The organism is Chryseobacterium lathyri (assembly GCF_030812195.1).
Taxonomy (GTDB): Bacteria; Bacteroidota; Bacteroidia; order Flavobacteriales; family Weeksellaceae; genus Chryseobacterium; species Chryseobacterium lathyri_A.
In genome coordinates this window covers 634,388-692,058 of sequence record NZ_JAUSSF010000001.1, presented here as the reverse complement: position 1 = coordinate 692,058, position 57,671 = coordinate 634,388, and the positions used below count along the sequence as shown (strand labels likewise).

At 37.7% G+C, this 57,671-nt stretch carries 61 protein-coding genes (2 of these 61 running past the window's edge); 37 read left to right on the top strand and 24 right to left on the bottom strand.

All coding sequences use genetic code 11. From position 1 onward, the window contains the following. The 3 genes from J2T03_RS03280 to J2T03_RS03270 form a co-directional block, all read right to left on the bottom strand. Positions 1-1,910: the 5' portion of a reprolysin-like metallopeptidase gene (locus J2T03_RS03280; RefSeq protein WP_307209397.1), read on the bottom strand. The gene continues 1,018 nt to the left of window position 1, outside the view; 1,910 of the gene's 2,928 nt are visible here — the first part of the coding sequence; it begins with the start codon at positions 1,908-1,910; the stop codon falls past the left edge of the window. A 204-nt stretch (positions 1,911-2,114) separates the two neighbouring features. Beyond that, positions 2,115-2,612, bottom strand: a complete 498-nt coding sequence (locus J2T03_RS03275; RefSeq protein WP_307209396.1) for a DinB family protein — start codon at positions 2,610-2,612, stop codon at positions 2,115-2,117. A gap of 15 nt (positions 2,613-2,627) precedes the next feature. Continuing rightward, positions 2,628-3,767 (bottom strand): acyl-CoA dehydrogenase family protein, encoded by a 1,140-nt coding sequence (locus J2T03_RS03270; protein ID WP_306842546.1) that lies wholly within the window; start codon positions 3,765-3,767, stop codon positions 2,628-2,630. A 193-nt stretch (positions 3,768-3,960) separates the two neighbouring features. Here J2T03_RS03270 and J2T03_RS03265 point away from each other — a divergent pair, with 193 nt between their 5' ends. From J2T03_RS03265 to J2T03_RS03240, 6 genes are all read left to right on the top strand, one after another. Next, the gene (locus tag J2T03_RS03265) at positions 3,961-5,829 is read left to right on the top strand and encodes an endonuclease (RefSeq protein WP_307209394.1); all 1,869 of its coding nucleotides are present in this window, start codon (positions 3,961-3,963) and stop codon (positions 5,827-5,829) included. 123 nt (positions 5,830-5,952) lie between these two features. Further along, a complete protein-coding gene (locus J2T03_RS03260; protein ID WP_306842550.1) occupies positions 5,953-6,558 on the top strand; it encodes a SatD family protein in 606 nt (201 codons plus the stop codon). A 2-nt stretch (positions 6,559-6,560) separates the two neighbouring features. Beyond that, entirely contained in the window at positions 6,561-7,256 is a 696-nt protein-coding gene (locus J2T03_RS03255; RefSeq protein WP_306842552.1) for a DUF3307 domain-containing protein, read from the top strand. A gap of 33 nt (positions 7,257-7,289) precedes the next feature. Continuing rightward, entirely contained in the window at positions 7,290-8,009 is a 720-nt protein-coding gene (gene purC, locus J2T03_RS03250; protein ID WP_306842554.1) for a phosphoribosylaminoimidazolesuccinocarboxamide synthase, read from the top strand. A 140-nt stretch (positions 8,010-8,149) separates the two neighbouring features. Further along, positions 8,150-9,649 carry an amidophosphoribosyltransferase gene (gene purF / locus J2T03_RS03245; protein ID WP_306842555.1) on the top strand — a complete coding sequence of 500 codons (1,500 nt, stop codon included), beginning with the start codon at positions 8,150-8,152 and terminating at the stop codon, positions 9,647-9,649. Positions 9,650-9,788: 139 nt separating this feature from the next. Continuing rightward, the gene (locus J2T03_RS03240; RefSeq protein ID WP_307209392.1) at positions 9,789-10,736 is read left to right on the top strand and encodes a glycerophosphodiester phosphodiesterase family protein; all 948 of its coding nucleotides are present in this window, start codon (positions 9,789-9,791) and stop codon (positions 10,734-10,736) included. A 155-nt stretch (positions 10,737-10,891) separates the two neighbouring features. On the opposite strand, the gene J2T03_RS03235 is transcribed toward J2T03_RS03240, so the two are convergent. The 5 genes from J2T03_RS03235 to aroB form a co-directional block, all read right to left on the bottom strand. Then, positions 10,892-11,599 (bottom strand): porin family protein, encoded by a 708-nt coding sequence (locus J2T03_RS03235; protein WP_306842558.1) that lies wholly within the window; start codon positions 11,597-11,599, stop codon positions 10,892-10,894. Between the two features lie 349 nt (positions 11,600-11,948). Beyond that, positions 11,949-12,641 carry a porin family protein gene (locus J2T03_RS03230; RefSeq protein ID WP_307209391.1) on the bottom strand — a complete coding sequence of 231 codons (693 nt, stop codon included), beginning with the start codon at positions 12,639-12,641 and terminating at the stop codon, positions 11,949-11,951. A 4-nt stretch (positions 12,642-12,645) separates the two neighbouring features. After that, entirely contained in the window at positions 12,646-13,329 is a 684-nt protein-coding gene (locus J2T03_RS03225) for a porin family protein (protein ID WP_307209390.1), read from the bottom strand. Positions 13,330-13,651: 322 nt separating this feature from the next. Continuing rightward, positions 13,652-14,287 (bottom strand): porin family protein, encoded by a 636-nt coding sequence (locus J2T03_RS03220; protein ID WP_306842561.1) that lies wholly within the window; start codon positions 14,285-14,287, stop codon positions 13,652-13,654. 279 nt (positions 14,288-14,566) lie between these two features. Continuing rightward, a complete protein-coding gene (gene aroB / locus J2T03_RS03215) occupies positions 14,567-15,613 on the bottom strand; it encodes a 3-dehydroquinate synthase (protein WP_307209388.1) in 1,047 nt (348 codons plus the stop codon). 365 nt (positions 15,614-15,978) lie between these two features. Here aroB and J2T03_RS03210 point away from each other — a divergent pair, with 365 nt between their 5' ends. Further along, positions 15,979-16,899 carry a pseudouridine synthase gene (locus tag J2T03_RS03210; RefSeq protein ID WP_444861140.1) on the top strand — a complete coding sequence of 307 codons (921 nt, stop codon included), beginning with the start codon at positions 15,979-15,981 and terminating at the stop codon, positions 16,897-16,899. Between the two features lie 199 nt (positions 16,900-17,098). On the opposite strand, the gene pncA is transcribed toward J2T03_RS03210, so the two are convergent. Beyond that, a complete protein-coding gene (gene pncA, locus J2T03_RS03205) occupies positions 17,099-17,704 on the bottom strand; it encodes a bifunctional nicotinamidase/pyrazinamidase (protein ID WP_306842565.1) in 606 nt (201 codons plus the stop codon). A 207-nt stretch (positions 17,705-17,911) separates the two neighbouring features. On the opposite strand from pncA, the gene J2T03_RS03200 reads away from it, so the two are divergent. The 5 genes from J2T03_RS03200 (at position 17,912) to J2T03_RS03180 (ending at position 21,170) form a co-directional block, all read left to right on the top strand. Further along, the gene (locus tag J2T03_RS03200; protein ID WP_307209386.1) at positions 17,912-19,054 is read left to right on the top strand and encodes a DEAD/DEAH box helicase; all 1,143 of its coding nucleotides are present in this window, start codon (positions 17,912-17,914) and stop codon (positions 19,052-19,054) included. 157 nt (positions 19,055-19,211) lie between these two features. After that, positions 19,212-19,748 (top strand): YfiT family bacillithiol transferase, encoded by a 537-nt coding sequence (locus J2T03_RS03195; RefSeq protein ID WP_307209384.1) that lies wholly within the window; start codon positions 19,212-19,214, stop codon positions 19,746-19,748. After that, on the top strand, positions 19,742-20,203 hold the full coding sequence (locus J2T03_RS03190; RefSeq protein WP_306842568.1) for a DUF1569 domain-containing protein: 462 nt from the start codon (positions 19,742-19,744) through the stop codon (positions 20,201-20,203). Before J2T03_RS03195 ends, J2T03_RS03190 begins: the two co-directional genes overlap by 7 nt. After that, a complete protein-coding gene (gene ytxJ / locus J2T03_RS03185; RefSeq protein ID WP_306842569.1) occupies positions 20,200-20,577 on the top strand; it encodes a bacillithiol system redox-active protein YtxJ in 378 nt (125 codons plus the stop codon). Before J2T03_RS03190 ends, ytxJ begins: the two co-directional genes overlap by 4 nt. Continuing rightward, the gene (locus J2T03_RS03180; RefSeq protein WP_306842570.1) at positions 20,577-21,170 is read left to right on the top strand and encodes a Crp/Fnr family transcriptional regulator; all 594 of its coding nucleotides are present in this window, start codon (positions 20,577-20,579) and stop codon (positions 21,168-21,170) included. Before ytxJ ends, J2T03_RS03180 begins: the two co-directional genes overlap by 1 nt. Before the next feature lies 1 nt (position 21,171). Here the strand turns inward: J2T03_RS03180 and J2T03_RS03175 are convergent, their stop codons facing one another. Then, entirely contained in the window at positions 21,172-22,584 is a 1,413-nt protein-coding gene (locus J2T03_RS03175; RefSeq protein WP_306842571.1) for an aminotransferase-like domain-containing protein, read from the bottom strand. Between the two features lie 92 nt (positions 22,585-22,676). On the opposite strand from J2T03_RS03175, the gene J2T03_RS03170 reads away from it, so the two are divergent. The 9 genes from J2T03_RS03170 (at position 22,677) to J2T03_RS03130 (ending at position 30,002) form a co-directional block, all read left to right on the top strand. Continuing rightward, on the top strand, positions 22,677-23,561 hold the full coding sequence (locus tag J2T03_RS03170; protein WP_307209382.1) for a DMT family transporter: 885 nt from the start codon (positions 22,677-22,679) through the stop codon (positions 23,559-23,561). 87 nt (positions 23,562-23,648) lie between these two features. Continuing rightward, a complete protein-coding gene (locus J2T03_RS03165) occupies positions 23,649-23,864 on the top strand; it encodes a hypothetical protein (protein ID WP_307209380.1) in 216 nt (71 codons plus the stop codon). A 326-nt stretch (positions 23,865-24,190) separates the two neighbouring features. Continuing rightward, entirely contained in the window at positions 24,191-24,805 is a 615-nt protein-coding gene (locus J2T03_RS03160) for a Crp/Fnr family transcriptional regulator (RefSeq protein WP_306842574.1), read from the top strand. Between the two features lie 280 nt (positions 24,806-25,085). Then, the gene (locus J2T03_RS03155; protein ID WP_306842575.1) at positions 25,086-25,388 is read left to right on the top strand and encodes a hypothetical protein; all 303 of its coding nucleotides are present in this window, start codon (positions 25,086-25,088) and stop codon (positions 25,386-25,388) included. A gap of 14 nt (positions 25,389-25,402) precedes the next feature. Next, positions 25,403-25,789 carry a hypothetical protein gene (locus tag J2T03_RS03150; RefSeq protein ID WP_306842576.1) on the top strand — a complete coding sequence of 129 codons (387 nt, stop codon included), beginning with the start codon at positions 25,403-25,405 and terminating at the stop codon, positions 25,787-25,789. 59 nt (positions 25,790-25,848) lie between these two features. Further along, positions 25,849-27,984 carry a catalase gene (locus J2T03_RS03145; protein WP_307209378.1) on the top strand — a complete coding sequence of 712 codons (2,136 nt, stop codon included), beginning with the start codon at positions 25,849-25,851 and terminating at the stop codon, positions 27,982-27,984. Between the two features lie 41 nt (positions 27,985-28,025). Then, positions 28,026-28,526 (top strand): CinA family protein, encoded by a 501-nt coding sequence (locus J2T03_RS03140; protein WP_306842578.1) that lies wholly within the window; start codon positions 28,026-28,028, stop codon positions 28,524-28,526. A 7-nt stretch (positions 28,527-28,533) separates the two neighbouring features. After that, on the top strand, positions 28,534-29,280 hold the full coding sequence (locus J2T03_RS03135) for an SDR family oxidoreductase (protein ID WP_306842579.1): 747 nt from the start codon (positions 28,534-28,536) through the stop codon (positions 29,278-29,280). A gap of 65 nt (positions 29,281-29,345) precedes the next feature. Further along, a complete protein-coding gene (locus J2T03_RS03130; RefSeq protein WP_307209376.1) occupies positions 29,346-30,002 on the top strand; it encodes a DUF6766 family protein in 657 nt (218 codons plus the stop codon). Here the strand turns inward: J2T03_RS03130 and J2T03_RS03125 are convergent. After that, positions 29,999-30,805, bottom strand: a complete 807-nt coding sequence (locus tag J2T03_RS03125) for a helix-turn-helix domain-containing protein (RefSeq protein ID WP_307209375.1) — start codon at positions 30,803-30,805, stop codon at positions 29,999-30,001. The two genes, J2T03_RS03130 and J2T03_RS03125, sit on opposite strands and share 4 nt — an antisense overlap. A 70-nt stretch (positions 30,806-30,875) precedes the next feature. Between J2T03_RS03125 and J2T03_RS03120 the strand changes: the two genes are divergently transcribed. Then, entirely contained in the window at positions 30,876-32,021 is a 1,146-nt protein-coding gene (locus J2T03_RS03120; RefSeq protein WP_307209374.1) for an Atu1372/SO_1960 family protein, read from the top strand. Between the two features lie 180 nt (positions 32,022-32,201). On the opposite strand, the gene J2T03_RS03115 is transcribed toward J2T03_RS03120, so the two are convergent. Further along, positions 32,202-32,708, bottom strand: coding sequence for a pyridoxamine 5'-phosphate oxidase family protein (locus tag J2T03_RS03115; protein ID WP_307209373.1), 507 nt, complete (start codon positions 32,706-32,708; stop codon positions 32,202-32,204). A gap of 148 nt (positions 32,709-32,856) precedes the next feature. On the opposite strand from J2T03_RS03115, the gene J2T03_RS03110 reads away from it, so the two are divergent. Beyond that, a complete protein-coding gene (locus tag J2T03_RS03110; protein ID WP_307209371.1) occupies positions 32,857-33,690 on the top strand; it encodes an AraC family transcriptional regulator in 834 nt (277 codons plus the stop codon). After that, the gene (locus J2T03_RS03105; protein WP_307211072.1) at positions 33,606-34,304 is read left to right on the top strand and encodes a nitrilase-related carbon-nitrogen hydrolase; all 699 of its coding nucleotides are present in this window, start codon (positions 33,606-33,608) and stop codon (positions 34,302-34,304) included. The genes J2T03_RS03110 and J2T03_RS03105 overlap by 85 nt, the downstream gene beginning before the upstream one ends. A 46-nt stretch (positions 34,305-34,350) precedes the next feature. Here J2T03_RS03105 and J2T03_RS03100 read toward each other — a convergent pair whose 3' ends face one another. From J2T03_RS03100 to J2T03_RS03065, 8 genes are all read right to left on the bottom strand, one after another. Then, a complete protein-coding gene (locus J2T03_RS03100) occupies positions 34,351-34,653 on the bottom strand; it encodes a DUF3817 domain-containing protein (RefSeq protein ID WP_307209370.1) in 303 nt (100 codons plus the stop codon). A 2-nt stretch (positions 34,654-34,655) separates the two neighbouring features. Beyond that, a complete protein-coding gene (locus J2T03_RS03095) occupies positions 34,656-35,114 on the bottom strand; it encodes a hypothetical protein (RefSeq protein WP_307209368.1) in 459 nt (152 codons plus the stop codon). Positions 35,115-35,182: 68 nt separating this feature from the next. Next, positions 35,183-35,773, bottom strand: a complete 591-nt coding sequence (locus J2T03_RS03090) for a TetR/AcrR family transcriptional regulator (RefSeq protein ID WP_307209366.1) — start codon at positions 35,771-35,773, stop codon at positions 35,183-35,185. 145 nt (positions 35,774-35,918) lie between these two features. Continuing rightward, a complete protein-coding gene (gene pdeM / locus J2T03_RS03085; protein ID WP_307209364.1) occupies positions 35,919-36,563 on the bottom strand; it encodes a ligase-associated DNA damage response endonuclease PdeM in 645 nt (214 codons plus the stop codon). A gap of 83 nt (positions 36,564-36,646) precedes the next feature. Next, positions 36,647-39,094, bottom strand: coding sequence for a ligase-associated DNA damage response DEXH box helicase (locus J2T03_RS03080; RefSeq protein ID WP_307209362.1), 2,448 nt, complete (start codon positions 39,092-39,094; stop codon positions 36,647-36,649). Between the two features lies 1 nt (position 39,095). Further along, the gene (locus J2T03_RS03075) at positions 39,096-40,676 is read right to left on the bottom strand and encodes an ATP-dependent DNA ligase (protein WP_307209360.1); all 1,581 of its coding nucleotides are present in this window, start codon (positions 40,674-40,676) and stop codon (positions 39,096-39,098) included. Beyond that, positions 40,673-41,695 carry a ligase-associated DNA damage response exonuclease gene (locus J2T03_RS03070; RefSeq protein ID WP_307209358.1) on the bottom strand — a complete coding sequence of 341 codons (1,023 nt, stop codon included), beginning with the start codon at positions 41,693-41,695 and terminating at the stop codon, positions 40,673-40,675. Before J2T03_RS03070 ends, J2T03_RS03075 begins: the two co-directional genes overlap by 4 nt. Positions 41,696-41,860: 165 nt before the next feature. Beyond that, the gene (locus tag J2T03_RS03065; RefSeq protein WP_306842593.1) at positions 41,861-42,313 is read right to left on the bottom strand and encodes a PPC domain-containing DNA-binding protein; all 453 of its coding nucleotides are present in this window, start codon (positions 42,311-42,313) and stop codon (positions 41,861-41,863) included. 250 nt (positions 42,314-42,563) lie between these two features. Between J2T03_RS03065 and J2T03_RS03060 the strand changes: the two genes are divergently transcribed. Continuing rightward, complete coding sequence (locus J2T03_RS03060) at positions 42,564-43,205, top strand: chloramphenicol acetyltransferase (RefSeq protein WP_307209355.1); 642 nt, start codon at positions 42,564-42,566, stop codon at positions 43,203-43,205. Positions 43,206-43,245: 40 nt separating this feature from the next. On the opposite strand, the gene J2T03_RS03055 is transcribed toward J2T03_RS03060, so the two are convergent. Continuing rightward, complete coding sequence (locus J2T03_RS03055; protein ID WP_307209354.1) at positions 43,246-43,839, bottom strand: Crp/Fnr family transcriptional regulator; 594 nt, start codon at positions 43,837-43,839, stop codon at positions 43,246-43,248. Between the two features lie 608 nt (positions 43,840-44,447). On the opposite strand from J2T03_RS03055, the gene J2T03_RS03050 reads away from it, so the two are divergent. Next, complete coding sequence (locus J2T03_RS03050; RefSeq protein WP_307209352.1) at positions 44,448-44,789, top strand: helix-turn-helix transcriptional regulator; 342 nt, start codon at positions 44,448-44,450, stop codon at positions 44,787-44,789. Between the two features lie 18 nt (positions 44,790-44,807). On the opposite strand, the gene J2T03_RS03045 is transcribed toward J2T03_RS03050, so the two are convergent. Then, entirely contained in the window at positions 44,808-45,539 is a 732-nt protein-coding gene (locus J2T03_RS03045; protein WP_307209350.1) for an MBL fold metallo-hydrolase, read from the bottom strand. Between the two features lie 487 nt (positions 45,540-46,026). On the opposite strand from J2T03_RS03045, the gene J2T03_RS03040 reads away from it, so the two are divergent. Continuing rightward, on the top strand, positions 46,027-47,217 hold the full coding sequence (locus J2T03_RS03040; protein ID WP_307209349.1) for an MFS transporter: 1,191 nt from the start codon (positions 46,027-46,029) through the stop codon (positions 47,215-47,217). Here the strand turns inward: J2T03_RS03040 and J2T03_RS03035 are convergent. Further along, positions 47,214-47,594: a winged helix-turn-helix transcriptional regulator gene (locus tag J2T03_RS03035; protein WP_307209347.1), complete on the bottom strand. Its 381-nt coding sequence runs from the start codon at positions 47,592-47,594 to the stop codon at positions 47,214-47,216. The genes J2T03_RS03040 and J2T03_RS03035 overlap by 4 nt on opposite strands. Positions 47,595-47,756: 162 nt before the next feature. Here J2T03_RS03035 and J2T03_RS03030 point away from each other — a divergent pair, with 162 nt between their 5' ends. The 9 genes from J2T03_RS03030 (at position 47,757) to J2T03_RS02990 (ending at position 55,483) form a co-directional block, all read left to right on the top strand. Continuing rightward, positions 47,757-48,689 (top strand): alpha/beta hydrolase, encoded by a 933-nt coding sequence (locus tag J2T03_RS03030; protein ID WP_306842599.1) that lies wholly within the window; start codon positions 47,757-47,759, stop codon positions 48,687-48,689. Between the two features lie 2 nt (positions 48,690-48,691). After that, entirely contained in the window at positions 48,692-49,864 is a 1,173-nt protein-coding gene (locus J2T03_RS03025) for an MFS transporter (RefSeq protein WP_307209345.1), read from the top strand. An 83-nt stretch (positions 49,865-49,947) separates the two neighbouring features. Beyond that, the gene (locus J2T03_RS03020; protein WP_307209343.1) at positions 49,948-50,649 is read left to right on the top strand and encodes a DsbA family oxidoreductase; all 702 of its coding nucleotides are present in this window, start codon (positions 49,948-49,950) and stop codon (positions 50,647-50,649) included. Between the two features lie 241 nt (positions 50,650-50,890). Further along, positions 50,891-51,472: a 5'-methylthioadenosine/S-adenosylhomocysteine nucleosidase family protein gene (locus tag J2T03_RS03015; protein ID WP_307209340.1), complete on the top strand. Its 582-nt coding sequence runs from the start codon at positions 50,891-50,893 to the stop codon at positions 51,470-51,472. A 68-nt stretch (positions 51,473-51,540) separates the two neighbouring features. Continuing rightward, positions 51,541-52,335, top strand: a complete 795-nt coding sequence (locus J2T03_RS03010) for a helix-turn-helix domain-containing protein (protein ID WP_307209339.1) — start codon at positions 51,541-51,543, stop codon at positions 52,333-52,335. Between the two features lie 68 nt (positions 52,336-52,403). After that, the gene (locus J2T03_RS03005) at positions 52,404-53,414 is read left to right on the top strand and encodes a S41 family peptidase (RefSeq protein WP_307209337.1); all 1,011 of its coding nucleotides are present in this window, start codon (positions 52,404-52,406) and stop codon (positions 53,412-53,414) included. 10 nt (positions 53,415-53,424) lie between these two features. After that, a complete protein-coding gene (locus tag J2T03_RS03000) occupies positions 53,425-53,946 on the top strand; it encodes a GNAT family N-acetyltransferase (RefSeq protein WP_306842605.1) in 522 nt (173 codons plus the stop codon). A 13-nt stretch (positions 53,947-53,959) separates the two neighbouring features. Further along, positions 53,960-54,529, top strand: a complete 570-nt coding sequence (locus J2T03_RS02995; protein WP_307209336.1) for a Crp/Fnr family transcriptional regulator — start codon at positions 53,960-53,962, stop codon at positions 54,527-54,529. Positions 54,530-54,670: 141 nt separating this feature from the next. Beyond that, positions 54,671-55,483: an alpha/beta hydrolase gene (locus J2T03_RS02990; RefSeq protein ID WP_307209335.1), complete on the top strand. Its 813-nt coding sequence runs from the start codon at positions 54,671-54,673 to the stop codon at positions 55,481-55,483. 166 nt (positions 55,484-55,649) lie between these two features. Here the strand turns inward: J2T03_RS02990 and J2T03_RS02985 are convergent, their stop codons facing one another. Continuing rightward, on the bottom strand, positions 55,650-56,747 hold the full coding sequence (locus J2T03_RS02985) for a TauD/TfdA family dioxygenase (protein WP_307209332.1): 1,098 nt from the start codon (positions 56,745-56,747) through the stop codon (positions 55,650-55,652). 217 nt (positions 56,748-56,964) lie between these two features. Between J2T03_RS02985 and J2T03_RS02980 the strand changes: the two genes are divergently transcribed. Next, on the top strand, positions 56,965-57,671 hold the start of the coding sequence (locus J2T03_RS02980) for a pyridoxal phosphate-dependent decarboxylase family protein (protein WP_307209330.1). 820 nt of this gene lie beyond the right edge of the window; 707 of the gene's 1,527 nt are visible here — the first part of the coding sequence; it begins with the start codon at positions 56,965-56,967; the stop codon falls past the right edge of the window.

Below are 57,671 nucleotides of genomic sequence, written 5' to 3'. Positions count from 1 at the left end.
TGATTTGAACCTTTTACCATAATTCTTCCTGTTGTCGTAGATGAATTAGGGATAGTTACCGCCTGAGTTCCGTCGTTCGGAGTTCCGGCAAGAAGAGTAGTCCATGTATTTCCGCTGTCTGTTGACCAAAGAATATCTACATTGGCAGCATTTACGCCATTGGCTGTTGTTCCGGCTACATTCCATGTAACAGTTTGTGAGCTTCCTCCGGAATAAGTAGTGGCTGAATTCTGTGATGAAACACTGAAAGGTCCTGCTGTCCCATTTACAGTGATCAGAGCGTCATCAGAATTATTTCCTGAACCTCCGGCTCTGTTATCACGAACAGTAAATCTGAAATTTAAAGATCTTGCTACATTGGATAGTGCTTCCACCGTTATTTCTGAACCTGCAGTAGTAGTACCTCCTGTTAAGACAGATGCCATTCTTGGAAAATATCTTGTTGGAGAAGTGGTGGGAGTCCATGATCTGAAAGTGGGGCCTGATGCTTTGGTAGCACTTGCTGCAGAGCTTGCTCCGGTTTGGGATGATGATGCATTATCCATCTGTTCCCAAATGTAAGTTAAAGAATCTCCGTTAGCATCAGTTCCAGTTCCCGTAAGCATGAATGGTGTGCCTTTTGGAATGGTATAATCAAGACCTGCATTGGCTGTAGGAATGGCATTTCCTGTAGAAGTGCTTACCGGACATGTTTTAGCTTTGATATTATTGGTGATCTGCTGGATGCTTACAGCATGGAAAAATGCATCCGAATGGGGCTGCACATCCTGCCCGGTGATTCCCGCATATCCCATAATGGTAGATCCTGATCCTGGCTCCATATTAACACCTGTACCTTCATTTCCGTGAGAGAAAGTATGGTTACCTCCAAATTGATGTCCTAATTCGTGGGCTACATAATCAATGTCAAAATTATCACCTGAAGGAATAGCATCTGCCGGAGAAGTGTACCCGCTTCCTTTTGAACCGTTTGTACAGATACAGCCGATACACCCTGCATTTCCGCCTCCTCCGGAAGCTCCGAATAAATGCCCGACATCATAATTGGCTTCTCCAATCACAGAGGTCAGTGTACTTTGAAGCTGAGAATTCCAGCTGCTCATTCCGGAAGCCGCAGAATAGGGGTCTGTAGAGGCGTTGGTATAAATGACAGCATCATTGTTGGAAATAAGAACCATTCTTGCTGCAAAATCTTTTTCAAAAACACCATTTACACGGGTCATTGTGTTATTAATGGCAGCAAGAGCATTCGCTTTGGTTCCGCCAAAATAGGTAGTATATTCTCCGGTAGTCGAAAGAGCCAGTCTGAATGTTCTCAGTTTCGCATCATCTGCGTTCGGCCTTGCAGCAAGGGTATTGGATACTCCTTTTTGTGCTACATCGATAACGGTACATTCGAATTTATTGAGATCATCTTTTTTGTCGGACTTTCTGTATACTACATAAGAAGAAAGGTCTTTGGCGTAAGGCTCAATAAAAACGGCAGATTTATCACCATAGATTTCCATAGAAGAAAGGCCAAGTGAAGAAATACTGAAATAGACTGTTGAATTGGGATCATTCAGGCCTTCGCCTACATAAGATTTGATATCCGGATATTTCGCAGCAAGCTGAGGGTCAAAGTTTGAGTTTTCCCTTACTTTAAAATTTTCCATCTTCCCTTCAGAATTAGGGAAAGAAATAATAATTTCTGATTTTTCTCCCGGAGCAAGTCTTTTTGGGGCCTTGGCGAGAGCGTTTTTCAGTCCTTCAAAATCTAAGCTATAGATTTTAGGGTTAGTAATTCGGGTTTTGTTTTCAAAAATGTCTGAAGGTGCTTTTTTTGAACCTTCACTCCAGAGACGGTCAGTCTGCGCGAAAGAAATGCCCGTAATAAGAAGCATTCCAATCATGGATAATTGTTTTTTCATATTAAATTTTCTTTTTGATTGTGGAATATCAAAGCTAATAAAAATTATTTTATGAAAAACAAAATTATTTAAGAAAAATTTAGAGTATACATTTAATATATTATGCAATACATTGCGCATAGTTGAAAACTCATTATCTCAAAAAAAGAAAATAGCATACGTAAAATACGTATGCTATTCATTTATTGATGGAATAATTCTCAATTACATTTTATCATCAGCAGTAGGTCCGTAAAGTCCGGGAACTTTATTTCCTGTAGATCTTAGATAAACCACAAGCTCACCTCTGTGATGATACAGGTGATTGTACAAAAACCCTCTGATTACCTGTATTTTTTGGGCAGGAGGGAAAATAATATTTCCGTTCATTTCCATTTTCCAGTCATTAAAATAAGTGCTCTCGTCAGAATTTTCCAAAGCTTTCTGAGCTCTGGCAACATTTTCTTCAAATTTTGCCACAATATTCCCGGCTTTGGAAATATCTCCCTTATCATACTGGTAAGTTCCCATATCGAAAACATCCAGATTAAAAGTAGAGTCATACCAGTTATACACTTCGGCAATATGGGAAGCAAGCTGCCCGGTTGTCCAGTTTATTTCAGACGGTTTCCAGCCTAAAGCACTGTCCGGAATGGCTTTTAAAATTTTTCTCGTGTTTTCTGCTTCATACAGAAATTCACCTAAAAGGGCTTGTTTAATCATTTGTGTTATATTTAATTACTTTGTAATATCTCTTCCTATTACCAGTCTCTGGATCTCTGAAGTTCCTTCACCAATGGTGCATAGTTTAGAATCTCTGTAGAATTTCTCAGCAGGGAAGTCTTTTGTATATCCGTATCCGCCAAAAATCTGAACCGCATTGTTGGAAATTCTTACACATGCTTCAGAAGCATACAACTTTGCCATTGCACCTTCCTTAGTCATTTTTTGTTTAGCATTTTTCAATGTTGAAGCTCTCTGGATCAGAAGTTCAGCAGCATCAATTTCAGTGGCCATATCAGCAAGCATAAAGTTGATCGCCTGGAATTCAGCGATTGCCTTTCCGAACTGATGTCTTTCTTTAGCATATTTTAAAGCAGCTTTATAAGCTCCTCTTGCTGTTCCTAAACTTAAAGCTGCAATAGAAATCCTTCCACCGTCCAAAATTTTCATGGCCTGCTTGAATCCTTCTCCAACTTCCCCTAAACGGTGTGAATCCGGTACACGAACGCTGTCGAAAATAAGTTCAGCTGTTTCGGAAGCACGCATTCCCAGTTTGTTTTCTTTCTTTCCTGAAGTAAAACCCGGCATTCCTTTTTCCAAAACGAAAGCAGTAGAGTTGTTTTTAGCGCCTATTTCACCTGTTCTTGTCATCACTACGGCAATATCTCCTGAAATAGCGTGTGTGATGAAGTTTTTAGCTCCGTTAATGATCCATTCATCACCATCTTTTACAGCAGTGGTAGACATACCTCCTGAATCAGAACCTGTATTGTGCTCCGTAAGCCCCCATGCACCAATAACTTTTCCTGAAGCAAGCTGAGGAAGCCATTTTTTTCTCTGCTCTTCATTTCCAAACTCATAGATATGATTGGTACAAAGTGAATTGTGTGCAGCCACAGAAAGGCCAATAGACGGGTCTACCTGAGAGATCTCATCCAGAATAGTAACATATTCATGATAACCTAAACCGGAACCTCCATACTGTTCAGGAACTACAATCCCCATAAATCCCATTTCTCCTAACTGGTGAAATAAATCTTTTGGAAATGTCTGGCTCTCGTCCCACTCCATAATATTCGGTCTGATATTTTTCTCAGCAAACTCTCTTGCTGTTTCCGCTATCATTTTAATGTTGTCAATAGTCTCTGTGTTCATATAGATAAAATAGTTAGTTCCCAAAGATAATTAAATTGACGGAAAGCCAAAAATAATTATTTAGCTCATAGGGCCATATACGCAATATTTTAATAATCAATTTCTTATATTTTTATAATTAATGATTTTTTAATAAAAATTTCAGAACTTTAAGTGTTTTAATTTACTATTTTAGTCTGCCAATTTTTAAGGAATGAAAAAACTTTTACTACCTGTTATTCTAATTTCTACATTTGTTTCTGCCCAGGCTCCAGCCGGATATTATGCTGGAACATTGGGACTTACAGGCTATGCATTGAAGTCTAAGCTGCACGATATTATTTCTGAAAAAAACGTCAACCGGCATTATGGTGATTTACAAAATCTTTATAATCAGACCGATCTTGATACCTATTATGACCACGATGCATCCAACACCACCTTTTTACTGGATATTTATTCTGAAATTCCTTCCGGGACAGATGCATATGAATATGTTAGTGGCCAGATGATCGGAAGTTCGGGAGCGGAGGGAGATGGATGGAACAGGGAACACATGATGCCTCAAAGTACATTTTACAGCAGCTATCCCATGTATTCCGATTTGTTTTATGTCATTCCTACTGATGCTAAAATTAATCAGCTGAGAAGCAACTATCCTTATGGGATTGCTAACAATACTATCTATTATACTTTCACCAATTCTTCGAAAATAGGGAACAGTGCTATTCCAAATTGGGTCTACACAGGACGTGTATATGAGCCTATTGCAGAATTCAAGGGAGATGTTGCACGAAGTCTTTTATATTTTGCGGTGCGGTATGAAGGGAAGCTGGGAGCATTTAATTTTAACAATGACGCTAATCCTGCTTCTGACAGCAATCCATTGGACGGAACAGAAGAGCGTGCTTTTGAGCCTTCCTATATTGCTATGCTTCTGCAGTGGCATGCTCAGGATCCTGTATCACAAAGGGAAATTGACAGAAACAATAAAGTGTATGCTGTTCAGAATAATAGAAATCCATTTATTGATAATCCTCAGTGGGTGGCTGCCATTTGGGGACAGACGCCTGATACTGTTCCTCCTCAGGTGCCCTCTGGGTTAACTGCGACACAGACCAGTACCTATTTTACGACTCTAAGCTGGTCTCCAAGTCCGGATGCGGATATTACCGGATATAAGGTTTATCAAAATGGAAGCCTGGTGGCGACTACAAAAGGAACGTCTATAAGTATTGATCACCTTAACCCCTCAACTGCTTATAATTTTACTGTAAAGGCTTATGACAATGGCTATCTGCTTTCTCCTGACAGCAATACTGTTTCCGTGACCACTTTAGCCTCAGATATTTACGCTAAAGATCTTTGGATTTCAAAATATCTGGAAGGATCTGCTAATAATAGAGCCATTGAAATCACCAATAAGACAGGTCACCCTGTAAACCTGAATGATTATAGACTATCCATTCAGCTTCCCGGGACAAATGGGACCTATTATTTTCCTGCACCTTTTGAAATGGAAGGCACTATTCAGAATAATGAGACATTCGTTGTTTTGAACCCTTCTGCTAATTTCTCATGTTATTCAATCAGCCAGGCTAAATTTGTAACAGCTGCTCCGCAAATGACTTTTAATGGGAATAATTATGTTGAATTACGCTATAAATCTACCACTGTTGATGCAATAGGAATTAAAAGCCAATCCAATTTTTCAGTATTGGCTGATGTTTCACTCTACAGAAAAAGTACTGTCAGCCAACCAACAGCTGTTTTCAGCATCAGTGAGTGGGATTCTTATCCTGTAAATTACTGTCAGAATCTAGGTGGAACCCTATCTGTAACTGATATGATTACTCCAAACAATGAATTTAAAATCTACCCGAATCCTGTTAATGATAATCTTTTCGTAAGCGGAGAAACTCAGAATATTAAAACAGCTCAGGTATTGGATACTTCAGGAAAAGTAATCTATAGTGAAAAGAATCCGTTCAGAAATAAGCAACATATTTCAGTACAAAACCTTCCGGCTGGTTTCTATTTCTTAAAGCTGGATGATAAAACCTACCAGTTCATCAAAAAATAAAATAGACGGTTAAAGTTGCTGTTTAAAGCATCATTGATATAAGCAGATTCACTAATAATCAATATCTATAAGGGTTTCTGCTTATATTTTTTATTTATAAGTAATTATGCTTATATTTGCACAATGATAGCGGTCATAACCGGTGATATTATAAATTCACAGCATGCAGACACAGAAGTTTGGATTACCAGACTTAAGAATCTCCTGGAAAACTGGGGAAGTTCACCGCTCGCATGGGAAATCTACAGAGGCGACGAGTTTCAGTTCAAATGTAATATTGATGAAGTGTTCTGGCGTTTTCTAGCCATTAAGTCCCTTATCAGAAGTCAGGAAAATTTAGATGTAAGAATTGCCATAGGTATCGGTGAAGAGAATTTTTCCTCTGAAAAAATCACAGAATCCAACGGAACAGCGTATGTACATTCCGGAAGACTGCTGAATGATCTTAAAAGTGACGGTCACACCGTTTCTATAAAAACCTCGAACGAAGCTGTGGACAGGGATTTAAACATTCTCCTGAAATGGTCTTCAAAAGATTTCGACAACTGGACGGTAGCTACGGCAGAGATCATTCACGAAATGATCATGAACCAGGATATCACACAGGAAGATCTTGCCAAGAAATTTGCTATTTCACAGTCCTCGGTAAGCCAGAGACTGAAACGTGCCAACTACGATCTTATCGTAGAAACTAATCAATATTTTAGAAAGAAAATCTCAGAACTGTAAACATGATCTTTACTAAACTCATATTGGCACATCTACTCGGAGATTTTATTCTTCAGCCAAATTCATGGGTTGCAGATAAGGAACGCCGTAAACTGAAAAGCCCGTACCTGTATTTTCATGTTCTGATCCATACTGTTTTAAGCTTTGTTTTTCTATGGAATACAGATCTGTGGTGGGTTGCCATCGTGATTGGGATCACTCATCTTGTGATTGATGCCTCAAAACTGATCTTTCAAAACGTAAAGAATAAGAAAAGATGGTTTTTCATTGATCAGATACTGCATATTCTTGTGATTGCAGGAATTTCGTTTTATTTCAAAGAATTCAGTTTCAGTTTTCTGCAAAATCAGAACGTTTTAAAAATAGTGATGGCAGCGTTGTTTCTATCAACACCTGCCTCTATTTTCATTAAAATATTATTGTCTTCCTGGACTCCGGTCCCGGAAACACAAAGCAGCTTACAGACCGAATCTCTATCGAGTGCCGGAAAATATATAGGAATTTTAGAACGTCTTCTTGTTTTTACCTTTATCATGGTGAATCATTGGGAAGGAGTAGGTTTTATGGTCGCTGCCAAATCGGTTTTCAGATTCAGTGATCTGGCACAGGCCAAGCAGAGAAAGCTCACGGAATATGTACTCATCGGTACACTCCTGAGTTTCGGATTGGCTGTTTTAACAGGAATTTTAATTAAGTAATATAAAATAAATCTAACTAATACGAATTTAGAAATGGAAAAGAAAGAAATGTTGTACGAAGGTAAAGCAAAACAAGTATTTGCTACCGATAATCCTGATCAAGTAGTAGTACGTTTTAAAGACGACGCTACAGCATTTAATGCTCAAAAAAGAGGATCTGTTGATTTGAAAGGTGAAATGAACAATGCCATCACCACTCTTATTTTTGAATACTTAAATGAAAAAGGGGTTAAAACTCATTTCATTAAACAATTGAACGAAAGAGAGCAGCTGGTAAAAAAAGTATCTATCATTCCATTGGAAATGGTGGTAAGAAACTATTCTGCAGGAAGCATGGCTCAAAGATTAGGAGTGGAAGAAGGAATTAAATCTCCGGTTACCATTTTCGATATCTGCTACAAAAAAGACGAATTGGGAGATCCGCTTATCAACGATCACCACGCCGTTTTCTTAGGAGCAGCAACGTATGAGGAGCTTGATGAAATGTATGAGCTTACTTCTGACATCAACGAAATACTGATTGATCTTTTTGATAAGATGAACATCATCCTGGTTGACTTCAAAATTGAATTAGGAAAAACTGCAGATGGAGAGATCATCCTTGCAGACGAAATTTCTCCTGATACATGCAGACTTTGGGATAAAGATACCATGAAAAAACTGGATAAAGACAGATTCAGAAGAGATCTTGGTGAAGTTACCGAAGCGTATGTGGAGATCTACAACAGACTGAAAACTTTACTGAATAAGTAGATTTCAGATGTCAGATACCAGATGCTAGAGTTTTAAGCGCTGGAAAATGATCTGTTAGCAAACAAAATTAAAATTTGAAGTTGGTTTTTAGTCTGAAATCTGAAATCTGACTTCTTAGATCTAGAATAGAAAAAATAGAAATGAAAAGTTTAGACATTCATAAAAGTGAATATTTAAAACAGTTTGAAACTCAAACCTACGGAAGAAATCTTTTCAGAACGCAAGAAGAAGAAAGACTGGATGCTCCAAATGAGGAGTGCGGTATCTTCGGAATGTATTCTGATAATGATCTTGATACGTTTTCTCTTTCGCAATTCGGTCTTTTTGCTTTACAGCACAGAGGCCAGGAAGCGTGCGGTATTTCTGTTTTAAAAGACGGAAAAATCACCAATATGAAAGATGAGGGTTTGGTTTTGGATGTTTATAAAGAGATCCAGGATCCTGAAGCTTTTATGGGAAATTCTGCAATCGGGCATACCCGTTACACTACTGCAGGAGACAAAAAGAAGTATAATTTCCAGCCGTTCTTCGCGAAAAACGAATACGACCAGATTATTCTTTCTATAGCGCATAACGGTAACCTTACCAATGCGAGAGAATTAAAAAATGAATTGGAAGCTGAAGGCGTAGTTTTCAGAGCCACTTCCGATTCTGAGGTCATTTTAAGATTGATCCAGAAAAATCTTGATTTAGGACTTCGAGGAGCCATTAAAGCGACCATGGAGAAAATTGAAGGCGCTTATTCCGTAGTAGGAATGACCAGAAATAAATTCTTTGCTTTCAGGGATTTCAACGGGATCCGTCCGTTGGTTTTAGGAGCTGTTGACGAAAAAACTTATGTTGTAGCTTCCGAATCTGTCGCACTGGATGCTGTGGGCGCTCAGTATGTACGTGATATTCTTCCTGGAGAAATCATTTATACAAATGAAAACGAACCGGGTAAGCTTAATTCTTATATGGTCAATGAAGCGAGAGGCAAGCAAAGGATTTGTTCTTTTGAATACATCTATTTCGCAAGACCTGACTCCACCTTAGAAAATATCAATGTATACGAGATCAGGGAGAAATCCGGCGAAAAGATCTGGGAACAGGCTCCTGTAGAAGCTGATGTAGTAATTGGAGTTCCGGATTCAGGAGTTCCGGCAGCTATTGGTTTTTCCAAGGCCTCAGGAATCCCTTTCCGTCCGGTTCTCATCAAAAACAGATACATCGGAAGAAGTTTCATTGTTCCAACCCAAGAGATGAGAGAAAGGGTAGTGAACCTTAAGCTTAACCCAATTATTTCTGAGATCAAGGACAAGAGAGTAGTGATCATAGACGATTCTATCGTAAGAGGAACTACTTCCAAGAGATTGGTGAAAATTCTGAAAGATGCAGGCGTAAAAGAGATCCACTTCAGAAGTGTTTCTCCACCTATTATTGCACCGTGCTATTTAGGAATAGATACCCCTTCAAAAGATGATCTGATTTCGGCCAACATGACTACCGAGGAGCTTAGAAATTACCTGGGTGTAGATTCACTCGAATTTTTAAGCACGGACAGTCTGAAAGAAATTCTAGGATCTTCCAATCACTGTTTCGGATGCTTTACAGAAGAATATCCGGTAGGAAAAGGAGAGGAGGTAGAATTATTCAATTAATAGTCTAACGATTTGAAATAAATGAAGAGCCAGGTTTGTAAATCTGGCTCTTTTGTTTGTATAAATGTATCAAAAGTTTAATATTCCTGTATCATACAATATAAAGGCAAGTTTTAATTTTATACGATTAAAGCTTCATATGAAAAACATATTTTTAACAGGCCTTTTTCTGGGATTTGCCCAGTTATATTTCTCTCAGTCTTTCGATAAGCAGGCACACCGCGGTGGAAAATCTTTATATCCAGAAAATACCGTTCCGGCTATGAAGAATGCTTTAAAAATGAATATCACAACACTGGAAATGGATCTGGCTATTACAAAAGACAAAAAAGTAATCCTTTCCCATGATGCTTTTCTTTCTCCTGAGCTGGTAACAAAACCGGATGGCACTTATATTCCCAAAGACTCCGGTTTTTACTATAAAATTTATGATATGCCTTATGCAAAGATTCAAACATTTGACGTAGGTTTAAAGAAGCTTAATAATTATCCTGATCAAAAGAAGATGACGGCTCAAAAACCGCTCTTCTCAGACGTAATAGATGCATGTGAGGCTTACTCCCGGGAACTGAAAAGATCTTTACCTTTTTATAATATAGAAACCAAAACACGTCCTTTCTCTGACAATATATTTCATCCTGAACCAAAGGAATTTGTAGAGTTGATGATGAAAATTATTCTACAAAAAGGAATTCAGGACCGTGTCATTATTCAGTCGTTCGATCCCAGAACACTGGAAATCATTCATAAGGAATATCCTAAGATCATGACCGCTTTACTGGTGGAAAAAGTTGATGATAAAAAACTGGCACAACAGCAGACTCATTTCGAAAATATACCTGCAGCGAGATTCAGGCAGTATCCAGATCATCTGAATGGCGTAGCCGGAGATATGAAATTTCTGAGTTTTGTCCCAACCATTTACAGTCCCGATCATACACTTGTTACTTCAAAACTTGTACAGGAATGCCATGCGCTGGGTATGAAAGTTATTCCCTGGACAGTCAATACTCAAAAAAGATTAAAAGAATTAAAAGATATGGGAATAGATGGAGTGATCAGTGATGATCCGCGAATATTTGAATAATTGGAGCTACCGGATACGGTTTGAGAGTTTAGTTACTGATTGATATAAAAACTCATGTCTCCGTCTAAAATCTTTCCCAAATCCATAAAAACGAAAGCCCGGACTTAAAAATTTAAGTCCGGGCTTTACTAGGTTAAATAATTGATTGTCTTCTGTTAGAATTTATAATTCAAGCCTAATTGGAATGTTCTGTGGTTCAATGGCTCAGTACCCTCAGGCTTTTGGTTTCTCATATCCGTAAGACTGTTGATATATCTTGCGTTGATCCCAATATTTTGAGTAATATCATATCCAAGACCTAAACCAAGACCTAAATTAAACTTGTTAACGTTATCTTTATCAATGTCTTCTGAATTAGATACAGATTGAGTATTTGTTACACCTCCTGTAGTGGTAGAAATAGTACTGTTTCCAGAATTTTTCCCGTTGATAAAATAGCTGAACTCAGGTCCTGCTTCTACGTAAAATCTCTCTGTAGGTCTCATCTGTACCATTAAAGGAACTGAAATATAGTTCATGGTAGTTTTGTAATCGCTTTTCGTTTTAATGTTGGTATCACCAACAGTTACATCCGTAGAAGAGATCACACTTTTGGCTCCTAATTGGTTGTATAAAACTTCCGGCTGTAAGCTGAATTTCTGAGAAAGTGGAATATTAACTAAAACCCCTGCATGAAATCCGATTTTCTGGTTGTTAAGGCTCAATTTCTGCTCACTGAAATAAGATGAGTTTCCACCTGCTTTAATACCGAATCTGATAGGCTGTGTTTCTTTTTTGATTGGTTCTGTGCTTACTGTTTTTGTTTCCTGAGCAAACGTCATCATGCCAGCAGCAACTGCCAACCCTAGAAATAACTTCTTCATAATTTTATTTTTTAATTTTACTATTTTACTTTCACCCGATTTTTCAATCAGACTTGATGTATTTTGCAAAATGCTTGCCAAACTTCAAAACCCCTTATTTAAAGGGCTTTAGTGAAGGTTTTCCATATTACATGGTTTGTGTTTTTAACTGTTTTTTAAGAAAAATTATATTATGGAAATTTGTTTTACAATAATGTTTTTTAGTAAAATTGAATTTATGTTGTCGATTTAACATAGAGTTAAAATGGAAGAAGAGTCAATTGAAATTTTGAATCTGTATCCTTTTCAGGGGTGGAAAATAAAAATGCCGGACCAAAATGATCCGACATTATCTTGAAAATATATACCTCTATTTGAATTTATAAGCTAAACCAACCTGTAATGCGTTGTTTCTGACGGCGTCATATGTATTGTACTTATAGATATCCGTTACTCCAGCTGTAAATCTGGCTGTAACTGCAAGATTTTGAGTGAAATAATATCCTGCTCCGATCCCTATTCCAAAATTGAATTTATTGAATAAATCCTTGACAATTTTATCAGAATAACTCTGAGTACTGCTTGCTCCATCCTGATTGCTGATTTGGGTAAGATCTCCTTTAGATCTTCCGCCCAGAAGGAATCCGAATTCAGGACCTGCTTCTACATATAATTCAGGCAGTAGATTATACTGAAGCATTAATGGAACTGAAAGATAGCTTAATGAAAAGGTTTCTTTATTGTTCATTCTGGCATCAGGAATATCAAAGTTTATGGTGCTTTCTATTTTTGAGCCCAGTCCGTTATACAATATTTCCGGCTGAACACTGAATTTGCCCGAAATCGGGATATTGACGAAAGCTCCTGCATTAAAACCAATTTTTGCCTTTCGCTCATAATTTGACCAATAATAAGTAGCCTCGTTTCCATCAGTATGAGAAGAAATATTCATTCCTCCCTTTACTCCAAAAGTAATGGGAGATTTAGATTTTGTTTCTGTTTTTTCCTGTGCAAATACCAATGAGCCTACCGTAACGGCTAATCCTAAAAATAATTTTCTCATATTATTATTTGAATTTGTAAGCTACACCTACCTGGAATGCGTTGTTTCTAACGGCATCTGAACTGTTTTCTTTATAGATATCTGTAATACCGGCAGTAAATCTGGCTGTTACCCCAAAATTCTGTGTAAAATAATATCCGGCACCAATACCGATTCCGAAATTGAATTTATTATATAAATCTTTAACGATTTTTTCTGAAAAGGTCGTTGCCTGTGTATTGGTAGTATTTCCAGAAGTTTTGACAGTTGTAATATCTCCTTTGTCTTTTCCTCCTAACAGAAACCCAAATTCAGGACCAGCTTCTACATAAAGCTGAGGAAGAATATTATACTGTACCATTACAGGTATGGTAAGATAGTTCAGTGTTTTCTTATAATCTACCTCTCTTTTGTATCTGTCAGAATTAATATAATACACTTCTCTTTCTTCAGTTTTTGAACCTAACTGATTAAAAAGAAGCTCCGGCTGGATGCTGAATTTTTCTGCTACCGGAATATTGGCAAATACTCCTGCATTAAAACCAGGCTTCAGTGTCTGGTCATTATCATACTGGTCCACTTTACTTAGCGTTGAAGCATTGAATCCAGCTTTAACTCCAAATGTAACGGGCGTAGAAGATTTAGTTTTTTCCTGAGCATTAACCGAAAGGCTTGCTGCCATTGCTAATCCTAGAATTAGTTTTTTCATGATTATAAAGTTTTAATTTATTTCCCCATACTTCAGCAAAATTCCCGCCAAAGAGAATAAAATGACAAATATCATATTGAAAGCGAAAAAGTCAGGCTTAAATAAATAAACCTGGCCCTTTCTATTTGAAATCAATTTATATATGAAGAAACTTTGGCTGTAGACACTGACAAAATAGCAATGCTTTCAGCGCTTATCTACTATAGGCAAACTCCTTGCCAAAAAAGCAGATTAAGAATTATGCACATAAAAAAACCGAATTAAAATAAATTAATCCGGCTTTCTATTGAATATAAAATTTGTTTCTGAATGTTAAAGCTTACTATTTGAATTTATAAGCTAATCCTACCTGGAATACATTGTTTTTTACTGCGTCAGATCCGTTAGGTCTGTCCTTAGCAACATCTGTAAGACCAGCAACATATCTTGCTGTAATTCCAAAGTTTGGAGTGAAGTAATATCCTGCTCCTAAACCAATACCAAAGTTGAATGTTTTCAAATCATCCTTGTAGTTATCGGAAGTAGAAGAATTTCCGTTATTTTCATTTTTGATTTTATTCTTTGCACTCACCAAGAATCCGAATTCAGGACCTGCTTCTAAATAAAGATTAGGGATCAGGTTGTACTGGAACATTACCGGTACTGCGATATAATCTAATTTTGTTGAAGAAGAATATTTAGTTCCTAATAAAGTGTAATCTGCTTTTGCACCATATTGAGAGTACAATACCTCAGGCTGAACACTGAATGATTCTGCTACTGGAATATTAGCAAAAACCCCTGCGTTGAAACCGATTTTAGATTTTTGATCATCTAAACCTTCGTCTTTAGAAAGAGAAGATACGTTCATTCCACCTTTTACACCAAATGTTACCGGGTTAGAAGAAGATGATGGAGTCTGTTGAGCAAATGCTAATGAACTTGCAGTTACTGCTAATCCTAAAATTAACTTTTTCATAACTTTAATTTTTTTAATATTTTACTATTTCTAATTTTAAATTTTACTACTGTCAAAAACTTACTACTGAGTTTGACGCAGAGTATCTTTCAAATTGCTTGCCAAAAACAAACAACATGATAAAAGTCAGTTAAAATAGACGTTTAAAAAGTAGATATCGATAATGCAATTATCTGATTATCAATTATTTATGATTAAAATCAAACATTTGTTTAGAGACAGTCTAAATTATTATCCGTGAAAATAATAAGGAAAGATGATTCTTTCTATATAAAAAAATTAAGCATTATTCAGTTTTCTGTAAAAATCCAAAGACTTTAAAATGTTTTCCTGACTGCATTGGTGGTCATATGTACATGAACCGATTCCTGAGACTAATGAGAAATTAATTTTACTGTCCGTATTTTTTTTATCATTTAACAAAAGTGCAGTAATGCTTTCATCTGTAAAATCGCTTATGTCAAGGTAAGGGTAGTACCTCTGAATATTTTCAATAATCCCGTCGGCTTCCTGTTGGGTAATAAGATCTTCAAGATAAGCCAGATGGGCCTCACAAATCATTCCCATAGCAACGGCTTCACCGTGAAGGATAGGATTTCCCTGGCTAAGGCAGAGACTTTCTATGGAATGTCCGATTGTATGCCCGAAATTTAAGGTCTTTCTAATATTTCTTTCATGAAAATCTTTTTCCACTACCTCCTGTTTAATATCCATTGAAGTCTGAATATGGGGAACTACCGCTTCTACATCGAGTTTGTGGACCTGAATAAGACTTTCCCAATGAGCTTTATCGGCGATAAGGCCATGCTTCAGCATTTCTGCAAAACCACTCCGTAATTCTTTAAATGGAAGTGTTTCCAGAAATTTAGGGTAAATAAAAATCTGTTCAGGGAATGCAAAAGTTCCTACCATATTTTTATAATGCATCAGGTCTATACCCGTTTTTCCTCCGATAGAGGCATCACACATTGATAAAAGGGTAGTAGGAATATTAATGAACTGAACTCCTCTTTTATAGGTTGACGCAACAAAACCACCCATATCCGTAATCACACCGCCACCAAGGTTAATAACAAGTGCTTTTCTGTCTGCCTGCATTTCGGTAAGAATCTCCCATAGCTGGTTGGCAGTCTGGATATTTTTCATTTCTTCACCAGCTTCAATTTCTAAAATTTCGAAGTTTAAGTTTGTTTCCATATTGCCCAAAAGCACAGGAAGACAATATTCGTGGGTGTTTTCATCAACTAAAATAAAGATCTTACTGAAAGATTTTTCGTGCAGGAAGTTATTTAATTGAGAAAAATCATCGTTTAATATTGTTATCATTATTGGAGTTTCTATAAAATTAAAATAAAACTATTCTGCAAAGTTATGATTCTTAATTTTTAACTCGTAACTAAATTACTATCTTTGCAGAAATTTTTAGAATGAGCAGAGATAACAATAATTCAGAAAGACCAAAAAGACCAAGAACTTCAACAAGAAACAATTCTGATGATTCTCGTGCTTCTAGATCTGGAAATTCTTCAGGATCAAAACCTTTTAAGAAGTCTTTTCCAAAAGCTGGTGAAAGAAATTCCGACTATAAAGGAAGCAATTCGAAGTTTGAACCCAAACCTTTTAAGAAAAGCGGAGAAAGTTTTGCCGGCAAAGATGAAGATCCTGCAGCTAAGACTGAGAGCAGAGCTTACATCACGAATTCAACCGAAGGACGTGAGAGAAAGACTTTTGGCAAACCGGCTCCTAAAAGAGGGGGAAAGAGTTTTGATACCAGAGACAAGTATGAAAGAGGCAGCCTGAAATACGGAAGAAGACCGTCCGGCGGAGATGACAAAAATGATGATAAGGCGAGATCTTTTGTACAGAAAAGAAGGCTAAACAAAATTGAAAAAGATGTTCATAAAGACACCATCCGTCTTAATAAGTATATCGCCAACTCAGGAATCTGCAGCAGAAGAGAGGCTGACGAACTGATTACCCAGGGACTTGTGGAAGTAAACGGAGTAGTAGTGAATGAAATGGGCTATCAGGTTCAGAAGACTGATAAAGTAGTTTTCGATGGACAGGGTATTACTCCGGAAAAGCCGGTATATGTCCTTTTGAACAAGCCAAAGGGATATATTTCTACAACTAAGGACGACAAAGCCAGAAAAACAGTGATGGATCTGGTTGCTAATGCATCACCATACCGTTTGTTTCCTGTAGGAAGGCTGGATCGTTCTACAACTGGAGTTATTCTTTTAACAAATGACGGGCATATGACGAAAAAGCTGACTCACCCTTCTTTTGATGCCAAAAAAATCTATCACGTAACACTGGATAAAAAACTAACCCATGAAGATATGAAACTGATTGTGGAAGGTATCCGCCTTGATGAAGGGATAGCAGTTGTAGATCAGATTTCTTTTATTGAAGGAAAACCGAAAAATGAGATAGGAATCGAAATTCATATCGGATGGAACCGTGTGATCAGAAGAATTTTCCAAAGACTTGGATATGAAGTGGAAGCTTTAGACAGGGTAATGTTTGCAGGTCTTACGAAAAAGAATATCAAACGTGGACACTGGAGGATCCTTACAGATCTGGAAGTTAATAATCTTAAAATGCTTTAACCGAGTTTGAGTTATAAATTATGACGACTGGTGAATCTGTTGATTCCGGATCATAATTGAAAGCCCAGCTTATTGAATCATTTAAGAAAATTATAAGTATAAAAAATGCGCGGAAATTTTATTTCCGCGCATTTTTTTATCGGTTTATTAAAGCAATTGTAGGGCTTGCCAAAAATTCATTATTTATATAGCTAAAGTCCTATCCCAGAACTGTAACTCCTTTCTGAATCATCTCATAAATAGCATCTCTGCCATTATCCGGCTTTACGTTAACTGCTTTCGTTCCATTGAAATGAAGGCATGTGATATATCCGTTTGCAATTGCATCCGTACATGTAAATTTCACACAATAATCCATGGCAAGACCAACAACTTCAAGCAGCTGGATCTCATGATATTTTAAAAAATCATCGAGTCCAGTTTTCATAAAGTGATTATTGTCCTGAAATCCGCTGTAGCTGTCAATTTCTGTATTTTTCCCCTTTTGAATGATGTGGGTTACTTTATCTCTGTTCAGGTCTTTGTGGAATTCCGCCCCGAAAGTACCCTGGATACAATGATCCGGCCACATAAACTGTGGAACTCCATTCAGGATAATGCTTTCTCCAACTTTTCTGTTGTTGTTACTGGCAAAACTTTTATGGTCGGCAGGATGCCAGTCCTGAGTGAGAACAATCTGGTCATATTCATTTTCTTCCATCAGAAGATTGATATAGGGAATGACCTCATTGGCTTCCGGAACTGCTAATGCGCCGCCTTCACAGAAATCATTCTGTACATCTACGATTATTAACGCTTTTTTCATATTTAGATTTCTCGAATTTTTGATAAAATTACTCAAAAAACTCTCCAAAACTGAATTATCGGACAAATCGGCAAGATAAAATTAAAAAAAACAGATAGAGCAAGATCCTAGAAACTAAAATAATTAGACTTTTTGCTTTATAGAAGATCCCATTCGGATTATATGTCAAATATCAATAGCTTATCTTTGCATGAAATAAGTATTTTTATGTCATTTGAGTCTTTAGGATTATCACACAATATTATTCGTTCTGTCAACAAATTAGGGTATCTGAAACCATTTCCGATTCAGGAGCAGGCTGTTCCTGTTATTCTTCAGGGAAAAGACCTGATGGGAATTGCGCAGACAGGTTCCGGAAAAACAGCTTGCTTCGTGATGCCTATTTTAGAAAAACTACAGAATTCAGAAATAAAAAAAGACCGTAATGTCCAGGTTTTAATATTAGTTCCTACCCGTGAACTGGCGATTCAGATTGATGAAGTTTTCAGAGCTTTTACAGAAAACTTAAAACGTGAAGTCCGTACAATGGCTGTTTATGGCGGTGTTTCTATCAATCCGCAGATGAAAGGAATGTTTGGTGTAGAAATTCTTATTGCAACGCCCGGCCGTTTATTGGACTTAATTGATCATAATGCGTTGAGTATTTCAGGAATCCAGCATTTAGTAATTGATGAGGCAGATAAAATGTTCCAGTTAGGTTTCGGTGAAGAAATGAATAAGCTTTTCGCCATGATGCCTGTAGTGAAACAAACGACCCTGTTTTCAGCAACTTTAAATGATAAGGTTTCTGAAATGAAGGAACGCTTATCCATTAATCCGGTGATTATTGAGATCAAAAAAGAAGAAGTAGAAATTGATAATATTGAGCAGTTAGCCTATCACGTTTCTCCGGAAAATAAAGGCCCTTTTTTGCGCTATCTGATTAAAGAAAAGAAAGTTGAAAAAGCCCTCATATTTGTTTCATCTACAAGATCTGCAGATAATTTAGTGGAAAAACTTAAAAAAAATAAAATTAAAGCAGTAGCCATTCACAGTCAGAAATCGCAGGGTGCCCGTAGAAATAATTTAGAAGAATTTAAAGTAAATGGGGCTCAGATTTTAGTTGCTACAGACCTTATTGGCCGGGGTATCCATATAGAATCCTTACCTTGTGTTATCAATTATGAATTGCCGCGCTCGCCTTTAGATTACATTCACCGAATTGGTAGAACGGGACGAGCAGGCGAAAAAGGAACTGCCATTAATATTCTGACGGATGACGAATTACAGCATTTCAGAGTGATTCAAAAGAAAATGGGCAGGAAAGTGACCTTACAGAGAACGGAGGGAATTGATCTGCATGGTTATTAGTAGATAAATGGAAATATATGGCTTCAATTTTAGAATTGAGGCTTTTTTATTATTTTTCACTCTTTAAAAATTTATTTTTTATTGACTTTATGGTTTTCTTATAGTAATTTTATCACAACAGAAAACTTTATTAAATATACCTATTAAGATAATTAAAATGAACGATTTAGAGCAAAAGAAATTTCCCATCGGTCAATTTCAGCAGTCTGAAAATATCTGTGACACTAAGCTTGATGAACATATCAAAGTCATCAAGAATTTTCCGGCAAGGCTGAAAGACCTGATTGAGAACTTTACGGATGAACAGCTGGACACTCCTTACAGAGAAGGAGGGTGGACGGTCCGACAGCTTGTTAATCACATTGCGGACAGCCATATCAACAGCTTTATACGTTTTAAGCTAGCCCTTACAGAAGACAATCCCGTAATTAAGCCCTATGATGAAGCCAAATGGGCAGAACTTCAGGATAGTGTCAACATGCCTGTAAAGCCTGCAATGAGAATGATTAAAGGAACGCATCAGAGATGGACGGTTCTGCTTAATACCCTTACCAATAAACAGTTCGAAAGAACCTTCCGGCATCCAGAACAGAATACAGATTTTGATCTAAGACATTATCTTGCTTTTTATGTATGGCACTGTAATCATCATTTTGCCCACATTGAAAATCTGAAGAAGGAAAAAGGGTGGTAAATAAAAGTCTGCATAATCCTGTTTATTTTGAAGAAATTGTGCATAGGATCTCTCTTCTTTCTGAAAATGCTCCACAAAGATGGGGGAAAATGAGCGTTTCCCAAATGTTGAGACACTGTGATTTTGTTCTTCAGGTAGCTTTAGGGAAAATTGAACTTTCCAAGATTAATATCCTCTTTGAAGCCATAGGAGTTATAACCAAAATAGAAATGCAGATCTTTAACAACGGAATTCCCCGAAACATGCCTACTTTTCAAAAACTAATCGTTAATTTTGAATGTGATTTTGATGAATCAAAAACCAATCTGCTGAATACACTGAGAGACTTCCGGACAGCATCTGAAAATAAAGATCTTCCGGACCGTCACAGATTATTCGGAAAAATGACTGAAAAAGACTGGGGATTTTTAGAGTATAAACATCTTGATCACCATTTAAAACAATTTAATGTATGAGTTTTTTTGATAAAATATTCGGAGGAAAAGAAAACAACCCTGAGTGTCAATCTTTCTGGAAAAAAATAGAATCTGAAGAGGATCTGGCCAAGGCCATTGAAGCTTCTTATCACCATAGAGTTGCTATTTTCAAACATTCAACACGTTGCTTCATCAGCAAAACAGTATTGAAAAACTTTGAAAAGGAAATAGATGGTTTAAACAATAAGCCGGATTTATATTTTTTAGATTTGCTTGAATACAGATCCATTTCCAATAAAATTTCTGAAGACCTTGGAATCAGGCATGAAAGCCCGCAGCTGATCATAATTGAAGAAGGAAAGGTCATTAACAGTGCATCGCATGAAGATATATCCATAAGCCAGATTGCATAATGAAGAATATTAACACGTATTTAGCCAAAGTATTAAATGTTCCTTTAGAAAAAGTGAACACATGCAGCTTACATTATGAAGTAAAGAAAATACCTAAAAATCAATTTCTTTTACAGTACGGTGAGATCTGCAGGCATATATTCTTTGTAGAAAAAGGGCTGTTGAAAATGTATTCCATTGACAAGAACGGAAAAGAGCACATTATACAGTTTGCTCCGGAGAGCTGGCTGATTTCTGACCGAAGCAGTCTTTACTTCAACGAAAAATCAATTTACTATATAGAAGCAGTGGAAGATACAGAAGTTCTGTTTCTGCACCCTGATTTCTTCAATAATCTCGTAGAACAATTCCCCAACAGTATAGAAAGAAGTGACTTTCTTTTACAGAAGCACATCAGAAGCCTGCAGAACAGGATCAATTCTTTATTGGGTGAAACCGCGGAAGAAAGATACATGAAATTCATTAAAATGTACCCTGATCTTCTTTTGAGAGTTCCACAGTGGATGATCGCTTCTTATCTCGGAATCACGCCTGAAAGCCTGAGCAGGGTAAGAAAAGAGCTGGCACGGAAAAATTTTGTTCCGGACAGATAAATCAGATTTTTTTCGCTAGAGTCCCAACCTGCTGAAGACATAACCTGGTTTCTTCTGTCCACGGAAGACCAATACACAGACGCATGCAGTTTTCAAACTGATCCTGCAGGGTAAACATCCTGCCGGGAGCAATACTGATGTTTTGTTTAATGGCCAGATCATAGAGTTCAGTGGTACGGATGTTTTTATCAAACTCCACCCACAGGGAAAGACCTCCTTGCGGACGGCTTGTTTTTGTGCCTTCAGGGAAATAATCTGCGATGGTCTGCACATAATTCTGATAATTATTCTGAAGTGCCTTACGCATTTGGTGGAGGTGTTTTTCATATCTTCCAGACTTTAGGAAATTGGCCACCGCTTCATTAACAATAGAAATAGATGAAGTGGAGTGGAGCAGTTTAAGCTTCATTATTTTATCCTTATACCTCCCCGGTGCAATCCATCCTACACGATATCCCGGAGCCAGCGTCTTTGAAATTGAGCTGCAATACAGCACATTTCCGTCTCTGTCGAATGACTTACAGCATTTTGGACGGCTCGCCCCAAAATAAAGATCACCGTATACATCATCTTCTATCAAGGGTATTCTGTTTTCAGAAAGAATTCTTACAATCTCTTTTTTATTTTCGTCCGGCATACAACTTCCCAGCGGCGAATTGAAATTAGGAATTAACAAACACAGATCTATTTGTGGAATCACTTTTCGTAGGGCTTCTATCTCAATACCAGTCGTCGGGTGGGTTGGAAGTTCAAGCACATTTAGCCCCAGTCCGTTCGCCAGCTGTAAAATACCCGGATAACAGGGACTTTCAATGGCTATAGTATCGCCAGGTTTGCCTAAAGCCATCAGACAGAAAGACAGGGCATTCATCCCGCCGTTTGTTGTAACCAGATCGTTTTCACTGAGATTTCCGCCCCATTGAAGGGAACGGACCGCAATCATTCTCCGTAGCTTTAAATTTCCCTGAAGTTCCTCATACTCCGTTCCGCCTTCTTTTAATTCACGGGTTGCATTAATGATTTCCTTCTTTAATTTGGCCTGCGGCAGAAGATCTCCTGAAGGAATTCCGATAGAAAAAAATGTCAGTCCTTTTTTACCCATATTTTCATAAACCTTACTGATCAGTTCGTCCGGTTCATCATTATTGGCAATCAGGGAAGGGCGGCTTACTTCAGGAAGAGGAAGCTTCACAGACATCAGCCTGCTCACAAAATAGCCTGATTGAGGTTTGGATTCAATTAAAGACTGTGATTCAAGCTCAAGGAAAACACGTTTTGCCGTATTCATGCTTACCTGATGCTCCTGGCACATCATTCTTACGGAAGGAAGCCTGTCTCCTGCCTTTAGTACACCATTCCTGATCTGGGAAGCAATTCCGTCAGCAATTTCTGTATATATAAATTCTTTGCTCATTTTTCACAACTGTACTCATACAAATATACAAAACTGAGACTGTGTTTATTCATTTCTGCGCTTTAATTTTGAATTATCAAAAAAATATAGAAATGATGACTGATAAAATTTCTAAGGATGAAAATATAAGCGGGTGGATTAACGGCTTTATAGGAGTTGTACTGTTTAGTGGAGGATTGCCCGCCACCAAATTGGCCGTGATGGAAATGAGCCCAATCTTTGTAACAATAGTTCGCGCTGCCATTGCGGGGATACTGGCTTTTATAGTCCTATGGATAGGTAGAGAAAAACGCCCCGTTAAAAAACAGTTGATTCCTTTGTTTTTAGTTTCCCTTGGCTGTGTGATTGGTTTTCCACTTCTTTCCGCACTGGCACTTCAATACCTTACTTCGGCACATTCCATTGTATTCTTAGGAATGCTTCCTTTGGCAACTGCTGTATTCGGAGTTTTCCGTGGCGGGGAAAGACCACATCTCATATTTTGGTTCTTTTCTGTTATAGGAAGCCTTTTGGTGATAGGATATGCTGTTTCGCAGGGAATCTCTGCTTCACCTGTTGGCGATATTCTGATGCTTCTTGCGGTTATTCTGTGTGGTATGGGATATGCAGAGGGTGCAAAACTTTCAAAAACATTAGGCGGATGGCAGGTAATCTCCTGGGCTCTTGTATTGGCTTTACCGGTTATGATTCCTTTATTTTTCATTTATTTTCCGGATCATATTGAGACCGTAAGCTTCCAGGGATGGTTCGGGATGGCCTATATTTCCATTTTCAGTATGTTCATTGGATTTGTATTCTGGTATAAAGGTCTGGCACAAGGTGGTATTGCTACTGTAGGTCAGCTACAGCTTTTACAGCCTTTTTTCGGATTGGCGCTTGCCGCTTATTTTCTTCATGAACAAGTGAGCATAGGAATGTTGGGAGTAACCATTGGCGTTATTTTATGTGTTGCAGGGACTAAAAAATTTGCGAAATAATCAAAAATAAAGCATTATGATCCAAGTCATAAAAGGACATTTTGTAAATGGATTATCTTTGAAAACACACTACAAAATATATCTATTATGAAATTTACCATCTTATTAATGCTATTAGGCCTAACTGTATTGAGCTGCAAAAAAGAAACAAAAGTAGACACTTCTACCACAACAACAGACAGTGTAATGATTGATACCGTACCGGCAGACACTACTACGACTCCGATGCCTTCCGATACCTTGCGTACTGCAGATACTGCAACTACAAAAAAAACGGATACAGCAAAGGTTACCAAAAAATAATTTTATCATTCATAGATTTTAAAACCCGTTTTTGTTTTAAAAACGGGTTTTAATGCCTTCAATTATTAAGATTACAACATTTAAACTTATATTTTATTAATTCAATAACATATTTTTTATTTCGCTAATTTATTTAACTCATTTTAACAATTTACAAATTAATAAGGTTCAATATTTGCATCTGGTTTTCTGAACTCATTTTCCATAAAACCAGTTAAGAGAGGGCTAAAAATGAATTTTTTGAATACTTTGTGAAAAATTTATTTTAAACACGGTTTCAATAATAAATTTCACTATTTTTTATTGAAAATATTAAAACAAAAACTATGAAGACAATAAGCTGCATGAATATAGACGAAAAAGTGCTATATTCATATGGAGGAGAAACTAAGCAATATAAAAAAGGCGAGATTATATACAGAGAGGGAGACTATTCGCTTTATTATTTACAGATCGTAGAAGGAAAAGTGAAACTGAACAATTATGATGAAGAGGGAAAAGAATTCATACATAACATTCTCGGAAAAAATCAGAGCTTTGGAGATTCAATGCTCTTTTTAGATAAGTTTTATCCTATGAATGCTATCTGTATCAATCCTTTGGAAATCATAAGAGTTCCGAAAGATCAGTTTCTGAAATTAATAAAGACAGATCCAAAGCTTTCTTTGGAAATGAATGCATGTCTTTCCCACAGGCTTTATTTCAAAGCAATCATGATTCAGAATATGGCCTCACTGAATCCTGCTTCAAGACTTACAGGGCTTCTCAATTATCTTAAAAGCTATCATGACGACAGCTGTGGAAGCTGCTTCCATGTACAGCTTACAAGACAGCAGATCGCCAATCTGGTAGGGTTGCGGGTAGAAACAGTGATCAGAGCCTTAAAAAAAATGGAAAAAGAAGGAAGCATTACCATAGAAAACAGAAAAATTATTTACTAGTGCTATTTTATATATGATTCAGGTCATAAAAAAGTGAATTATTCAGACGTACATTTGAAATATAAGTTTCAATACAATTCTTAAAACCAGGTAAGGGCAGTTTAAAGCTTCAGGGTTTTCAGATGATTAAAAATTCCAGTCATTGCTCTGCAGCACCAGATTGCCATATGCCACTCATATTGATTTATAAAGTTCAGTAGTAATATTGAAAATAGCAGCAGTTCAGAGAAATTGATGTTGAAACTTCTCCCGAAAGTATAATAACCACAATTACTCAAATATGGATTGTCAGAAAATAGTAAAGACTTTGAAGCATAAAGATTTCATTAAAGTATCCAATAAAGGAAACTGGTTTGAAAATGGTGCGGCTATCTATGCCAAAGAAATAAAGGATAATATTTTTTTATTATTTGTGATCCTGAAAGACATAGAGATTGAAAATATCCAGGCTCTGATTGCCCATTTTGACTGTTTTGGCAGTATAGGTCTGAAAGAACCCGAGCAGATCATGTTCTATCTTTCGATCAAAGACAAGGAAGACCTCCATTATTTTGAGAAATATTTAAAAATTGCCGATAACTAATAACCGTTACGAATATGATATTTGAAAATGACACTTTAAAACATTCCGGATTATATGATAAAAACAATATGATAGAGAATGAATCTCTCTTCCCAAGTGTTATCAATTCTTACGGAGTTACCGCTTTTCTGATCAAATCATTAGAAAAGATAAAAAATAATGCAAAATGTGATATTCTGAAAAATGTAATCGACACGTATATTAAAGAATATATTCTGAATATCCGGGAGTATCATGGGACAAGGACCATTCCTCCGGAAAATCCAAATACAGAAATAAATATTGAAAATTCATACTTTACGCTCTATGCCAAAACAGCATATTATAAAGTATTAAAAGAAGAGGAATACCTCAATAAACTGCTAAGCACTTTGGAAAAAGACGGGATGGAAACGGAATAATTCTGTAAAAGATTTTAGTTTGACTTTTTAACCTTCACACCACATTAAGATTTATCGATATGAAAAATGAGACCCAAAACAACAAAAAGTTAGACCAGCTGGAAGCACACAGTACTTCTAATGAAAACAAAAAACTGACCACCAACCAGGGGATAAAAATCAATAATAACCAAGATTCGTTAAAATCCGGAGAGAGAGGACCTACTTTGTTGGAAGACTTTATTCTAAGAGAGAAAATAACCCATTTCGATCATGAAAGAATTCCCGAAAGAATTGTTCATGCAAGAGGTTCGGGAGCACATGGTATTTTTAAACTGAACAAAAGTCTTCGCGCTTACACCAAGGCTAAGTTTTTATCAGAAGTAGGATTGGAAACCCCTGTTTTTGTAAGATTTTCAACCGTGGCTGGAAGTAAAGGAAGTACCGACCTGGCGAGAGATGTAAGAGGTTTTGCCATAAAATTTTATACAGAAGAGGGAAATTATGACCTTGTAGCGAATAATATGCCTGTTTTTTTCATCCAGGATGCCATTAAATTCCCTGATCTGGTTCATGCTGTGAAACCGGAGCCGGATAATGAGATTCCACAGGCCGCTTCTGCCCATGATACATTTTGGGATTTCATTTCGCTGATGCCGGAAAGCATGCACATGATCATGTGGCTCATGAGCGACAGGGCCATCCCGAGAAGTTTAAGAATGATGGAAGGTTTTGGGGTTCATTCCTTTAAATTTATCAATGAAGAAGGAAAGGCTCATTTCGTTAAATTCCATTTTAAACCCAAGCTGGGAGTACATTCTGTGGCCTGGGATGAGGCTCAGAGAATCTCCGGGGTAGATCCTGATTTCCATAAAAGAGATTTATGGGAAGCCATTGAAAACGGCGCTTATCCGGAATGGGATTTCGGCGTACAGCTGATTCCTGAAGAGAACGAGCATCAATTTGATTTCGACCTTCTGGACCCTACAAAGCTGGTTCCTGAAGAAGAAGTTCCCGTAGAAATTATAGGAACTTTAACCCTCAATAAAAATCCGGATAACTTTTTTGCAGAAACAGAACAGGTAGCATTCCATCCGGGACATTTGGTTCCCGGAATAGATTTCAGTAATGATCCTTTGCTTCAGGGAAGATTATTTTCATATACCGATACCCAGTTATCAAGATTAGGATCGCCCAACTTTCATGAAATACCAATCAACAGATCCATCAATACAGTCCATAATAACCAGCGTGACGGGCACATGAGACAGCAGATTGCCAAAGGAAAAGTAAGCTATGAGCCCAATTCCATCGGAGGCGGATGTCCTTTCCAGGCCATGATGTCAGAAGGAGGATTTACTTCCCACCAGGAAAGAGTTTCGGGTGAAAAAGTAAGAAAAAGAAGCCAGAGCTTTGTTGATCATTATTCACAGGCAAAATTATTCTATAACAGCCAGTCGGTTCCCGAACAAACCCATCTTCAGAACGCCCTTGTTTTTGAACTTTCGAAGGTAACAATACCGAAGATCAGAGAAAGAGTGGTAGGACAGCTAAATTTTATTGATAATAACCTTGCCCAAACAGTAGCTGAAAAATTGGGCGTGACAGTTAAAAAATTGGACCAGCCTAACCAAAGCATTCCTGCTGATGCTAATATTGCAGACCTTCAGAGTGAGGAAAAAGAGCCAAAGACGAAAATATCCCAGGCACTAAGCATGAAAGATACTGTTAAGGACACTATCAAAAGCAGAAAGATCGGGTTTATTATTAGCAATGGTGCAGATGGAGCAGCTCTTACCGATCTTAAAACCAAACTTGAAAATAAAGGCGCAAAAACAGAAATTATTGCACCGAGTTTAGCTCCTGTTATAACCATCGATAACAAACCATTAATTCCAAAACACTCTCTTACAAGTACAGCCAGTGTCTGCTTTGATGCTTTGTACATCGGTGCCGGAGAAAAATCAGCAGCAGAACTGATGGCTCCTGAGAACAGACACCTTACTCTTCGTTTCATCAATGAAGCCTATAAGCATTGTAAGGCCATTTATTTCGGGGCAGGCACAGAAGAACTGTATATGAGCAGTAATATAGCCATGAAAAAACATGAAGATCCTGCTGTAATTATTTCTAAAGACGGTGGTTCTGACGAACAGTTTATTACAGCAATAGCCGGGCATAGGGTCTGGGATCTTGAAATGGAAAGAAATATGTAGACCTATACAACACACCTTCACCCCACTAAATATTTAAAATTATGGAATTTCAAAAAAACCTTTTAGAATATATAAGCCAGTCCCTCATGACTGCAGACGAAACAATTTCAATTGCAGAAAGCGTTACATCAGGATGTCTGCAGCTGGCTTTTTCGCAGATGCCGAATGCCTCCCTGATTTACAAAGGTGGTATGACAGCCTATACGTTGCCTCAGAAAGTAAAACTACTGAATGTAGACAGGCAGGAAGCTGAAGAATGCGACTGTGTATCAGAAAATATTGCACGGACCATGGCCCTTAATGTTGCAAAGTTATTTGAATCTGACTGGTCAATTGCAACAACGGGCTACTGTACGCCGATCAGAAACTCAGCTTATAAGATCTTTGCTTACTTTGCCTTTTCTTATAAAGGTGAGATCGTTCTTACCAAAAAGCTGGAACTCCATCCTAAAACCCAGGCTCTGAATGCACAGTTATATTATACAGAATTTATTTTGGGATGTTTTAAAAGCGAAATTAACCAACTTCTAATTTTAAAGTAATTTTCAGATGGAGGAATTAAAAGATAAATCCGTTCTTATTACTGGTGCAGACAGCGGGATTGGTAAGGCAACAGCTTTACTTTTTGCAAAGGAAGGAGCTGATATTGCAATCATCTATTATGCAGATGATGATGATGCAGAAAAAACAAAAGGAGAAATTGAAAAACTAGGCAGGAAATGCATCATTTTTAAAGGGGATATCAATGATTATGATTTTTGTGAAGATACCACGAAGAAAGTAGTTTCCGCATTTGGAGGAATTGATATCCTCATCAACAATGCAGGCGTGCAGTTCCCGGCAGAAAACATACAAGAGCTCAAAGAAAAAAATATAAGAAAAACCTTTGATTCCAATATTATAGGAATGATCCTACTGACAAAGGTCGTTTTTCCTTACCTGAAAGAGGGAAGCAGTGTAATAAATACTACTTCTGCGGCGGCTTATCAGGGGCATCCCGAGCTTCTGGACTATGCTGCTACGAAAGGTGCTATTGTATCTTTCACACGCTCTCTGGCGCTACAGGCAAAACCAAACGGCATCCGCATTAATGCTGTTGCTCCGGGGCCGGTTGCTACGCCGCTTACTCAAAAAACCTTTGGAGAGGAAAAAGAAGATCCCAACAAGCCCCCTTTTGAAAGAAATGCTACTCCGGAAGAAGTTGCAGCCAGCTTTTTATTCCTTGCCGGCAGTGGTGCCGCCCAGATTACGGGACAGGTTCTTCACCCGAACGGCGGTCTGATCGTCAACGGATAAAATCTTACAGCAATATTCAGCTTTGGGTTGTAAATTTTGAATCTTTAATTTTTAAACTCCAGATCATGTCTAAAAAAAGTTTCTTTTACCGTAACAGTTTAAGTATTGTTTTACTTGTATTAATGCTTTTTAGTCTTATAGGACAGTTTTTTACAGGCTGGAAAACGCTGAATAAAGACCTTGCAGAAGAAGGAAGCTCGATGCTCAGTTTGGGCGCCTATGTCCGGAGCGGACATTTTATACAGGCTACCTTCGAAAACTGGGAAAGTGAGTTTCTACAGATGATGCTGTATGTTGTACTCACGGTCTCCCTGAGGCAAAAAGGGTCCAGTGAATCAAAATCCCTGGAAGGAAAAGAAGACGTAGACAGGGAACCGAAAGTCCATGCAAACGCTCCGTGGCCGGTAAAAAAGGGAGGAATATGGCTGAGTATTTATAAGCATTCCTTATCCTTAGCTTTTACAGTTTTATTTATTCTGAGCTTCGCGATGCATTTCTATGGAAGTATGAAGGATTTCAATGAAGAACAGTCCATAAAAAGCAAGCCTCCCGTTACAGCAGTACAATATATATCAGAATCCAGATTCTGGTTTGAGTCCTTTCAGAACTGGCAGAGCGAATTTCTTGCAGTTGCCTCCATAGTCATCCTGTCTATCTGGCTTCGTGAAAAAGGATCACCGGAATCCAAACCTGTAGATATGGCCTATGATGAAACTCCTTAACTTAATTTTTTCACTTTGGGTTTAGCTTTCATGATAGAATAATAAGAAGATGTAAAGGCAGACAAGCTTTGGTAGCCCACTTTATAGGCAATCTGGCTTAGAGTATACTGTCCTGTATCAATCAGTTCTATGCTCTTTAATACCCTGACAAGCTGCAGGTATTTCTGAAGGGTAATTCCTGTTTCATTCTTAAAATTCCTCTGTAGGCTTCTTACAGACATCTGTGCTTTTTCTGCCAGTTCATCAGTGTTCAGACTGTATTTAAAATTTGAATTGATAGAAGTACAAACCGGAATAAGACGGGCATCCGATGGCACAGGGATTTCAAGATAGCTGTTTTCCTTGCAGAAATTGGAAAGACTTCTTAAAATGGCCTTAAAAAACACATCCTGTTCCTCATCTTCTTCGATCAGCTGATTCCATTTTGAAGCATATAAAAGCATTTCCTTCAAAACAGCAGGAACAGCAAAAACGTGAACATTTTGATAAAAATCGTCATCAAAAGCAGTTTTAAACAGAAAAACCATTAAATTGACCGTTTTTGCTTCTGAAGTTATCCTGTGCGCTTTTCCGGAAGGAATCCAGATCACATGGTATTGCGGCACAAGATAGATCTTCTGGTCTATATGAAAATACTGATATCCTTCTTCCACAAAAGTAAGCTGGGCACGCTGGTGAGCATGGTCATGGTCATCATGTTTCCAGCCTTTTTCGCACCAGACATAGGCTTCTTTTTCAATAGTATCTACAAATCGGCTGTCCGTTTGTTCTGTTAAACCACATTTTATGATGTCGTTCTGCATAGAATTTTTGGCAAATTTAATAAAAACGACAGTACTAATTTTGTATTGTAATTATTTATTCTATTAAAAAATGAAAAAACTAAGTACGGTTTTTGTATTAATTCTATTATTAAAAATCACCACGGTCATGGCACAAGACACTAAAGCTAAAATACTGGTCCTTATTCACTCGGACAACGGCGGAACCTATGAACTGGCCAAAGAAATAGCATCCGGTATTGAAAGCAATAAAAATGTGGCTGCAGTAATCAAGCAGGTTAAAGGATCTTCCAATCCCAAACTGGCAAACATTCCTGTAGCAACAGTGGATGAACTGCCTTCTTATGATGGAATTGCTTTTGGATCGCCTGTTTATTTTGGGAATATCAGTACGGGAATGAGTGAGTTTTTATCCAAAACTGTTAATTTATGGACCAATCATACGCTTGAAGGGATGCCGGCAACCGTTTTTATGTCTGCTGGGAGTGGAGCAGGAAAGGAACTGGCACTTCAGGCTTTCTGGAACAGTCTTACAGTTCATGGAATGGTCCTGGTTTCCAATGGAATCCGAGGAACGGATGATATCAATAAAGCCATCCCACAGGGAAATACAGTTTTGGGAATAACAAGCATGGCATCACTGAAAGATGTAGAACGACCTACTAAAGATGAACGTGGGCTTGCTGAGCTCCAAGGAAGAAATTTTGCCAGAACAGCCTTAGCTTTGAAAGGTACATTCTCTAAAAAACAGACATCAGTAACAATTTCAGAAAAATCTCAGGATTTCGATGATCTTTTGAAGCAGAAAAATATTATTCTGCCACAGGTTCCACAGCCTGCCGGAAATTATAAACCATTTGTACGCTCGGGAAATCTCGTGTTCATCAATCAGGTCGCTTTGAAAGAAGGAAAGATTTTAAATCCCGGAAAATTAGGAGTTGACGTTAATGAACAGCAGGTAAAAGAGGCTGCAAAAGCTACAATGCTCAATGTTATAGCTGTTTTGAAAGAAGCCGTAGGCGGCGATCTCAATAAGGTAAAACAATGTGTACAGCTGACAGGAATTTTCAATACAAAAGATGATTACACAAAACACGCAGACCTGATGAATGTGGCTTCCGATCTTACTGTAGAAATTTTTGGAGAAAAAGGAAAACATGCCAGGGCCACTCTGGGTGCTTCATCTATTCCTGTGAATTCCTCTGTGGAGATACAGGCTGTTTTTGAAGTAGAGTAGAACCGAACAGGCATGTTCTGCATGTCAATTTTGAAACACTGGATAGAAAAAATATAAACACACTGGTGGCTGAGATACCTCTGCCACCAGTAATTTTTCAGATCAGTATTAATTAAAATTAGTTATTGTAAATATTTTATGCTGTAAAAACTTACTCAAGGAACCGTGATCACTGTTATTTTAAACAATTGCGTTTCCTTCCACACCGTCAGAATTATTGGTTTTAATGCCGGTTATTGCAGCGGTTACAAAGTTGAACAGGCTGACAAGTTTTCCTGCTTTTGTATCCCAATAGTACGTTTCTTTAGGTTCTACACGGATAATCGTTACGTCCGGATCATCTTTTCCGTCAAACCATGCCCTGGCCATTGGTGACCACTTTTCTTCAATGGTGGCTTTATCCTTATAGACAGAGGCTTCACCATAAACAGAAAGATACTGGGAATCGCTATTGTTCATAAAAAAAAGCTGCACTCTTCGGTCTTCTTTTATTTCAAAATTTTTATTACTTGTTCCGCTGCTGATAAACCATAAATTTCCGCTGTCATCTGTTTCCTGCAAGGTCATGGGACGGGAATTGACAGGAACGGTTTCCAGCTCTGTACAGAACATGCATATTCTTGCCTTTTCCGACAGTTCTTTAATTTTTTTAATGGCTTCGAGGTGGGTTAAATTCTGTGTTGACATAATATTATATTTTTAGTGTTTGGTATTGAATTTTGTTCATTAAAACATTCAAATACCTGACCAAACATCACTTTTTTGTGGTATTAGTGGTTGAAAAAATTCTATAGGTCATAAATAAAAATGTTTTTATTCTATGTAGCTTTGCATCATGCAGATCAAGCCACCCAAGCATTTATCATCCTATATCCGGCATTATATCTTTTTAGAAAATGCAGAAAATGAGTGTAAGAAGCTAAGGTTGTTTACAGATGGCAGTACCGGGCTGATCTTGTCGGGCAGTCAGGATTTTTATGCAGGCGCTCCAAAAGACCGGGTGCCTTCTTCCTTCTTTTATGGACAAGTTACCGGATATAGAGATTTTGTGGTAAAAGGATCATTCTCCATGATTGCAGTAGTTTTTCAGCCTTACTTCTTGAATGTTCTTCTTAAAATTTCAGCAAAAGAAGTTAAAGACCGGATTATTTCAGTAGAAGATGTTTTAAAAAGTGAACTGTTATCTTTTCAGGACAATCTTTTGGCAGGGAAAAATCCTGAATTTATTATTACTAAGCTGAATAATTTCTTCACCGGATTCCTTTCCGGAAGCAGCAGTTCTGACTATGAGCTGATCAAAGCTGTTCAGCAGCTGATGCTTAAAAATAAAGGCTCGGTAACTTCAAAAGATCTGGAGCTGTACACCGGATATTCTGAACGGCATCTCGAAAGGAAATTTGAAAATTATATTGGCTTAACTCCCAAAAAATACGGAAATATCATCCGCCTTCATCATTTTATCAATCTCATGAAGAAAAATACCGACAGAGAAAGTATTGCCGGGCTTTCTTATGATGCAGGCTATACCGATCAGTCTCATTTGATCAAAGATTTTAAAAGCAATACCGGACTTACCAATATAATATTACCATTCTCGCCGGACTCTTCGAAAAAGATGAAAATGATCATATCTTCAAAGCTTACGTTTGTGTTGATAAAACAGGACTGAAAGCCAGATATAGAAAGCTTCATCCGTTTATTAACCTTCATCTGACTCCCGGAAATGAATACTGTGTTTTTAATATTCACGGATGGAAATGTGGTATCCTTATCTGTTACGATAATAATATCATAGAAAATGTAAGAGCAACGAGACTTTTGGGAGCAGATATTATTTTTATGCCGCACGTTACCATGTGTACACCGTCAACAAGGCCGGGAGCAGGTTTTGTAGATCCAAAATTATGGCAGAACAGGGAATCTGATCCTACATCACTCCGTCTTGAATTCAACGGGATGAAAGGAAGGGACTGGCTGATGAAATGGTTACCGGCAAGAGCTTATGATAATGGAATTTACCTGGTTTTCTCAAATCCTATCGGGATGGATGATGATCAGCTTAAAAATGGTTGTTCCATGATCATTGATCCGTTTGGAGATATTATTGCGGAATGCCGTTCGTTCAATGACAGCTTTGAAACTGTTACCATTTCTCCTGAAAAGCTGGATCAGGCTGGAGGGAACAGATATATTCAAGCAAGAAGACCGGAACTGTACAGAGAGATTATCAGTAGGGAACATCATTCTGAACAGAAAGTACCCTGGATGAAGGATAATCCCTGAAGATCACTCCATGCACCGCCGTTGTGCACATTTCTGAAGCCTCTTTTTATAACCTTCTCAGAATTTTGTTATCAATATAAAAGGTTCCGAACGGAATAAAGCACGCCAGAATGACTTTCCAGGTAGTTTCCCTAAATTTCCACTGCTGTTCGATTCCAACACTTAAAGTATTGAACAGGAAAAGCAGGAATAAAGTTCCGTGTACTGGCCCCATTATTTTCACAAGAGCTGGGTTTTCCAGCCAGTATTTCAAAGGAACTGCCAGGAAAACTAACGTTAACAGAGATATTCCTTCCAAAATAGCCAGGATTCTCAGGCGTCCGATTTTTGTTTTTAATAAATGTATCATAATTATCTGAAATAAGGTCTGCTGACAAAAGGAGAAAAAGGCCAGGGAATAGCAATAAAAATAACAGCCAGAGCAATCGTGAACCAGATGAGCATCGTTCTGAATTTTTCCCTGTCCGTAGCTTTCCGTTTTGCTAAAGCAGAGCCGACAGTGATCAGAACAATAGCCGTGATCATAAGCAAGATGTGGATCATCCCGAAGAAAAGAAGATCTAATGAAGCTTTGGCATCATCGAAGTTATTCCAGAAATGCTTTACAATTGGGCTTTTTGTATAAAGAATGATTCCGAAAATCAGCTGAATGTGAGCGATCGTCGCCGTCCAATGTCTGACCAAATCTTCTTTATTTGTAAATGTTTTATGATAAAAATATCCTTTAAAGGCCATCCATACGGCATAAATAAGACTTAATAAGACCACCCACCGGAATAAGGAATGCAGAAATGTAAGAGTCTGGTACATTTTTATTTTTTTGAACATTCCAAAGATATAACAAAAACATACTAAATAGTATGTTTTTTGATAAAAAATTATTCCAGTGATTTAAAATAAGACTTAAGCCCTTTTAAATAAATAAGATACACTGATTTTGAATTTTCCAGTTTTCCTAAATTCCTTACTCCCCAATACCCGGACATGACAAAAACAGCTATTTCTCTGGCATCAACATTATTTTTTACCGTTCCATCTTTCTTTCCGTTTTCAATACATGCTATTATTGCATCTTCCCATTGCCTGGAAAGTGAATTTAATGCTTTTGTGAAATCTATATGCCAGGGAGCCATTTCCTGGGTGAAATTAGAGGCAGGACAGCCGTATTCAACCTTTAAAAAATCATTTTCCATTAAAATGCCGTGCATCAGGTCATAAATACTTTCCAATGGGTGATTACTTGTTTCCAGCGGTTCAATGAAAGTGCTTCTGAAGTTATTGATCAAAAGTTCATTAATAATAGCGAGACCCATCTCATCTTTTGTTTTAAAATGATAATAGAAAGCACCCTTTGTAACCTGAGTGGTCGCAATGATCTCATCAACACTGGTGGTCTGATACCCTTTCACATAGATCAGTTCAAAGGCTTTCTGAAGAATATTCAATCGGGTTGCTTCTGATTTTTTCATTGAAATTAACTGCTTTATTGCAAAGAAACGGAATTTTTAAAATACAAGATATCGTTATTCCGGTAAGAGGATAGAGTAAATTATTTAATACAAAAATAATTCCACGGAAATTTACACATTGAATTCAATAAAATTACACGCAATTTTAATATTCATGAATTTCAGAATCTGTAAATACAAAGAATTTTCCGCCTTTGGGAATGTTTTTGGTATCTAATCCGGTAAACTCACTGAAGGCCGGAAGAAGTAATTGCTTAGCCGTCTGAACAAAGCATGGAAGCCTGATTTTTTTTACAGAAGAGTTTAATATAACACCGGGATGGATATGTCCTGTAATCTGGAATTCCGGCAGCATTTTATCAAAATCATGGACGAAAGTAATACCATCAACCGTAAGAGAATCAGCACTAAAATTTAAGCATAATTTTTTCTCCAGTGCAGCTGATAAACGGTCATGATTTCCTTTGATAAGATAAAAATGAAGGTCCGGGTACTGATTTCTCCAGTTGCAGAACACATCTACATCTGAGTTATCTCCAGCATGAAGCAGGTCCCCAACCACAATGAATTTTTCAGGCTGAAAATATTCAATAAGAACAGAAATCCTTTCCAGGTCACTTTTCATGATATGATTGGCCAGGGCAATCCCATTTTTCCTGAAATGGGCAGTTTTTCCAATGTGAAGATCAGATAAAATCAGAGCTTTTTCTTTTTCCCAAAATGCTGCACGCTGATTGGTCAAAGTAAAAATGTCGTTATGAATGATAATATTTTTTACTGCAATGTTCATTTTCTTGTACAATCTACGATGTAAAATGTATTGATTATTAGTTAGCCATGCAACTTCATACTCATAATTTATAGCTCTGAACCCTAATCATTTCTTCTGGCCTGTTCCACCATTTTCCTGATCCTGGCATCCAGACTCTCGCTCGAAAGTGTCTGTCTAAGGCTGTCTACCTTTATCGGAAAACTCAGTGGAGTAAAGGTATGGGAATATTTTAAAATGATTTTTGATTTTTCAATTCTTTTAAAGGCTTCTACAAGACGTGGTTCCTGCAGCTGCATATTAAAAACTTCGGTATATGCCTGTCTGACAAGGAAATGATTGGGATCATAATCTTCCAGCACTTTAAAGATAAGCCCGGCCGAGCTTTGTAAAGATTTATTGGAACGCTGCTTCCCTGCATAATTCTGAATCACCATTCCGGAGATCACTGCAATATCCCGGAATTTCCGTCTTGCCATTTCCGCAGAGTTGATACTGGCTATCACATCATTCATCAGGTTTTCCCTGGTCAGGATTTTATCCAGATTATCTTCGTTCAAAGGAATTTCTTTATCGCTGAATAGTTCAAAACCGTAATCATTCATCGCCATAGAAAAGGATATAGGGGTCAGCTTGGAAATCCGATAAGCGATCAATGCTGCCATCACTTCGTGTACAAGCCGGCCTTCAAAGGGATACATGAACAGGTGGTAGCCTTCGCGGTTCTTGATGAGTTCAATAAGAAATTCGTCTTTTTTGGGAATGTGGGATTTTTTCTCCTGATTGGCTAGTAATGGATGTAAGAATTTCAGTTCTTTTTCTGAGGCTTTTGGATTTAAGGCATGGGAGAGTTTTTCTCTTAAAAAATGTCCTAGATTTGAACTTAAAGGTAATCTTCCGCCGAGATAGCTGGGAGCCATTGCTTTTCCTTTTGCCGCGCGGACATAAACGGTCATGTCTTTGATCATAGCCACTTCAAGCGTTCTTCCTGCCAGGATAAACTTTTCTTCTTTTTTTAGCTTTGAAATAAAATACTCTTCAACCATTCCGATATAGCCGCCGGAAATAAATTTGACTTTCAGCATGGCATCACTTACTATCACGCCCATATTCATACGGTGGAGCATAGCGATCTTCCGAGAAGTTACCTTGTAGAGACCATCTTCCATAACCACTATTTTATGAAATTCTTCATAGCTTTTCAGAACGCTTCCGCCTATTGTCAGAAAATCCAGTATGCTTTTCCATTCTTCTGCTGTCATTTCCTGGAAAGCAAATACTTTTTTTATCCTTTCAAAAGTTTCTTCAGGATAAAATCCGTCACCAACTGCCAGGGTCATGAGAAACTGTACCAGCACATCGAAGCATAAAACCTGCGGTTCGCGGGGTTCTGTCACTTTCTGCTTTACGGCTTCCTTTAACGCAGCTACTTCAATCAATTCAAGAGAATGGGTGGGAACACAATAAATTTTAGAGGTCTCAAAAGGGGAGTGTCCGCTTCGTCCTGCGCGTTGCAGAAACCTCGCAACACCTTTTGCCGAACCGATCTGAATGACGGTATCTACAGGCTTAAAATCAATCCCAAGATCTAAAGAGGAAGTGGATACAACAGCTTTCAGTTTTCCCGCACTTAGATTTTCTTCAATCCAGATGCGCAGATGGGCATCAATAGAGCTGTGATGAATAGCGATCTGGCCTGCAAAATCAGGATATGCACTTAGCAGGAGCTGGTACCACATTTCGCTCTGGCTTCGTGTATTGGTAAAAACAATGGTGGATTTTGAATTCAGAATGATCGGAACTATTTTGTCGGCAAGTTTTGCTCCCAAATGTCCTGCCCAGGGAAGAATTTCAATCTCATCAGGAATTACTGGAAGAATATCTATTTTTTTATGTTCTTTGGCTGTAATTTTTGTTTTTTTGATATCATATGGGATTAAAACGTCCATCGCTTCATCCAGATTTCCGATTGTTGCAGTAATTCCCCATATTTTTATTTTCAGAACATATTTTCTTAGCTGAGAAATGGCAAGTTCCACCATAACACCCCGCTTTGAACCCAGTAATTCGTGCCATTCATCAACAGCTACGCATTTCATATCCTGGAAAAACCGGGTATGGTTTTTCTGACCTAAAAGCAGGTGGAGGCTTTCGGGTGTTACAACCAGAATTTCCGGCATATTCCTGATCTGCTGCTGTCTTATTTTTAGATCGGTATCTCCATTTCGTACCCCAACGGTCCAGTCGAGACCGATTTCATCCATTGCTTCCTGCATGGCCTTAGCGACATCTTTGGACAAGGATCGGAGGGGAGTGATCCAGATCATTTTCAGTCCTTTTTTGTACTCTTCCGGACGGTTCATAAAATCTGAAATCAAGGCAAGGAACACAGAAAAAGTTTTCCCGAATCCGGTAGGGGCCACGACCATTCCACTGTATCCGCTTCCGAACTTCTGCCAGGTATCAATCTGAAATTTGAAAGGAGAAATACCTTTACCAGCCATCCATTGCTGAATGACTCTGAATCCGTTGCTGTTTTCAAATGCTTTCAAATTATTGGATGAGTTTTTTTATTTCTTCAAGTTCGTCAATTTCGTCTACGGTTTTGTCCTTCCGCCATCTTACAATTCGTGGAAACCTCAGGGCAACGCCGCTTTTATGCCTGCTGCTGAATCCAATGCCTTCAAAAGCAATTTCAAAGACTAATTCAGCTTTTACGGTACGTACAGGTCCGAATTTTTCTATGGCATTTTTATTGACAAACTTGCTGACTTCCATGATTTCTTTGTCGGTGAGTCCGGAATAGGCTTTTGCAATGGTGACCAATGCCTCCCCATTCTTTACAGCAAATGTGTAATCCGTGTAATAGGCGCTTCGTCTTCCGCTTCCTTTTTGAGCGTAAATTAAAACGGCATCAATGGTCAGCGGGCTCACTTTCCATTTCCACCAATCGCCTTTTTTTCTTCCTGCATGATAAGGAGAGTTTTTCTGTTTCAGCATCAGGCCTTCACTGTTGATCTCCCTTGATTCTTCGCGTATTCTATTCAGATCTTCCCATTTCTCAAAATTTATAACTTTTGAAATTCTAATATTTTCAGGGGTTTCATTCAGAAGTAATTCTTCAAGCATAGCCCGCCGGCCGGCTAAATATTTTTCACGGAGGTCGGTCCCTTCAAGCTCCAGCAAATCATAGACGAAGACTTCTATAGGAATGGCTGTCAACATTTTTTTTGTTAATGTTTTCCTATTTAATCTTTTCTGTAATTCATTAAAATTTAAAACATTAAAATCCTTTACCGCAAGTATCTCTCCATCTAAAACAAAATTCCCTTTCATCGCCTGTACGGTCTTTTTTATTTCCGGAAACTGATCGGTTACGAGCTCTTCACCTCTTGACCAGATAAAGACTTCATCGTTTCTTTTAATGATCTGGCCGCGGATCCCGTCCCATTTATATTCTATCTGCCAGTCTTCGGGATCGCCAAGCTCTTCCAGCTCTTTTTCCAGTGGATAGGCAAGGCAGAAAGGATAGGGCTTTGAATTATCCGGATTTACATTTTCAGCCGAAATCAGTTCCTGAAATGATACTTCGCCGGGAACCCATTTTCCCATGAGACTGTGCATCAGCGTACTGGATTCCTGGGAAGAGAATTTGGTTAGGGCATTGATGAGCGTTTTATCTGAAACACCGATCCTGAAACTTCCGCCCAGTAATTTATTGAAGATTAATCGTTCTGTATAATCCAGTCCGTTCCATGATTTTAATACAAATTCTTTTTTTTCAGCTTCTGGTTTGTCTTTTAAATGCACAATATCCAGCATCCACTGGGATAAAGTATGATCAATTTTTTCGGCTGGGGGAGGAAGGATGAGAGAAAGTGTTTCTCCCAGATCTCCAACTGAAGAATAGCTTTCCTGAAACAGCCAGAACGGCAGTTGCGTGATCTCCAGAGCCCATTCCTTCATATAATTGGTATTGACATTTCTCTTGGGTCTTTTTCCTGTAAACAGAGCAATAAACCATACCTTATCTTCATCCGGGGCCCGTTCCAGATAATCGATGATGGCGTCTATTTTTGCATTGGTCTTATTCGTGGTCTCCAAAGCGTTAATCAAATCTGCAAAATGTTTCATGGCCCGGGATTTTCAATGATTTCTTTTTCAGATTCTTCTTCATCTTCTCCAAATTGGGTTTGTACAACATCTGACCTGATACCTATTTCATTTAAGTATTTTGAAAAAATTTCGGTCTGTCCGTGGGTGACATGTACAATCTCGGCTTCTGTAGCTTTTACGGCCTGCAAAAGCCCTTTCCAGTCAGCATGGTCGCTCATGGCAAATCCTGCATCAGCACTTCGCCATCTTCTGGCACCGCGTACCTGCATCCAGCCTGAACATATTGCTGTTGCGGCATCCGGTATTTTTTTAATGATATTGCTGTCAAGCAGTGCCGGGGGCACAATAACAATTTCATGCTGAACTTCTTTTGCATTTTCTCTGAAATCGGCAATTGTGTAATCCGGAAGATCAATACCAACAGATTCAAAAGCTTCATTCAATTTTCCAATAGAATAATGAACGTATATTTTCCCCAGGCCTTCTACTGCTTTCATAATGCGCTGGGCTTTTCCTAAGGAATATCCTATAAACACTGATGTTTTTGAGTTTTCATGATTTTTAAGAACCCATGTCTGAAGTTTTTTATTGAGGTCAGGAACTTCAAGCCAGTTATAAATGGGAAGCCCGAAAGTACTTTCCGTGACAAACTCATTGCATTTTACCAATTCAAAAGGTGTGCTCAGCCCGTCTTCCTGTATTTTGTAATCACCGGAGATAACGGTTACATAGCCTTTGTATTCTAATCTTATCTGTGCTGATCCGATGATGTGCCCTGCAGGGTGCAGCGAAACTTTTACCCCATTGAGGATAAGTGTTTCACCATATTCAACACTCTGGCATTCGATATCGATCCCGATTCTCTGGTACAGGATAGGTTTTGTATAATGATGGCAAAGGTATTTTTTCATTCCCCAACGGGCATGGTCGGCATGTCCATGAGTGATCACTGCTAAATCTACAGGTCTCCAGGGATCTATATAAAATTTTCCCTGCGGACAGTAAATTCCTTTTTTTGTGAATGTTATTAGTTTCAATGGAAAATATTTTGTTGTTTATAATAACTGTCACAGTTATTAGGTCAGTTACATTTTATCCTTCAAAAATCTAACCAAAATATTGAATTTCCAGCAAAAAATAGCTTAATATGGACCTATACCCATGGTGCATTCAACTTAAATAAAGCTGCTGATGGCGTTGTGTCATTTGTTTTCAAAATCATAAAAATTGATCCCAACTTCTTCATTTTTAATTTTCACTATTCTTGTATTCAGCGGATAAAAAATAAACTCTCCGGCACCCCGGATCTTAGCATCCAGAAGATGACCGGCCAAAGCAGTATAATCTTCTCTTCCTAAAGTAACATGCATATGCAGCACAGGTTTTCCTTCGATCTCAGAAACATTTCCAGAAATGTTGGTCATTTCCATCTGTTCATTAAATGTTTTATCAACATAATTTTTATTGGAAGGCTTGAAAAAACGCAATGTGACTTCGTTGACTGCTCCAATCCCTGTAATTTCTCCGGCCTGTATATTTTGGCTTTTAACAAAATCGGTCAGTGCATCAACGATACTTGCTCTATCTTTTACACTTACAATATAGATCTGATCAACCTTTCTCGCAGACCAATTATTTCCTTTAAAATTCTGCATATCCATTTTATTTACAGCTAAGATTAATATGTTTAGATGTCCGAATTCTTTCGTATTTTATTTTGAGATAATTGATAATACCGGTCACATCATTTCTTACCGAAATTAGATAAATAATGTAATCCACTTATATTTGCATCAAAAAACTGACCGAAATTTACTTTTAATGGTCCGTTTTTATTCTGCAATATTTTTATGTTAAACTTTTATAACCGGGAAAACTTACTGAAATTTGCGGGAAATAAAATAAATGAGGATCATAGATATTGAAACGTGGAACCGGAAAGAGCATTTTGAATTCTTTTCGAAAATGGCAAGCCCATATTTTGGTTTTACCACGGAGGTTGACTGTACCAAAGCTTATGCTTATGCCAGGGAAAACGGTCATTCTTTTTTTGCTACTTATCTTCATAGATCCATGGTTGCTGTAAATACTGTGGATGAACTGAAGCTCAGAATCGTAGACGAAAAGGTGGTTTTGTATGATACTGTCCATGCGGGAACTACGATTGGAAGGGCAGACGGAACTTTTGGCTTTGCCTTTATTCCTTTCTCGGAAGATTTCGATGCTTTTAATAACATCATGCAACAGGAAATAGAAGCAGTACAGCATTCTTCAGGACTGAGAATAAATAATGACGAGCTTGGCAAAGACCTGATCAGGCATACCACTATTCCGTGGAATTCATTCAGTGCGTTGCTTCATCCTACCGGTTTTAATAATTCAGAATCTGTGCCGAAGATCACATTCGGAAAATTCAGTATCCGGGAAGGAAAAAAATATCTTCCCGTTTCTGTGGAAGCGCATCACGGTCTGGCGGACGGGATTCATCTTGCAAGATATCTGGAGGAATTTCAGAAACAGCTTGACAGTGGGTATGAAGTTCCATAATTCTTTTATAATTATAGCGGGAGGAAGTTTTACAGATCAATCAGTACATAATCTTTCTGTTCTCTATTTTTAAAATTTTATCCTTTTCCATGCTCTTTATGGTTCTTATTACCGTCTCTACACGCAGTCCGGTGAGGGAAGCAAGCTGTTGCCGAGTCATAGGGACCTGAAAAGAATAAGGACTTTTGTCTTCATAATAACTTTTAAGATAGTCCAGAAGCTGTTTAAGCTTCAGCACAGGTTTTTGGACAGAAAGATTGTAAAGCATCATATATCTGTAATACATCCTCTCTGCCAGACATTTATATACGTCCAGAGAAACTTCTTGGTTTTTATGTATCAAGTCCATAAAGCGGGATTTTGGAAGCCTCAGAATGATGGAATCTACCATGGCTATTGCATTCATAGGATAGGGGCGGTCAACAAATAGTAAAGACTCTCCGAAACTTTGTCCGCTTGAAAATATATTCTGAATGAATTCTTTTCCACTCTCTGTATAATTATTAAGCTTGACTTGCCCCTCTTCAACCTGATAATAAAACATAGAAAATTCTCCTTCGCGGAAAATAATATCTTCCGTTTTATATTCTTTAGTTTCTGCTCCAAACGAAATGAGTAAATCTTCAATAATCATGGTTTAAATAAGGTTTTTTGATTCAAATTTTAAGCAACCTCTAGTATTGTTGCTTCAACAGAGTGAAAGCAGGAAAGCTTGAGATTTTTACAATGTAAAGAACGGCCAATTTTAGTCAGTTTTCCTCAATAAAAGATACCATATGTATACCACAAGATTTAGATGTTCTCTAAATTTGATATGAATGTATGTTTAATAATAGAACGTAAAATCCTTAAAAACATTGATTAAGATCATAAAAAAACAAATTTACATCCTCTAAATTTGTTTGAATATGAAAAAGACAGCTTAGCTTAAAAACTTAAGATGAAATGGAATAAATACGCTGTTTATAGGCATAGCGTGGTATGTATGTGGTATTTCAATTCTGCAAAATTTTAATCATTTTCTCTTTCTTTGTTCCATTTAAAATGGGGCTTAAAAAGAACATTCAAAAAAAGATTTGTAAGGAAGATACCAAAACCCTCAAAATTAATTTATTATGGAATAATTATGCAAACTGCAGATTCCAGATAAAGCTCCATAAAAACAGCTTCGCAGGAGAAGAAGAGTAGGTACTGGTGCTGCACATATAAAGTATCAGAAATAAGTAGAGATGAGAAAATACTATGAAAAACGAAAAACCACAATCTAATTTAGAAGATTTGAACCAAAAGATTTTTATGCAGGACGAAATTATCACTTTGGCTAAAGAAAACTCCCCGCGTCTGCTGAATAAGTTCAGGTTAGTTTATCCTGACTTTTTTGATAAAATAACTAAAATACACCCCAATCTCAAAAATTCTGAACTGATTTTTTGCATTTATCTAAAACTCAACTTTACCACCAAGGAAATTGCAACCTATACTTTTGTGACCCCAAAAGCCATTCAGAACAGAAAGAACCGGATCCGGAAAAAACTTAATATTCCTTCCGAAATGGATATCTACAAGTGGTTTAATGATCTTTAAACAATTTTTTGCATGAGATTATATTTGGATTACTGCTTTATCCAGATCATGGTAAAGCAGTATTTTCCATTGCTCATCAGCAGCTTTTTTCTGCCAGTTCTGTCTTAACTCCATAGCTTTTCTGCCATCAGAATCACTTTTATAGGCAAGATGATATTTAAGATAAGACTCTTGGGGAAGATCATCTGCCCCATAAAAAACAGTTTCTCCATTTTCTCTGATCCAGAATACCTGCATAAAAGGAGTATGCCCACCCACCACTTCAAAAGAGATCCTGTTACCGATTCTTCCCTGATCTTCATCCATCCAGACAATATTTGGCAGACTAACCAGCTTTTCAAGGGTATCAAAATCAAAAGAAGAATTCTCTTTATTTTCCATGGCAAAGGCCAGTTCCCGTTTTTGAATATAGATTTCTGCATTCGGAAATGCAGATGTAAAACCATTCCCACTATTTTGAATACTGCCGTTAATATGATCCTTATGAAGATGAGACAGGAGAAGCTTCGTAATCTGTTCAGGTTTTATATTTTCTTTTTCCAATAGCCCGGAAATCACAGTTTTTCCTTCAGCATTTTTCCATCCTATACCTGCATCAAGAAGGATATAATCGTCTTCTGTAACAATAAGAAACGGCTGCACAGACATTTTAATCCCTTTCACTGTATCAAAATTTTCATCTGTCAATAGTGTAAAGTCCTTCGTGCTGCTGGCTGAGAAATTGCCTTCTTTAAGCGGAATAATTTTCATTATGCAAATTTCCCTAATATTTCTAAAACCTGAAAACCTTTTTTTCAATGAATCTTATCGAAAAAAATAATCAGATTACCAGCTAATCCATAGAACAGGTCTGGAAATATGTTTTGTTAAAAATTTATCAAACCCTTTATAGAGATATTGAAAAATTTTGCTAAAAATTAAAAATAACTACAAAATATTCAAAGGTATTTTTCCGTTAGAGATATAACACAAAATACATGGCTGACTTTCTGTAAAGCTATTACTGACGAAAAAAATTCCCACTTTTCCTGCTGATAAGTTATTTTAAGATTAAATGCCATAGTTGATTGAAAGAGGCCGTTTCTAATAAACGGCCTCTTTTTTAAATTGATTATCTTTGCAGATCTTAAGAAAAACTTCTTATTTTAACTGTTTCAATAATTAGATCTTTAACAGTTATAAAATAATTTTTCTATCCGTCTATTCTATAGTAAATTTGAATAATTCTAATCGTATCATGCAGGCAAACTTATCCTCTGGCATTTCCCGTACTGTGATCTGGCTTATGGCTGTCATTTCGGGTCTTGTGGTAGCCAATAATTATTATAACCAGCCTTTATTAGCTTTAATTTCCGACGATCTTCATGTTTCTGAAAGTGCAGCAGGAAGAATTTCCGTGCTTACCCAGATAGGATATGCATCGGGGCTTTTGCTTCTGGTTCCTTTGGGAGATAAATTTTTCCGGAAGAAATTAATTTTATTTGATCTGGTTCTTGTATTCGGATCCTTGCTTTGGATGACCTTTGCCACCGAATTATGGATGTTGTACGTAGCAAGCCTGCTGATAGGGGCAACCTCTGTCATTCCCCAGCTGTTCGTGCCTATTGCAGCAGAATTATCTTCGGATAAAGAAAAATCTTCCAATATTGGACTTGTAATGTCAGGACTCCTTCTTGGAATACTTTTGTCACGCTTTATCGGTGGTATTGTAGGTGAAGTCTGGGGCTGGAGAGCCATGTTCGGAATTGCAGCAGGATTAATGATCCTGGTGTGGATCGCCATATACAAAATGCTTCCGGAAATGCAGCCAAATTTCAAGGGAACGTACAAAGAACTGATGAATTCTGTGGTTCATTTGGCAAAAACACAACCCATCTTACAGCTCGCTTCATTCCGTGGAGCGATGGCCTTTGGATCTATGTGTGCTTTATTTACAACCTTGGTCTTTCATATGGAAAAACCGCCTTTCAATGCTGGTTCCTCCGTAGTAGGAAGCTTCGGACTGGCCGGAGCTGTAGGAGCACTGGCAGCAGCAAAAGTAGGTAAACTTCAGAAATACCTGAATATCAATAGGATCATATTGTACTCACTTTTCATAGTGGTGGGAAGCTGGGCGTTTACTTATTTTGCAGGGGAAACGTATTGGGGCCTGATCATTGGAGTTATCCTGGTTGACCTTGGAGTACAGTCCAGCCATATTATGAACCAGACCAATTACTTTTTAATTAAATCTAATGCAGTCAACAGATTGAACACCGTTTATATGGTCTCTTATTTTATTGGCGGATCGCTCGGTACATGGCTGGCTTCTATAGCCTGGCAATATGCACAATGGGAAGGAGTATGCTTTGTAGGAGTATCTTTCGGGCTGCTGGCAATTATAGCTCATATACTGTTCTGCAACAAAGTGAATAAATCCCAACTTTAGTTTTCTGCCCCTACCGTATGTCCCTGAACTAAATCTTTGTGCTTATTTCCCCATTTTTCCAGCTCTTCCCATATCGGGATCAGCTCCCGGGCTATATCCGTAAGTTCATAGTCTACCCTTGGCGGCACTTCGGCATGTACGGTTCTTTTTACCAATCCTTCTTTTTCCAGTTCTCTCAACTGTAAAGTAAGCATTCTTTCAGTAATTCCGCAGATCCGGTCACGAACTTCACTGAAACGCAGTTTTCCATCTTTTAATCTGTTTAAAATCAAAAGCTTCCACCTTCCGCCGATCTTACAGACTGCATAAGACAGATCACATTCCTGGATGTACTTTTTATTAATGTTATTCGTTGAATTTTCCTTTATTTTCCCCATAGCTTACAAATTTGTTAGTACCATACAATTAGATGTATACAGTACAAATGTAAGGTTTGAAAATTAATTTTGTCCCCACAAACTGAAAATAAACAACAGTTCGGGAATAATAGCGCTTACATTCCCCGAGAAACATAGTATTAACAGAAAAAACAAAGAATAATGAATCTAACATCGCCAATCATCCAAATCATCAGTCATTTGGAAAAAATACAGCCATTTAACGCACAAAATCCATTAGATGATACCAGAAAATATCTTGAAACCATGACGCTTCAGCTCAGCGGGAAAAAAGAATCCGTTGCCATGATAGAGGAACTGAATATACAGATGGAAAGCCACTCAATTCCAGTCAGGATTTATCGTCCAAAGGGAAAAGGTCAGAAATCATCAGCTATTATTTATATACACGGCGGATGGTTCATAGCCGGAGGTTTCGAAACTCATGATGAAGTGGTCCGTAAACTTGCCAATAAAACAGGATCAGCAGTGGTGTCCATTGATTATAGGCTGGCTCCCGAACATCCTTTTCCCGCAGGGTTAAATGATTGCATTGATACAATAAAATGGGTTTCTGACAATGCCGAATCGCTTAGTATTGACAGGAATCAAATCGGAGTGATTGGCGACAGTGCCGGCGGAGCCCTCGCAGCGGGTGTTTCAATGCAAATAGGAGAGCTCCTGAAGTTCCAGATCCTGATCTATCCCGCTGCCGATAATCAACTCAATACAAAATCATGGGAAATGTATGAAACCGGACCTGTTTTAAACAAAAAAGGAGGTATCCAGGCCTGGAAATGGTATCACCCTGAAGGCGAAAGCAATCCGGACCCATTAGCAGTACCTATTTTGATAAAAGATTTTAAAAATACACCACCTACCTTGGTTCTTATTGCAGAACATGATGCTTTAAGAGATGAGGGGGAAGTACTGGCACAGCATATGAAAGAAGCAGGAATTCCTGTTCATGTCAGTTTTTATAAAGATATGGTTCATGGCTTTATGCATATGGGAGAGATCCTGAAAGAAGTGCAGCATGCAGTAGATGAAATGTCAGCTTTTTCCAAGCAGTATTTTGAAAATAATGAAAAATAAGTATGAAAAAATATGCATATATCGGCTGCCTGGGATTCATTGCAGTGATTACCACTGAATTCGGAGTCATTGGAATTCTTCCACAGATCGCAGAACATTATCAGATAGGCATAGATAAAGCTGGTTGGCTGCTTAGTGCTTTTGCTTTGATCATAGCTTTAACAGGACCTTTCATGACTTTATTGATGTCAGAATTTGACCGCAGAAAAGTTATGCTTGCCGCAATTTCTATCTTTTTATTTACCGCTGTAATTTCTGCACTGTCACCACCATTCTGGCTGCTGATGCTGGTAAGGATCCTTCCGGCTTTTTTACAGCCTGTCTATATTGCCACAGCATTGTCTGTTGCTGTATCCGGTGCAGATAAAAAACAGGTGAACCAACTGATGGGAATTGTATTTATCGGAGTTGCTCTGGCCATGGTGACAACGGTCCCTTTTGCAACATGGCTGGCCAGTGTATGGATATGGGAATCTTCTTTCATTATCCAAGGCGCAGTCAGCACAATAGCTTTAGTGGTTATTTATTTTTCACTTCCTCCAATGCCTGTGAAAGAGAAGAAATCTTATAAAAGCCAGCTTAAAATTTTGACACAGCCAATATTTCTTATTAGTACTGCCATGAATTTTTTTATGATAACCGCTTGGTTTTCCACCTACAGTTATTTTGCAGATTATCTGAATAAAGCAAAAGGAATGGACGGAACCATGGTTAGCTATATGCTTTTCCTGTTTGGGATTATTGGTGTTTTTTCCAACTGGCTGGCTGGAAAAATGTTAAGCTGGAATGTCTCAAAAACAACAGCTCTGTTCCTTTCCGGTACGGTCATCATGCCATTTCTGCTGTATTTTTCTGGAGACAGTCTGCCCGCCAATATTATCAGCATTGCAATCTGGGGTTTCCTGTATTCTCCAAGTTTTCAAAATGCTTCAACCTATATGATTTCTTCTGTTCCGGGTTCTCTTGAATTTGCCAACAGCCTGGCTACTTCTTTCGGAAATTTAGGAGTAACGCTTGGAACTACACTAGGAGGTTGGATGATTGTAGCCAAAGGAGCTTCATACAACCCATGGATAGGTTTTGTCTTTGGTATTCTGGCTTTTCTGATGATCGTTCTCAGAAACATTCTTGAAAAAAGATCTGAAAATCAGAAAATGATTATTCCATGCCCTTAATATATTGTAATAAATTTTGTTACAATTAAGAATTGTATTAATTTTGTAGTCTGATAATTTCATCAGAATTAAAATAAACAAGAATGAAAATAGAAATATGGTCAGATATTATGTGTCCGTTCTGCTATATCGGAAAGCATAATTTTGAACAGGCTCTTGAGAAGCTGCCGTTTAGAAACGAAGTAGAAGTAGAGTGGAAGAGCTTCCAGCTAGACCCAACCTTAGATACTGCCCAACCTCAGAATACGATTGACTATTTTAAGGAGAAAAAAGGGTTTCCTACAGAGCAGGCATCTCAAATGATTGGCCAGGTCTCACAGATGGGAAAAGGAGCAGGAATTGATTTTAACTTTGAAAAAGCTCTGATAATCAATACTTTTACAGCTCATAAATTACTTCACCTTGCTAAAAAATACGATAAGGCGAATGAGATGGAAGAAGCTCTTTTTAAAGCTCACTTTATCGATGGGAAAAATGTAGGAGATATTGAAGAACTTGTTTCTCTTGCGGAAAATTTAAATATGGACAAAGAGGAAGCCAGAGAGGCCTTAACATCCGATCAGTTTGATTATGAGATCAGTCAGGATATCCAGGAGGCCAAAAACAATGGTATTTCCAGCGTACCTTTCTTTGTTCTGAATGGAAAATATGCCGTATCCGGAGCACAGCCTGCCGAAGTTTTTGCTGATGCGCTTCAGCAGACCTATAAAGAAACAGTAAGTCCGTTTAAAGACCTTTCCAAGGAAGGAGGCGCATCGTGTGATACGGATGGATGCAGTATTTAATTAATATAAGTTTAACCACAAATAGATCACTATTATCACTACTGAAAAACAGTAACATCCGTAGAATTCGTGAAAAGGATTAGTGACACTAACCTTTTTTATAGAAAGAAATAAATTCAGCCTATTCAGTAAAAAACATCTCAGTTTGAGATGTTTTTTTTATTCCATCTGGTTCAATAAAAAGGAAATGACTCCCGTTTTATCTTTTCAATGCTTATTTTTGTTAAAATATTTATGGTCAATGATAAAAATCAATGCTGAAGCTCAATATCCGGTTTCTGAAACCCTGTTTGTCTTTGCTTTGGATTCGGAAGCCGGAAAAGCTTTTGACGGGAAAAACAAACTGGTAACAGGAATAGGAAAAGTAAACGCGGCCATAGAACTTACCCGGGAAATTCATTTCAGAAAACCTAAACTGATTATTAATCTCGGTTCTGCAGGGAGTAAAAGCTTCCAGAAGGGTGAAGTAGTCTGCTGTACAAAATTTATTCAAAGAGACATGGATGTGAGAGGTCTCGGTTTCAGTCTTTATGAAACTCCCTTGTCCGGTATTCCTCCTGTTCTGGAATATGGTCTTCAGATGAATGGCTTGGAAGAAGGAGTTTGCGGCAGCGGCGACAGTTTTGAGATGAATCATTCCGAAACAGATTATAATATTGTAGATATGGAAGCTTATCCGCTTGCCCTGATTGCAAAGAAGGAAAATATTCCTTTTCTTTGTTTGAAATATATTTCTGATGATGCAGGAAGCGATGCCGCAGACGACTGGGCAGTTCAGGTGCATCTGGCTTCTGAGGCATTTAAAAGAATATTATTCTCATAATATAAAACTTGAGGAAAATTTTCAGAATTTTATTTTCAGCCTGATCCTGAATTTTAGCCTGCGATTGTATGAAAATTACTTTTTATCAACCGGTACATCCTATACTTAAAAAATATATTGAAGGATATTATTTTGTAGAAAAAGATGATAGGGATGAGCCGGTCAGGTACCTTACTTTTCCTGACAACTATTTCATTGTATCAGCATGCCAGAATGTCGCTCTTATCCAGGATAGAGGATGGGTGGAAATCCGTAGATCTTTATCCGAAAATTTAGTGATCGACTTTGTTTCCAGATGCTCTGTTCCTACTGAAATTTTTTACCAGGAATCCGTTAATGAAATTACGGTTTACTTTAAGCCATTGGGAATCTATCACTTTTTTGATGCAGATGAGAATGAAATTTTACAAAGCCGCATTCATTTTTCAGATTTTAAAGAAATAATGAATACTGTTTTAAATGAATCCGGCAGGAAAAGACAAATTGAAATGCTGGAAGCGTACTGGCTTTCAAAATTCAGGCAGAAAAATTTAGCATTAGCCTATAATCTATTGGCTGATTTTGAAACCGAGCTCAGCATCGAAAAAATTGCAGCAAAAAACGGCATAACAAGACAGTATCTGAATAAAGTCTCTAAACGTTATTTCGCTAAACCTGCATCTGAATTCAGAAAAATCCAGAGATTCCGTAAAGTTTTGGCTTCAAATAAAAAAGTAAGGAATCTCACAGAGCTTTCTTATGAAAATCTTTTTTACGACCAGTCCCATCTTATTAAAGATTTTAAGGAATTCACTAAAATAAGCCCCCGGAAGTTCTTTGAAAATGTAGATATTGAACAAAATAATATCTGGCTGTTTATCTGAGTTTCCATTTTTACAATTTATAAGCGCTCTGTTGAAATACTTTTACCGAAATATTAAATCGTGTTTCAATGAAAAAAATACTGACTGGCATTTCCTTTTTCCATTCTCTGGTCTTTTATGCACAAAGTGACCATAATAAAGCGGTACTGTCTGATATCACAGAAAAAGTGAAGAGCTATTATATTGATAAGGAAGCCTATAAAAAAGTAGATTCTTTATTTCACAATGAATCTAAAAAAGGCAGTTTCAACAGTTTGAGCAAAAAAGATTTTGCAGCACTGCTCACTCAAAAGTTGAGAATAAACATAAATGATAAACATTTCTTCGTTAAATATCTCGAAAACTACAGCCCGAAAAAAGCAGTCAGTGAGAAAGAAAGGGAAGAAGAAAACAATTCTCATAACAGGCTTGAAAATTTTGGCTTTGAGAATGTTCTCCGGCTGGAAGGTAATATTGGGTATATTAATTTCAAAGGTTTTGCATCCCCTCAATCCAGTGAAAAAACATTGGCTGCTGCCATGAATTTTATCGCAAATACCCATTCATTGATTATTGACCTGAGAGAAAATGGAGGAGGAGATAATGAAATGCTTCTTTTATTCTGCAGTTATTTTTTTGATAAAAAAACGGATCTTTATACTACATACCTCAGAAATAAAGATGAAACAGTGATAAACAGCACCCAATCTGAAGTTTCCGGACAGAAATATCTTCATAAAAAAGTCTACATTCTGACCAGTAAAAAAAGTTTTTCAGCAGCAGAAGGTTTTGCTTACTTTTTGCAGGAACATAAGCTGGCCGAAGTAATCGGGGAGAAAACAGAGGGCGCTGCCAATCCGGTAGATCATTTTATTATCCAAAATCAATATTTGCTGTTGGTTCCGGCTGGACAGATAAAATCCTTCATAAGTCACAAAAACTGGGAACATACCGGGGTGACTCCTGATCAGGAAGTAAAAGCTGGAGACGCTTTAAAGGCTGCTCACCTTAAAATTTTAAAAAATATTTTAAAAACAGAAACAAAAACAGAATTAAGCATACCTGAAATAAAAAATCTTATCGATAAATTAGAGCAATAAAATGTATAATATGTCATCAATAATCATTCATAAAGGTGGAATACAAGACCTGGAAATCATTCAAAATATAGGCCGGCAGACTTTTTCAGAAACCTTTGCAGAAAATAATTCTGAAGAAGCTATGAAAACATATCTTGAAGAAAGCTTCAGCACAGAAAAAGTAAAGTCAGAATTAAATAACCCTGATTCTTACTTCTTTATTGCCTGGGAAGAGGATATCCCTGTTGGTTATTTGAAATTAAACTCCGGAGCGGCACAAACGGAGCTGAAGGACGATACTTCATTAGAAATAGAGCGGATTTACGTCAAAAAAAGTCATCACGGCCAGAAAGTTGGCCAACTGCTTTATAATCAGGCTCTGGAAACCGCTCGAAGCCTGAACAAAAGCTATCTATGGCTCGGGGTCTGGGAAGAGAATTTGAGAGCCCTTAATTTTTACAGAAAAAATGGTTTTGAGGAATTCGGAAGCCATACATTCAGGCTGGGTGATGAAGACCAGACTGATCTGATGATGAAGAAAATTTTAGATTAAAATATAATCAGCTTTGAAAGAACTTTTAGAACAGATCAATAGTTATTATCCGCTTTCAGAAGAAACGGCTGAAGCGTTGTTGAATATCTGCATGGAAGAAAAATATTGTAAAAATGACCTTCTTCAGGAAGCCGGAGCTGCTGCCAGATACTATTATTTTATAAAATCTGGGTTGATAGGATATTATACCATGGATGAGCAGGGAAATTCTGTGTATAAGATTTTCTTTGAAGAAAAGAGTTTTGTGGCTTCTACGGCAGCTGTTATCAAAGATAAGCCCAGTGAATTCAATATCATTGCTTTAGAAGACTGTTCGGTGATCAAATATCCGGCAAAGGCTTTCAGAGAGTTAATCAATCAATATCACGATCTGGCATTATTTCACATTCATTACCTGGAAAAAAACTGGGTGGTGAAAAAAGAGCCGCTGGAGATTTCTTTAAAGCATGAAACAGCAAAACAGCGTTATTTGCAGCTTCTGGAGAACAAATCGCTCTATGACCGTCTGAAACAGCATCATATTGCTTCCTATCTGGGGATTACACCCACTCAGCTGAGCCGCATAAAAAAAGAAATAAACTGACAAAAGCTTCAACATATGTTGAGGCTTTTTTATTTTCTCAGCTGCATCTTTGCCGTATAAATAGCAACAATAGTACACCTAAATAAACAACCATAAATTGATTACAGATAGTACTATAGTTCATCATTAAAATTCAATCCTATGAAAAATTTAGCAAGCATTGTATGCGTATTGACAGTATCTGCACAGCTTTCCGCACAGAAAATCATTCATCAAGACGTTTTCAGTGCCAAAATGAATAAAAATATCAAAACCATTATCATCACACCCGATGTGCAGCAGGGAATAACCTATCCATCGGTTTATATTCTTCATGGCTACAGTGGAAATCCTGAACGTACCCTTAAACAGGATATTCCTGATCTGGTTAAAAAAGCGCAGGAATATAAGATGATTTATGTGCTGCCGGACGGAAATTATAATTCGTGGTATGTAGACAGTCCTTTGGCTAAAGATTCCCAGTACCAGACTTTTATTGGTCAGGAGCTTGTAGATTTTGTCAATAAAAATTATCCTGTGAAAAATGATAAAAAATTTCGTGGTATTCTGGGCTGGAGCATGGGAGGTTATGGTGCTGTCAATATTGGAACGACCTACAATAATACATTTGGTATTGTGGGAAGTTCTTGCGGGGCTTTGGATTTCAATTCATTCGGGGAAGGGTATACTAATTATCAGTTAGATAAAGTATTAGGACCTGCAATATCATTAGATCCTAAATTTCTTACAGACAATAAAGTGAAGACTATGGCTACAGCAAAACAGCAGTATATTTTCGACTGTGGTACGGAGGACACACAAATGATCGAAATGAACAAGAAATTTCACAAAAAACTAACCGACCTTAAGATTCCACATCTTTATATAGAATCTCCGGGTGCTCACGATCCGCAGTACTGGAGCAGATCACTATCTGAGCAATTGACTTTATTTGGCTTGTTTTTTAAATCATAAAACAGCTTTATATAAATACACATATCTATCTTAATTATAGCATTTTAAATTATTTTATTTAAAGTAAAAAAATATTAAAAACATTCTTTAAAAATAAAAAATCCTTTTAAGCAAAGCTTAAAAGGATTCATCATAATGATAATCAAGTAATAATGAAATAAAATATTTAAATATTTTCAAAGTTTTTACCCAAATGCTCTTCAATCACAAAGAACGGATCTTCTGTAAGCGTGTGCGCTCTCATTTCCATCAGGCTTACTTTACTCATCATACGGAGCATAATTCTTCTTTGACATTCTTGTTCTACACCATCAACATTTCTTACCCCAGCTCTGAAAGCTGATCTTCCGTGGGCACATAAATGATTGTTAACCAATATAACATCTCCAGCCTGCGGTGTAAAATCCGAATAGATCAGATCTCTTGCCTCTTCCCAAAACTCAGTCAGATGATTATGGGCTTCATCAGTCTGCCGAATGCTTGGGTTAAACAGCTGTTCAGCAGCATCAAACCTCATGAAAGGCAGTTCATAATTGCCATACAGAACGGCATCCAGTGTTTCTTCTTCATCCGCACCGGTCTCCAGATTGGCATCTTTCGGAATTTTATACATCCGTTCAAAAAGAGGCCTGAATCTTTCTCCGATAGATTCATGGGAACGGATAGAATATAGGGTGGAAGGCACCTGCTCTTCATTACGGATATACATAAAGCTTAAAAAGTCTGCCTGGTGCTTCAGGAAAGCATCTTCAGTATGTACATAAAGATCCGTTGCTGATCCCGATCCGGTCTGTGTTTCCCTCATTTTTTCATCCGGGATAATCGCATGCATTAATCCGCCTCCTTTACGCTGCGAATAATATTGTACAGGCTTCGACGGAAGTGCTCCGTGGATCAAAGCACAGGCAAAACCATAGATATTAAATTTGGAATAATCCGCAGACTGCCAGTTCCGTGGAGTATTTCCTATACTTTCCTGATCAATATCCATTAATCCTTTAAACACAAGGGCTCCGTACTGATCTTTCGAAAAATCACTGGCAAAATCAGCCGCTATATGTAGAATTCTTTCGGGTAGAAAATAGGAAGCCAACTGATGAACGTGGGTAATGAAGTCTCTGTTTTCATAGCTGCCATATTTTCTCTGAAGATGCACCGCTGCATCTTGTATCATTCTTCTTTCCTGAGACGTGACCTCAATGACTCTAGGAAGCAGTTTTACCGCGGTAATACTGTCGTTATCTAAAATTTCTATCGAATTCATTAAAAAAATATTTGGTGTGTGAATATAATTTTTATATTTGTTTTTAATTATTCTAAATAACAATAACTGGTTCAAATTTATGAATAATTTATCAATCACCAAATAAAAAGTAAAAAAAATGTAAAAAATAAAAACTTGACTATCAAGCATATACACATGTATGCTATACACCTATACACAACTTATTGATTTTAAAAATCACCTTATAAATACGTATATGAACAACAATCAAATGCCCGCCGGAGAGATCCTGGGCACCTCCTTACCTCACATTTCGGGGAATTTTGAAAATATTTTTCATTCTCACAATTATGATCATTACCGTTCCGCTGTCGAAGAAACTTTGGACCTGGTGGGAACTTTTCTTCACAGAAATGACAAACCCTTCAGCGGAATAGGAGCTAAAGAAATGAAAGGCATGGTACAGCAGATAGACCTTAACCAAAAACTGTCTTCATACCAGGAACTTCTTCACGAAGTAGATACTATATATGTAAAGCATGCCACTGCTTTTCACCTTCCGCAATATGTGGCGCACCTTAACTGTCCTATCGTTATTCCTGCATTGGCAGGAGAAATTCTTGTAAGTGCCATCAATTCATCGCAGGATACCTACGACCAGAGTGCCGGGGGAACCTTTATGGAGAGAAAGCTGATCGACTGGACCGCGGAACAGTTAGGATATAATGTTGAAACAAGCGACGGCGTTTTCACAGCAGGCGGATCCCAGAGCAACCTGATGGGACTGGTGATGATGCGCGACTGCTTTTCCCAGAAGAGATACCATCATAATATCAAGCTGGATGGTCTTCCCCAGCAGGCCGGACATTTCAGGATCTTTGTTTCTGATAAATCTCACTTTAGCAACTTAAAGAATGCTTCTATCATGGGATTGGGAGAAAAGTGTATCGTTAAAGTTCCTAC

Bases quoted from the DNA above. Each gene is read 5' to 3' on its own strand.
- J2T03_RS03275 (WP_307209396.1), bottom strand. From the start codon at position 2,612: ATGATTAAACAAGCCCTTTTAGGTGAATTTCTGTATGAAGCAGAAAAC.
- J2T03_RS03270 (WP_306842546.1), bottom strand. From the start codon at position 3,767: ATGAACACAGAGACTATTGACAACATTAAAATGATAGCGGAAACAGCA.
- J2T03_RS03265 (WP_307209394.1), top strand. From the start codon at position 3,961: ATGAAAAAACTTTTACTACCTGTTATTCTAATTTCTACATTTGTTTCT.
- J2T03_RS03260 (WP_306842550.1), top strand. From the start codon at position 5,953: ATGATAGCGGTCATAACCGGTGATATTATAAATTCACAGCATGCAGAC.
- J2T03_RS03255 (WP_306842552.1), top strand. From the start codon at position 6,561: ATGATCTTTACTAAACTCATATTGGCACATCTACTCGGAGATTTTATT.
- purC (WP_306842554.1), top strand. From the start codon at position 7,290: ATGGAAAAGAAAGAAATGTTGTACGAAGGTAAAGCAAAACAAGTATTT.
- purF (WP_306842555.1), top strand. From the start codon at position 8,150: ATGAAAAGTTTAGACATTCATAAAAGTGAATATTTAAAACAGTTTGAA.
- J2T03_RS03240 (WP_307209392.1), top strand. From the start codon at position 9,789: ATGAAAAACATATTTTTAACAGGCCTTTTTCTGGGATTTGCCCAGTTA.
- J2T03_RS03235 (WP_306842558.1), bottom strand. From the start codon at position 11,599: ATGAAGAAGTTATTTCTAGGGTTGGCAGTTGCTGCTGGCATGATGACG.
- J2T03_RS03230 (WP_307209391.1), bottom strand. From the start codon at position 12,641: ATGAGAAAATTATTTTTAGGATTAGCCGTTACGGTAGGCTCATTGGTA.
- J2T03_RS03225 (WP_307209390.1), bottom strand. From the start codon at position 13,329: ATGAAAAAACTAATTCTAGGATTAGCAATGGCAGCAAGCCTTTCGGTT.
- J2T03_RS03220 (WP_306842561.1), bottom strand. From the start codon at position 14,287: ATGAAAAAGTTAATTTTAGGATTAGCAGTAACTGCAAGTTCATTAGCA.
- aroB (WP_307209388.1), bottom strand. From the start codon at position 15,613: ATGATAACAATATTAAACGATGATTTTTCTCAATTAAATAACTTCCTG.
- pncA (WP_306842565.1), bottom strand. From the start codon at position 17,704: ATGAAAAAAGCGTTAATAATCGTAGATGTACAGAATGATTTCTGTGAA.
- J2T03_RS03200 (WP_307209386.1), top strand. From the start codon at position 17,912: ATGTCATTTGAGTCTTTAGGATTATCACACAATATTATTCGTTCTGTC.
- J2T03_RS03195 (WP_307209384.1), top strand. From the start codon at position 19,212: ATGAACGATTTAGAGCAAAAGAAATTTCCCATCGGTCAATTTCAGCAG.
- ytxJ (WP_306842569.1), top strand. From the start codon at position 20,200: ATGAGTTTTTTTGATAAAATATTCGGAGGAAAAGAAAACAACCCTGAG.
- J2T03_RS03180 (WP_306842570.1), top strand. From the start codon at position 20,577: ATGAAGAATATTAACACGTATTTAGCCAAAGTATTAAATGTTCCTTTA.
- J2T03_RS03175 (WP_306842571.1), bottom strand. From the start codon at position 22,584: ATGAGCAAAGAATTTATATATACAGAAATTGCTGACGGAATTGCTTCC.
- J2T03_RS03170 (WP_307209382.1), top strand. From the start codon at position 22,677: ATGATGACTGATAAAATTTCTAAGGATGAAAATATAAGCGGGTGGATT.
- J2T03_RS03165 (WP_307209380.1), top strand. From the start codon at position 23,649: ATGAAATTTACCATCTTATTAATGCTATTAGGCCTAACTGTATTGAGC.
- J2T03_RS03160 (WP_306842574.1), top strand. From the start codon at position 24,191: ATGAAGACAATAAGCTGCATGAATATAGACGAAAAAGTGCTATATTCA.
- J2T03_RS03155 (WP_306842575.1), top strand. From the start codon at position 25,086: ATGGATTGTCAGAAAATAGTAAAGACTTTGAAGCATAAAGATTTCATT.
- J2T03_RS03150 (WP_306842576.1), top strand. From the start codon at position 25,403: ATGATATTTGAAAATGACACTTTAAAACATTCCGGATTATATGATAAA.
- J2T03_RS03145 (WP_307209378.1), top strand. From the start codon at position 25,849: ATGAAAAATGAGACCCAAAACAACAAAAAGTTAGACCAGCTGGAAGCA.
- J2T03_RS03140 (WP_306842578.1), top strand. From the start codon at position 28,026: ATGGAATTTCAAAAAAACCTTTTAGAATATATAAGCCAGTCCCTCATG.
- J2T03_RS03135 (WP_306842579.1), top strand. From the start codon at position 28,534: ATGGAGGAATTAAAAGATAAATCCGTTCTTATTACTGGTGCAGACAGC.
- J2T03_RS03130 (WP_307209376.1), top strand. From the start codon at position 29,346: ATGTCTAAAAAAAGTTTCTTTTACCGTAACAGTTTAAGTATTGTTTTA.
- J2T03_RS03125 (WP_307209375.1), bottom strand. From the start codon at position 30,805: ATGCAGAACGACATCATAAAATGTGGTTTAACAGAACAAACGGACAGC.
- J2T03_RS03120 (WP_307209374.1), top strand. From the start codon at position 30,876: ATGAAAAAACTAAGTACGGTTTTTGTATTAATTCTATTATTAAAAATC.
- J2T03_RS03115 (WP_307209373.1), bottom strand. From the start codon at position 32,708: ATGTCAACACAGAATTTAACCCACCTCGAAGCCATTAAAAAAATTAAA.
- J2T03_RS03110 (WP_307209371.1), top strand. From the start codon at position 32,857: ATGCAGATCAAGCCACCCAAGCATTTATCATCCTATATCCGGCATTAT.
- J2T03_RS03100 (WP_307209370.1), bottom strand. From the start codon at position 34,653: ATGATACATTTATTAAAAACAAAAATCGGACGCCTGAGAATCCTGGCT.
- J2T03_RS03095 (WP_307209368.1), bottom strand. From the start codon at position 35,114: ATGTACCAGACTCTTACATTTCTGCATTCCTTATTCCGGTGGGTGGTC.
- J2T03_RS03090 (WP_307209366.1), bottom strand. From the start codon at position 35,773: ATGAAAAAATCAGAAGCAACCCGATTGAATATTCTTCAGAAAGCCTTT.
- pdeM (WP_307209364.1), bottom strand. From the start codon at position 36,563: ATGAACATTGCAGTAAAAAATATTATCATTCATAACGACATTTTTACT.
- J2T03_RS03075 (WP_307209360.1), bottom strand. From the start codon at position 40,676: ATGAAACATTTTGCAGATTTGATTAACGCTTTGGAGACCACGAATAAG.
- J2T03_RS03065 (WP_306842593.1), bottom strand. From the start codon at position 42,313: ATGCAGAATTTTAAAGGAAATAATTGGTCTGCGAGAAAGGTTGATCAG.
- J2T03_RS03060 (WP_307209355.1), top strand. From the start codon at position 42,564: ATGAGGATCATAGATATTGAAACGTGGAACCGGAAAGAGCATTTTGAA.
- J2T03_RS03055 (WP_307209354.1), bottom strand. From the start codon at position 43,839: ATGATTATTGAAGATTTACTCATTTCGTTTGGAGCAGAAACTAAAGAA.
- J2T03_RS03050 (WP_307209352.1), top strand. From the start codon at position 44,448: ATGAAAAACGAAAAACCACAATCTAATTTAGAAGATTTGAACCAAAAG.
- J2T03_RS03045 (WP_307209350.1), bottom strand. From the start codon at position 45,539: ATGAAAATTATTCCGCTTAAAGAAGGCAATTTCTCAGCCAGCAGCACG.
- J2T03_RS03040 (WP_307209349.1), top strand. From the start codon at position 46,027: ATGCAGGCAAACTTATCCTCTGGCATTTCCCGTACTGTGATCTGGCTT.
- J2T03_RS03035 (WP_307209347.1), bottom strand. From the start codon at position 47,594: ATGGGGAAAATAAAGGAAAATTCAACGAATAACATTAATAAAAAGTAC.
- J2T03_RS03030 (WP_306842599.1), top strand. From the start codon at position 47,757: ATGAATCTAACATCGCCAATCATCCAAATCATCAGTCATTTGGAAAAA.
- J2T03_RS03025 (WP_307209345.1), top strand. From the start codon at position 48,692: ATGAAAAAATATGCATATATCGGCTGCCTGGGATTCATTGCAGTGATT.
- J2T03_RS03020 (WP_307209343.1), top strand. From the start codon at position 49,948: ATGAAAATAGAAATATGGTCAGATATTATGTGTCCGTTCTGCTATATC.
- J2T03_RS03015 (WP_307209340.1), top strand. From the start codon at position 50,891: ATGATAAAAATCAATGCTGAAGCTCAATATCCGGTTTCTGAAACCCTG.
- J2T03_RS03010 (WP_307209339.1), top strand. From the start codon at position 51,541: ATGAAAATTACTTTTTATCAACCGGTACATCCTATACTTAAAAAATAT.
- J2T03_RS03005 (WP_307209337.1), top strand. From the start codon at position 52,404: ATGAAAAAAATACTGACTGGCATTTCCTTTTTCCATTCTCTGGTCTTT.
- J2T03_RS03000 (WP_306842605.1), top strand. From the start codon at position 53,425: ATGTCATCAATAATCATTCATAAAGGTGGAATACAAGACCTGGAAATC.
- J2T03_RS02990 (WP_307209335.1), top strand. From the start codon at position 54,671: ATGAAAAATTTAGCAAGCATTGTATGCGTATTGACAGTATCTGCACAG.
- J2T03_RS02985 (WP_307209332.1), bottom strand. From the start codon at position 56,747: ATGAATTCGATAGAAATTTTAGATAACGACAGTATTACCGCGGTAAAA.